The sequence below is a fragment of the Pseudomonas sp. NY15435 genome, assembly GCF_048068295.1.
Lineage (GTDB): Bacteria > Pseudomonadota > Gammaproteobacteria > Pseudomonadales > Pseudomonadaceae > Pseudomonas.
The window spans coordinates 1-55,848 of record NZ_JBLUQA010000012.1 but is presented as its reverse complement, the minus strand read 5'-3'; the positions used below and the strand labels follow the sequence as shown (position 1 = coordinate 55,848).

The window sequence follows — 55,848 nt, the reverse complement described above, 5'->3', positions numbered from 1 at the left end:
TTTACGGTTTCCGCCGGACCCACCGGAACGGCGAGCACCACCTTGTGTGGGTGGTGCGCCCGCAGGCACTTGAGCGCAGCGCGCATGCTGCTGCCGGTGGCCAGGCCGTCGTCGACCACGATCAGGTCGCGATCTTCCAGGCGCGCCGGCGCCTTCACGCCGCGATAGAGCAAGCGGCGACGCTCCAGTTCGCGGATCTGCTCCAGCACCTGCTGTTCGAACCATTCCGGCGGCGGGTCGAAGCGCTCGAGCATCTGCTCGTCCACCACCCAGTTCGGCTCGGGCCCGTCGACGATGGCGCCCAGGGCGAATTCCTCGTTGCCCGGCGCGCCGATCTTGCGCACCAGCAGCACGTCCAGCGGAGCACCGAGGGCGCGGGCGACCTCCTTGGCCACCGGCACGCCGCCACGGGGCAGGGCGAGGATCAGCGGGTCCTCCAGCGGCATGTCGCGCAGCGCCATGGCGAGGGCAACGCCGGCATGGCGACGGTTGGTGTACTGCACTGAGGGCATCAGAGGCTCCTTTCGCGAGTTACAACAACTTGTCCAGGGTGATGGGCAGCTCGCGGATGCGTTTACCGGTTGCATGGTAGACCGCGTTAGCCACGGCTGCCGCCACGCCGACAGATACCGCCGAGTGCGTAACCGTCGCGCATCACCGCCAGCAGCAGGCAGGCATTCACCCGGCGGCCATCCAGCAGCACCGTGCAGGCGCCGCATTGGCCGTGGCCGCAGCCTTTCTTGCTGCCGGTGAGGTCAAGCTGCTCGCGCAGCAGGTCGAGGGTGGTGGTCCAGGGCAGCACCTGCAGCTGCCGTTCTTCGCCATTGAGGGTCAGGCAGATGCTCTGTGCCGCCATGGACGGCTCGCGGATTGCGGGCATGGGGCCTCCGAAAGATGGATGGCTTGCCTGGGCTGTGAGTGGACACCGGGCCGATGGTTCGGAAAATCCGTGCGAGCGGTCAGAGCGTCGCCGGCCCGTCGAGGCCCTGGAGGAATTCGCCGAAGCCGCCAAGCGCCCGGTAATCATGGCGGGCACTGGTGGTAACGCAGGTCTGGTGGGTCCAGACGATGCGCGCGCCGCTGCGTTCCAGCTCACGAACCAGGTGCACGTCTTCATCGCTGGCGAGCGGCCGGAAGCCGCCGACGCGTTGGTAGGCCAGGGCGCAGATGCCGAGATTGGCGCCGTGGATGTGCCGATGATTCTCCCGGCTCTGGTAGTGACGTTCATGCTGCAGGCGCACGTGCTCGGCGTGCTGGGACCAGTCGTCGACCCGGACCGTGCCGCATACCGCCTCGGCGTTGAACGCGAGTTGGCGCACCAGCCAGTCCCGACTGACGCTGCTGTCGGCATCGGTGCAGGCCAGCCAGCGTGCGCCCGCTTCCAGCAATTGCGCGGCGCCGGCGCGCCGGGCATGGCCAACATTGCGTTCCTCGACCCGCAACACCGCTACGCCCAGCGAGCGGACCACCGCTTCGCTGGCATCGGTGCAGGCATCCAGCACCACCAGGATGCACACCGGCTCGCCGTCCAGGTCAGGATGACGCGCCGCTTCCTGCAGCGAGCGCAGGCAGTTTTCCAGCACTTGCTCCTCGTTATGTGCGGGCACCAGCACGCCGATCATCACGCCTCCTTGTCGAAGCCGGTTTCGTCGAACCACAGCTCCAGTCGGAAATCCCTCTCCAGATGGCGCACCGCCGGGCGTTTGCCCAGGGCATCGGCCAGTGCTTCATGCACCGCATCGCCTGCCAGCGTGCAGTCCTCGATGGGATGACGCCAGTGGCAGGCAAGCAGCACACCGCCTTCGCAGAGGCTTTCCCGCGCCCGTTCGGCGGTGCGCTGCCAGGCCTTCGGGTCGAGGTAGTAACCGACTTCGCCGAGCACGATCAGATCGAAGCGCGCCCTGGGCCAGTCCTGGGGCAACTGGTGCTGCTCGACACGCACGTTCTCCATTCCCGCCAGGCGTTCGCGGGCCAGCGCCACGGCGGCGGCGCTGTAATCGCTGCACAGCAGCCAGTCGACCCGCTGGGCTAATGCGGCGCTGCTTTCACCATTGGCGCAGGCCGGCTCGTAGCCGTGGCGGAAATGCGGACGGGGCAGGCAGGCGAGGATCAACTCGCGCTTGCGCTGTTCGTACCAGCGGGTACGAAAGGACCAGGGGTCCGGGTCGCCGCTGTAGAGCTCATCGAAGTGCTCGGCCGGCAGGCTCATGGCGCACCGCCGGCGGGCAGGAAGAACATTTCAAAGGGTTGCAGCAGGGTTTCCAGCAGCCGCTCGCCGAGTACTGGTTCGGGGCCTTCCAATTGGCTGGCGTGGGCCTGGATGGCTTCGCGCTTGCGCTGTACAGCGGCCTCATCAAGGTCCAGGCGCCGTGCACGAGCCCAGGGCAGGCGCAGATCGCCGGGTACGGCCCAGTGCCAGGCCCATACCGGCGCCTCGATGTGCCGTGCTCCGCAGCCAGCGGCGACCTGGGCGCAGGCCAGGGCGGTAGCTTCATGATCGCAGTGACCGTCTTGGCGCCAGGTACTGATGAGCTGGTCGCCTGGGCGGATCAACGCGCGCAGGCGCTCAGCGAGATCGAGCGTCTTCACGCCGCTGTCCGGCAAATGCAGGCGCTGCCAGTCCCAGCGCTGCAAATCCAGGCCAAGGCGGGTGAGGGCGGTCAGGCTTTCCACTTCGCGGGTGTTGCGCAGGCGCTGCGGCGTCCAGCGCAGCGAGCCGGGATGGCTGCCTTCGCCATCGGTAACCGAGATCAGCAGTCCCTCATGGGCGCCTTCCACGAGACTGGCGAGCAGGCCGCCGCAGGCGAGGACTTCGTCGTCCGGGTGGGGGGCTACCACTACCAGCCGGCAGCCGGGCGGCAGCAGTTCCTCGCTGCGGATGCGTGGCAGACGTTGCAGCTGCGTCGCGGCGCGCCAGACCGAGGCTGGCGTGCCGGCGGCGCCAGCGATGAGGTTTTCCGGCTGGCTCACAGTGCCCAGGCCTCCTCAGCCTCTGCCGCCAGGTGCAGACCGAGGTGCGCAAGGTCGCGCTCACCGTGGCTCTGCCGCATGAAAACCGGCAGGTCGGCGGCCAGACGGGCGAAGCGGCGGTCGCGGCAGAATGGGGTGGCGCCCAGGGCGCGGCCTACGTGCCACTGCACGGCCTCCACCGCGCCTTCGACTTGTGCGCGCACGCGGCGGGCGGCCAGCTCCGAGGCGGCGGCAGGGTTCTCATCGATCCATCCGGCGCACTCGCGCAATGCCCCCGCCGCGCCGGCCAGGGCGGCGTCCACCGCGCCGAGATGGGCCATGGCATGGGGGTCTTCGGTGCGGCCGTGGCGCAAGTAGCTGGCCAGGCGACTGGCGGCGCCATACCAGCAGGCGGCGATGCCGGCGCCACCGTGCCAGAAACCGGGGCGTTGCAGGTATTCACCAGGCCCGCCGATACAACGCGCCAGGGCGCCGTCGAAATCCACCGCAACGCTGTGGGTGGCGGCCATGCCGACGGCGTTCCAGCCATCGCTGCCGATGCGTACGCCCGGCTGCGCCAGGCTCACCGCGACCAGTTGCGGGCGCTGCTGCTCGTCCTTTGCCGTGACCAGTGCGTGCTCCACCACGGCGGCGCCGGAGCACCAGGGCTTGCTGCCGCTGATGCGGACGAAGCCGTTTTCGCGGGCGCTGATCTGCACGCTGGCACCGGGCGGTTCGGCGGCCCACACCGCCCAGGTGCCGGGGATGGCCTCACCCTCCAGCTCGGCAAGGATCGCCATTGCATCGGTATGCCCCTCGTACAGCTTGAGCAGCGACAGGTCCGCGCCCGCCACCGTGGCCAGTGCCTGCCAACGGCGCAAGGTGTCGCCGCTTCCGGGCAAAGGCAGGCGGTCCAGGCCGTCGTCGCTGAGCTGACGCAGGGCGGCGCCGAGGAAGGCGCCCTGGTGGGCGGTTTCCAGCGGCAGTTCGAAATCGCGCAGAAGGTCGCGCAGGGCATGCAGGCGATCCTGGGTCATGGCTTTTCCCGATGGAGGTTGCTTAAACATCCCGACTGCGAGGTCCCCGCCTGGGTTCAGAGTAAATTCGCCGTCGCTCCTTCGGGTTGAACGTCGGACGGATTGCACCGCATCTGCAAATTCACCGCCTCCGGCGCCTGCTGGCCGAAGCACCGGGCGCGGGCGATCAGAGTCCGAAGGGGTAGGTCTGGTCTTCGCCGGGCGCGCTTCGGTTATCCAGGGGGGTAACGGCGCGGGTATGCGCGAACCACAGGAAGGCGTCGAACTGAGCACCCAGCAGCGCGGAAAAGTAATGGCTCTGGCGCTCGTTCTCGGGGCGGTAGATGACCCCGATGGCGCGTTCGAGCAATGGCACTTCCAGTGTCTGACGCAGCGCCTGGCGCTGGCGCCAGTCCACCAGGCACATGGGGATGCCGGTTTCGCCAAACTGCTGCTCCCAACTGTCCGCCCGCGCAGGGCGTACTGGCTTCAGACACATCTCGCCATCCCAGCGATCAGCCGCGGCGACCACGCCGCTGCCCGTGCCCATGCCCAGCAGCACCGCGCTGTCGCCCCAGTGGGTGCGGCACAGCTGGCCCAGGTTGAACTGGCCGTTCCAGCCCATCTCGGTGGCCGAGGCGTCGCCGATGTGCGAGTTGTGCGCCCAGACCACCGCCCGCGCTTGCGGCCCTCGGCGACGCAGCACCTGGCGCAGGGTGTCGAACATGTGGTTGTCGCGCAGATTCCAGGACGCCGAGCCGCCGCGATACATGGCCCGGTAGTAGTGCTCGGCGGCGCGCACCACCCGCGCATTCTGCGCGGCGTCGAAGGAATCCTCGTGGGGATCGAGGGCTTCCAGGCGGGCCATCAGCAGTTCGTTGAGCTGGGTGATGACGGCCTGCTCGCAGGGCGACGAATCGCCTTCGAACACCGCGCGGCCGTAGTCGACCGGGTTGTCCTGCCAGGGCGTCAGGCAGGCATAACGCCGCCGTGCCTCTGCAGCCTGTTGTGGGTCATGCCGGTCCAGATAGCGCAGCACTTCGCCGATCGAGCCGCGCAGGCTGTAGATGTCCAGTCCGCGAAACTCCACGCGGCGATCCGCCGACAGTCCTTCGTTGTGCTCGCGCAGCCAGGCGAGGAAGTCCTTGACCTCGCGGTTGCGCCACATCCAGGACGGGAAGCGGCTGAAGGGCGGCTCGTTGGCCGGCCTTGGGTTGCCGCGCAACTGGCGATCCACCTGCGCCGCATCAGGCCAATCGCCTTCGATGGCGACTATCTCGAAGCCGTGCTGCTCCACCAGCAACCGGGTGATTGCCGCGCGCGCCTGGTAGAACTCTGCCGTACCGTGGCTGGCTTCACCGATCAGTACCACGCGGGCGTCAGCCAGTCGTGCAAAGGTTCTGGCGAACTCCGGCGCGCCGGGGTCGTCGAGGGGCTCGGCGAAGCGGCGCAGGACCGTATGGATGGCGGACGCGGATGGCGGCGAGGCGGTGACGGGCATGACGCGGCTCCTTCGGCGAACGGCTTCTTCGTTCGGCCGCGCGGGAGCAGGGGAGTTCAGCGCTTTGCGCCACTAGCCAACTGACCTGCCGACAAGAAGGGAACGACGCTCGAAGCGTTTTGAGCGAGGAAAGTGAAGCGTGCGGGCAAAAAGAAGGCCCCATCGGAAAGGGGCCAGGGGAAACTCTTGGAGCCACCTCCACCCTAACATCCCCAGCCAGATAGCCAAGCAACTTGTCGGACTAGGCCGTTTCGCCTGCGGGCATATGGCACGGCTGTGTTTCGATTCGTCGGACAGGATCCGCCTGGGGGTGGAGCGGACTTCGTTCGCGATGATGTCTCCGAAGTACCGGGCGACCGTACCGGCTCGAACCACCATGACAGCCACCGGCACTGCAGTTTTCTGAACTCCCCATCGCGAAGGCGTCTCTACCTATCAGACACCCTGGTTTGCGGAGAGCACGCATGCCCAGCCCGAAGAGTCCCGCCCTTGGCAAACCCGGCGCGCCGGGCAAATCCCGCCGCCGGCCTGCCGGTAACGACCGGCCGCACCGCGACTACGTGACCATCACCATTCCCGAACGGTGCCAGCATGGCGAAACAGACGCCTGAGAAGTCCGGCCGGCACGGCCGGGCCAAGAAGCAGCAAGGCGACAAGGGCTTCTCGCGGTTCGCCCAAATGCTCTCGCAATGGTCCGGGCGCCCGCTCACCTTCGCCCTGGCCTGTGTGCTGCTGGTGGGCTGGGCACTGAGCGGGCCGTTCTTCCACTTCAACGACACCTGGCAACTGGTGATCAATACCTCGACCACGATCATCACCTTCCTCATGGTCTTCCTGATCCAGAGCACCCAGAACCGCGATACCGATGCGCTGCACATCAAGATCGATGAGCTCCTGCGCACCACCCACCATGCCCACCGGGTGCTGATGGGGCTCGATGATATGGGGAGCGAGGAGTTGCAGAAACTGCGCAAGACCTATGAGGAAATGGGCGAGGAAAACGCCGGGGATGGCTCACCGCAGAAGGTGGCCGACCGCGAAGAAAAAGCAGAAGGGCAAGCGCAGAATCACGGCGATTGACTGATCTGCCTTCCGGCATTCTGCATCGCTGCAAAGCGCCCTTCGGGCATTCTGCTGATAGCGCGGCGCAATCAGTGCGGCCACCGACAGCTCTGTCATGCGCCCGCGCGGGCACAGGTGGTTCGGGCGCGGAACTTGCTGCACTCCCGATCTACACAAGGGAGATGCACAACATGCAGACGCTCAACAACAAGATGGTCCTGGTCCTCGAGGAAAAGCCCGAGCAGCTCCAGCGCCTGGAAAATCACCTGCTCGGCCAGGGCCACGCGGTGCTCAGCGCGCTGAGCGAAGAGGAAGCCATCGAGCATCTGGTGTCATCCTCGGTGATCGACCTGTTTCTGATCGACGAACAACTCACCGGCCCTCTGACCGGCGCCGCACTGATCGAAGCCTGCCTGCCAATGCGCCCGCGCATGCGCGTGCTGGTGCTATCGCCCTGGGCGGAGAAAGGCGAGGAGGGCGCGCCTTATCCGGTGCTGCCCAAGTCGGTGGACCTTGACGAACTGGAAGGCGCCATCCAACGCACCCTGAACAACCCGCCGGTGCAGCCCTGGCTGATCAACTGAGGCTACAGAGGCTACAGGGTGGGTCTCCCAGTCTGTGCCTATAGTTGCTCCTGCCCACTTCCTTCCCCGTTCACCAGGAGAGATCGCCATGCACGCGTACCTGATCCGCTACCGCCGCGACGGCCAGCCCATGAGCACGGTGTTGCTGCAGGAAAGCCTGAGCCGTGAGCAGGCGCAGAAGTTCGTCCGTGCGCTGCATGGCTCGGTCGGCCACGATTCGCGCGCCGACATCCAGATCAGCGAGGTGCTCTGCACCCAGTGAAAGGCGCCGCCAGGCGCATCGAGGCGAAGCCCATTGCGCCAACACCAGCGGGCGGCACCCACCCATAAAAAACGGCGCCGATCCTTCGGCGCCGTTTTCGTTGCGGGGAACTTTTCGTTGCGGGGAATAACGAATTCAACGGGCCGGCGGGCGCGACGTCCCGCCGGCCCGGAGATCAGTGGCCGTTGTGGCTGCGCTGACCTCCCTTGCGGCCCGCCTCGGATGCGCGCGCCGGATCATTCTTGAAGTTGCCGCCGCTCTGCTGGCCGCCTTTCCTGCCAGCTTCGGATGCGCGCTGCGGGTCTTCCGCGAAATTGCCTTTACCGCCTCTGTGTTCGGCCATGGTGCTTACTCCGTGGGAAATATCCTTGGGAAATGAATTGGCGAATGCAGGGCATTCACTTCATCCGAAAGAATTCACCAACGGGTGTTCGACTCTTTTTTAGAACGATGAGGCATGGCATTCGCGGATCACCGTTATAAGTAAAGAAATAACCGCTGGTCAGGGTTATTAAATTGGCAGACAAGCGTAACGAGAGTCGATCGATACCCAAGCGGCTAATAGAAGGGGATTTATATCGGGCGGGCCGAAACAGGCGGAAAAACCAATGGCACAAGGCCACGGTTCCATTCCTGTCGCAAGGGGGCACGATGAAGCGGTCAATGCAGGAGAGTCCCATGAATCCGCCAAGTTGCCGCTCAGTCGCGGAGCTACTTCACCGCAGCTACCCGCTGTTCGATTTTACCTGTGACCGTCAGGACGACGGCCGTTACCTCATCAGCCTGCAGAGTCGTTACACCTCTACGCCACGTACCAACGTGATCGGTATCCGCGGCGGCGAGCTGCGCACGGACCGACAGGTGAGGAGCCTCGGCATGGAGCTGATCTGCGCCCTGATGTGAGTCGCGGCAGTCGCTTCAAACCACCCGCTTGCGCAACCGCGCGATCAGTTTTTGCCGCTGCTCGGCGTCAGCCTCCCAGACCTTGCCGTCCAGGGCATGGCAGATCAGCCAGATTTCCTCGTTATTGAGCATCACTGCGCCGCCGCCGGCTTCCGCCCGGCGCTTGCGGTAAGCAGCCTGTTTCTCGGCGTTGGTCATTGCGCCTTCCTTGCGGGGGCGCCCCTTGCGTGGCGCTTCGAAGGCATCGCGGGTGGCTCTGTCCTTGGCGTCTTTCATCGGAGCTCCTGGCTTCAAGGTAACGCGTTACTGTGATCGAGGTCATTTTAATGTAACGCGTTACCCAATCAAGGCATTCCTGCAGCCCGCGCCAATCGTCGGCCGGAAGAGTGCGCGCGGCAAAATGGAGCTATTCCTCACATGCGCACACACGGAAGGGAATCTGACATGGAGCGACTACGAAAGGTACTGATGGCCTCGGCATTCAATGAAACCTGCGTCGTTCAGGTGCTGCGGGAAGCCGCCCTCAAAGCGAGTGCCGCCGATACGGCAGCGGCGTTGATGGCCGCCGCGCTGTTGCTCGAGCACGACGCAGAAACCCTGTTGCACGCCGCCCACCGGATCGATCTCGTCCTGCACCATGTCCCCGCCGACGGCGGCAGCATTTCACTGGTGGTGATGGACTGAGCCTTCCGGCAACTGATTGGTGCCGTTTTCCCTGCCTTGCTTTCCTCGCGGGTATTGCGCGCCTTTTACGCGGCCTTGGCCTGTGCCGCTCCGACGTCGAACGGACAGCCCCGAGCAGAACGTACCTGCAAGGCAGGAGCGTCTCTGCACGGCCAGCTTCAGTAACCTGCGGGGTCGGCGGCGTCTCCTTCCTTTCCCGCAAGGGCTATCGGCGAAAGCTGATGCTGCGTTGAGAGAGCCAGAGCGAGGATCAATCAGGCGGAACCGGATGCGTGCCCGGCCAGTCATTGCTTGAAGCACAGGCATGAACCGGAGGCGCCATGGGGGACGAGTCGGTAGCAAAGCGGTACCACGTCCGTTTTGTGAAACAAGGAAGGGCATTCGAGTTCGAGGCGAAGGACGACGCCATGAGTGAGGCTCGCGCCTGGTGCCACGTTGCGCGGCACCTGCAGATACCCATCAACGACCTGCGTGGCTTCCAGAAGCGCTACCACACGATCCGTCGCAACGTGGAGGCGCACCATGTGCAGGACGTGTCCTTCGAGGCCGCCGAGCCGGACACCTGACGCTTGCCGGCAGGCACTGCGCGGTGCCTGCCATGGTTACTAGCCTGGGCACGATGCCGCCGGCATTTGACGACCATCTGCCGCCGCACGCGCCTTGCCACGGAGCGGAGCACCAATTCCCTGAACTCGCGCGTTGCCGCATCAGTCCACTGCCAGAGAACTTTCGGAGGCGGGGATGAAGAAGCGCTACAGCGTGCCCATGGCGAGCATCCTGGCGATCCTGCTGCTGTTGCTGGTCGCCCACATCGCCTTGCCCTATGTGATCCGCGACTACCTCAACGGCAAGCTGGATCGCATGGGCGACTACCACGGCCAGATCGCCGATGTGGACCTTGCGCTATGGCGCGGCGCCTATCGGATCAATGGCCTGAAAATCGTCAAGGTCAACGGCAAGGTGCCGGTGCCGCTGCTGGATGCGCCGGTGATCGATCTGTCGGTGAGCTGGCATGCGCTGTGGTATGACCACGGCATCGTGGCGCGAGTGGTCTTCCTGCGGCCGGAGCTGAACTTCGTCGACGGCGGCGACAAGCAGAATTCCCAGAGCGGTGCCGGCACTGATTGGCGCGAGCAGTTGAACAAACTGTTGCCCATCACCCTGGACGAGGTCCGCATCGACGACGGGCGCATTCACTTCCGCAACTACCAGTCCAGGCCGCCGGTGCACCTGACTGCCAATGAGGTGCAGGCAAGCCTGTACAACCTGACCAACGTGGCGGACGAGAAAGGTGAGCGAGTAGCGCGCTTCGAAGGCCATGCGCAGCTGTTCGGCCAGGCGCCGGTAGAGGTGCAGGCATCCTTCGACCCATTCGAGAACTTCGAGGATTTCGAATTGCGCCTGCGCGCCAGCGACGTCGAACTGCGTCGGGTGAACGACTTCGCCTCGGCCTACGGCAAGTTCGATTTCAATCGTGGTCGCGGCACCCTGGTCATCGAGGCGAAGGCAAAGGACGGCCAGCTCAGCGGCTATCTCAAACCGCTGCTGCGGGATGTGGACGTGTTCAACTGGCAGCAGGACGTGGAAGAAAAGGACAAGAGCCTGTTCCGTTCCATCTGGGAGGCACTGGTCGGCGGCGGCGAGACAGTACTCAAGAACCAGCGCAAGGACCAATTCGCCACCCGCGTCGACCTCAGTGGCAGCGTCCACCGTCAGGACATCAGCGCCTTCCAGGCTTTTCTCGGCATTCTGCGCAATGCCTTCATCCAGGCTTTCAATGCGCGCTACGAGCGTAACGCGCCGGACGAGTGAGCCCAGGTTTCAGTGACTGGTGCCGTGCGCGTTGCCATGTGTGGCGGCGCAACCGAAGCCCGGCTCATCGGACCTGGTGCGCAGGCGCGCGGTAGCTGATACCGAACTGGAAGACGATACGCCGGGTGTATTGCGAGGATGGTCCGCAGAAACATCGAGAAGGTCCTGGGGCAGGCCGGATAACCGGCCCGCCCCGGGTTTGGGTCAGTGCCAGAAAATGGCGAGCAGGATGATGATCGGGATCGGCACGCCAAGGAAGTAGAGGAGGATCGAGCGCATGGTCAGTCTCCTGTCAGCGGATGGGTTGGGCGTGGGTGGTGGCGTGTAGGCCATGGGTCACCAGCAGCTCAGCATCGCGGCGGCGGCCGCCGTGGATGGCCAGGAGGCTGGCGAAGAAGGCGCCGCAGAGCAGTGCTGCGAACATCCACAAGGCCGAGCCGGCAGCTACCTTGCGCGCCGTATCGGCCGCTTGAAGCGCCTGTTGCTTGGCCTGCTGCGCCTTGGCGAATACCGCGTCGACGCGTTGCTCAGCTTCGGCCTGGCTGATCTCGGTACGCTGGGCGATGACACGGGCGAGGTAAGTGCGATCTTCAGCGTTGAGCTGACCTTCGCCCAGGCCGCGCAGGAAGATGCGCGAGGCGACGGCGTGGGCAGCATCGTCACTCACCGAGATCGGGCGGTTGTCACGGAACAGCGTGTCGATGAAATACGCTGAGTTGGCGTCCCCACTCTTCACTGCCGCGCCGGCGCCTGCCGAACTGGCTGCGCTGGCGGCAACCGTGGCGCTGGCCTGTACGCCGCCACCGATCAGGCTGCTGACCGAACCGACCACCAAAGTGGCGGTGACCAGCGTGGCGATGGCCCAGGCCAGGAAGCCGTGGGCGGTATCACGGAAGTAGACCTCGTCGCCGTGCAGGCTGGTCCACTTCACCCGCAGGCGCCCGGCCAGGTAGCCACCCAGGCCAGAGGCAAGGATCTGCGTGATTGCCAGCCAGATGAAGGTGGAAATACTCATCTGCTTGAAGGTGCCGCCGTCGCCTGGCCACGGTGAGATGGCGGAGAAGCCCAGGCCGAAGCCGAGGACAATAAGGATCAGCGACAACGCTGCGGCGGCAGCTGCGCCGGCGAAGATTGCAGCCCAGGAAACGCCGGAGCGATCGAGGGCAAGAGCGGCAGGAGAATCGGTGCTGGATATCATGGCGCGGGCTCCTTGGTCTGTTCTGCAACAGTCTTTGCAGCGCCCATGCCAGATATTTCAAAATATTAATTCGTTATATTTCATATAGATAGATATTGAGCGACAAAGGTGGCGATGCAGATCGCCCGGAAGGCGCCACGAGCAATGGCAGATTGCACGATCGCATGTCGGGCATTGCGAACCCAGGCGCCCCGCCCGAAACCGGGCGGGACGCGGTTCGTCAGGCGGCCGCTTCCTTCTCCCGGCCGGCGCGCACATCGAAGGCGCCGCCGGTGAGAACGCCATCCACGGTCACTCGGCCTTTGCCGGGCAGCAGCGGGAACACCAGTTCAGCGAAGCGATAGGCTTCTTCCAGGTGCGGATAGCCCGACAGCACGAAGCTGTCGACACCCAGTGTGGCGTATTCCAGCAGGCGCGCGGCTACGGTTTCCGGATCACCCACCAGCGCAGTGCCGGCACCGCCGCGCACCAGGCCGACGCCAGCCCAGAGATTCGGCGCGACTTCCAGCTTGTTGCGATCACCGCCGTGAAGCGCGGCCATGCGTTGCTGGCCGACCGAATCCATCTTCGCGTAGTTGGTTTGCGCGGCAGCGATGATGGTGTCGTCCAGGTGGCTGATCAGCTCTTCGGCCGCTGCCCAGGCTTTCTCGTTGGTCTCGCGGACGATGACGTGCAGGCGCACGCCGAAACGCACGGTACGGCCCAGGCGTGCGGCGCGCTCGCGGACGTCGGCGATCTTCTCGGCTACCGCGGCGGGAGGTTCGCCCCAGGTCAGGTAGGCATCCACATGCTTGGCCGCCAGCTCATGGGCGGCAGGGGAGGAACCGCCGAAGTACAGCGGAGGGTAGGGCTGCTGCACCGGCGGGAAGAAGTTTTGCGCGCCATTGACCTTCAGATGCTTGCCTTCGTAGTCCACGGTTTCGCCCTGCAGCAGGCGGCGCCAGATACTCAGGAACTCGTCGGACGCGGCGTAGCGCTCATCGTGACTGAGGAAAACACCGTCAGCCTCCAGCTCGGTGCTGTCACCGCCGGGCACCACATTGAGTAGCAGGCGGCCACCGCTGGCCTGATCCAGCGTCGCAGCCTGGCGTGCGGAGGCGGTGGGGTTGCCCAGCGAAGTGCGCAGCGCCACCAGCAATTTGATGCGCCGGGTGACCGGCACCAGGCTGGCGGCGGTCACCCAGGGGTCCAGGCAACTGCTGCCGGTGGGGATCAACAGGCCGTCGTAGCCGAGTTGGTCGGCCGCCACGGCGATCTGCCGCATGTACTCATTGGTCGCCGGGCGGCCACTGCCCGAGTGGCCCAGGTAGCGGGTGTCGCCGGAAGTCGGCAGGAACCAGAAAATATCCAGACTCATGGGGTGTCCTCGTTGCCATCGTCGAAATGGGGCGTCGCCCCGTCGGTGCACGCGTGGCAAGTCTTTATTGGAATTCGGACCCGGCAGCCGGCACGGTTCGTGCGCTCGGTTCAGGCAGAAGGGAGAGGGGCGGCTGCATGGTGGGTCTGACTGATCAGCAAGGCCTGTGCCAGAGCGGCAGGCCGCGAATTTCGCGGGACGCGAGGTCTCGACAGTGTTGACTGAGCAACACGACTGCTGATTCGCTGTTGCTACAGCAACAGTTCATCCTTCGAAAAAGGCATTAGGTTATGCCTTCCGGCGATTTGTCCTGCGCGACGCGACCGATCAGGATAGGCAATCGTGATTGAAAGCCCCTGAATACCAAGGAACAGAGCAAGCGATGAACGACGCCAACCGACTGAACGAGAATGGCCCGGTGAACTGGCAGCTGGCGCAGATCGTCGAGGACCTGCGTGGCGCACGCAATGAATGGCGCACCCGCACCGGCCGGCACCCCGAGCAGGGTGGCCGCGAACTGCCTTCGCGCCAGTCCATCGAAGAAGTGGTGGAGCGCCTGGCCAGTGCGCTGTTCCCCATGCGCCTGGGCCCGAATGATCTGCGCGAAGAAAGCGAGGACTTCTTCGTCGGCCACACCCTGGACGCTGCCCTGAATGCGCTGCTGGTGCAGGCCCGCCTGGAGCTGCGCTACAGCGCGCGGCAGCGTGGCGATGTGGTGGACAGCCGGATCGATGAGCACGCCGTCGTGCTGGTGCGCGATTTCGCTCGCGCACTGCCGGAAATGCGCAAGCTGCTCGACGCCGATGTGCTGGCGGCCTACCAGGGTGATCCAGCCGCGCGCAGCGTGGACGAAGTGCTGCTGTGCTATCCGGGCGTGGTGGCGATCATCCACCACCGCCTGGCACACCACCTCTATAACGCCGGCCTGCCGTTGCTGGCCCGGATCATCTCGGAACTGGCGCACTCGGCCACTGGTATCGACATCCATCCTGGCGCGCAGATCGGCAGCAGCTTCTTCATCGACCACGGCACCGGCGTGGTGATCGGTGAAACGGCGATCATCGGCAAGCAAGTGCGCATTTACCAGGCCGTAACCCTGGGTGCCAAGCGTTTCACCGCTGACGAAACCGGCCAGTTGCACAAGGGCGAGCCGCGCCACCCCATCGTCGAAGATGAAGTGGTGATCTACGCCGGCGCCACCATCCTGGGGCGTGTCACCATCGGAAAGGGCTCGACCATCGGCGGCAACGTCTGGCTGACCCGCAGCGTGCCGCCGGGCAGTCAAGTGAGCCAGGCCAGCTTGCAGCACGACGAAAGCCGCTGCGGGAAGGACTGAAGCCGGGCCTCCCTGCGGACACGCGAAGCGAAGCGGGGGAGTTGACAGCCCCCTCGCTACTTCAGCAGTATCCGTCAGACATTTCGCGCAACCGTTTTTTCGCAAGAGCATTCCATGTTCTCCATCCACGACCACTCGCTCTCCGCTTCGGGCTTCCTTGCCCGGGCCTGCGCGTGCGTCGTCGTTGCCAAGAAATCGAAGAAACAGTCGCTCATTTGACCGGGGCGCTGTCCCGTCAGATGGGCTGACAGGACACAAGGCGCAAGGTCGAACCTCTCTCCGCTTGATTCCCGCATCCCTCCCTGACGGCGACCCGACGGTCTGCCAACAGGAGTTTTTGCATGTCGAATTTTCGTGGGATCTGGGTGGCGCTGGTCACTCCCTTTCGTGATGGCGCAGTGGATTACCCGGCCCTGCAGGCGCTGGTAGCCCGCTTACTGGAGCAAGGCGTCGCAGGCTTCGTGGTCTGCGGCACCACCGGCGAGGCCGCTGCGCTCAACCATGACGAGCAGCTCGAGGTGCTCGACGCCGTGCTGCAGTGGGTGCCCGCGCAGCAGGTGGTCATGGGCCTGGCGGGCAATAACCAGCGCGAGCTGCTCGACTTCCTGCAGGATATCCAGCGTCGCCCGCTTGCCGGCGTACTGGTGCCGGCACCGTATTACATCCGTCCCTCGCAGGCCGGGCTGGAGAGTTTCTTCCGCACCGTCGCCGATGCCGCCAGCGTGCCGGTGATCCTTTACGACATCCCCTACCGCACCGGTGTGCGGATCGAGCGCGAGACGCTGCGCCGCATCGTGCGCCATCCGAACATCGCGGCGATCAAGGACTGCGGCGGCGATCCGGAAACCACCATGGCGCTGATCGCCGACGGGCAGGTAGCGGTGCTCACCGGGGAAGACCTGCAGATATTTGCCAACCTGTGCCTGGGCGGCGCCGGCGCGATCTCGGCTTCCTCCCACGTGCGCGCCGATCTCTACGTGCAGCTATGCCGGCAGATGGAGGAGGGCGATGTAATCTCCGCGCGCCAGACCTTCTATCGACTGCTGCCGTGGATGCAGGCAGCTTTCGCCGAGCCGAATCCATCGGCCGTGAAAGGAGCGCTTGCCCTGCAGGGCCTGATCGCCAACGAAGTGCGTGAGCCGATGCAGGCGTGCACGCAGGCAACGCTGGACCGACTGCGCACCGTCCTGGCGGGCCTCGCCTAGGCGCTACGGCGCCTGGACTGGACGCAAGCGTAACGCGTTACCAGAATCAAGGACGTATAACGGTAACGCGTTACGCGGATTTCAGCCCCACCTGTTGATGATCGCAGAGCCAACGCTTTGGCCCGCGCGGACATGGGGCGAGTTGCACGGCACGCACTAGACTGCCGCTACCCAACAGAAGGAGTGGCACATGGACTTCAACCACCGAGTGGTCTGGATCACCGGGGCATCTTCCGGTATTGGCGAGGCCCTGGCCCGCCTGTTGTTGCAACAGGGCGCCCACGTCATCCTTTCCGGGCGGCGCGAATCCGCGCTGAAGTCCGTCGCCGAACAGGCGCCGCAGCGCGCCCTGGTACTGCCCTTCGAAACCACTGACTATGCCGCGCTACCGCAGGTAGTCGAGCAAGCCTGGGCCTGGCACGGTCGAATCGACTGCCTGATCAACAATGCCGGCGTCAGCCAGCGCAGCCTTGCCCTGGATACCCGCTTCGAGGTTTACCGCGAGCTGATGGAGGTCGACTATCTGGCACCGGTAGCGCTGACCCAACTGCTGCTGCCGCGCCTGGTTGCCCAGGGCAGCGGACAACTGGCGGTTGTCAGCTCGGTGGCCGGCAAGGTTGGCGCTCCTCTGCGCACCGGTTACTGCGGCGCCAAGCACGCGGTGATCGGTTACTTCGAGGCCTTGCGTGCCGAAGTCGAACAGGCTCATGGCATCCGCGTCAGCGTGATCCTGCCCGGCTCGGTGCGCACTGGCGTGGCGCTCAACGCGCTGGGCGGCGACGGTGCTCGGCGCGGCCGCTCCGATGTGAATATCGACAACGGCATGCCCGCCGACGAGGCCGCCCGGCGCATCGTCGAGGGCCTGGCGGCCGGCCAGCGCAGCATAGAAGTCGCAGAGGGCACGGAGAAGCTCGCCCTGCACCTGCGCAGCGTCGATCCGGAGCGGCTGTTCACGCTCACAGCCGCCGAAGGCGCCCGCCTCGCCGAGGAGCGAGCCCGCAACGGCAGTGCCGATATCGATCCGGGAGCCGTGCAGCGCCTCGACAGCTGAGACGCTCTGGCAGAACGAAAAGCCCAGGCTCGCGCCTGGGCTTTTTTTCTTGGATGGAACCAGGTGCGGCCTCCCGCCAGCGATGCGTCGGGTCTCGACGTGAAGAGTGAGAGGAGGGCGCTTAGTCGCACACCTTTGATGCCGGTTCCGAGCGGAATCGCCCAACGGCAATTGCGCCATTGGTTATCAAGTCGGCCAACTGTTTTTCTGTGAAGTTGAAATTCTCCCGCAGCACCTCGGCCGTATCTTGGGCGAACACCGGTGGCGCCAGGCGGTAACTGGGCGGCGAGGCGGAAAACCGTGCGGGGTAGCCAAGCAGGGTGACCGCTGTGCCGTCCTGGCGGGTCAGGGTCTGCAAGAGACCACGCGCCTGTACCTGCGGGTCGGCCAGGGCCTGCTGCAGGTTGTTGATCGGGCCGCCCGGTACGCCTGCTGACTCCATGGCCGCGAGCAGATCAGCGGCGCGCCACCCGGCGATGGTCTTCGCCAGTTCCACCTCCAGTTCCCGGCGGTGTTCGCTGCGTCCGGGGTTGCGGGTGAAACGCGGATCGCTTCCGAGGTCATCGCGACCCAGCAGGCGGCACAGTGCCTGGAACTGACCATCGGAGCCGCAGGCGACAAGGATGTAGTCATCGCTGCAGGCGAAGTCGCGGTAGGGCACTACGTTGGGATGGGCATTGCCCAGTCGTTGCGGTACCTGCCCGCCGACCAGGTGGTTCATGGCCTGGTTGGCCATCAGCGATAGCTGGCTGTCGAGCAGCGCGCAGTCGATATGCTGGCCTTCGCCACTGCTGTGGCGGTGATTCAGCGCAGCGAGGATCGAAATGGTCGCGTACAGCCCGCAGAACAGGTCGCTGACCGGCAGGCCGACCTTCAATGGCCCGGCGCCCGGCTCGTCGTCACGACGCCCGGTGATGCTCATCAATCCGCTCATGCCTTGCACCAGGAAGTCATATCCGCCGCGTCCGGCGTAGGGACCTGTCTGGCCGAAACCGGTGACCGAGCAATAGATCAGCTTCGGGTTGATTGCCTTCAGGGAGGCATAGTCCAGGCCATAGCGAGCCAGGGTGCCGACCTTGTAGTTCTCCACCAGAACGTCCGCCGACGCTGCCAGGCGGCGCAGCAGTTCGGCGCCATCGGGATGACTGAAGTCCACGGCGATGGCGCGTTTGTTGCGGTTGGCGCAGAAGTAATAGGCGGCGTCCCAGGTCGGGTTGCTGTCTTCGAGGAAGGGCGGGCCCCAGGTCCGTGTGTCGTCACGCCGACTGGGGCGCTCCACCTTGATCACGTCCGCCCCCAGGTCGCCCAGAGCCTGCGTAGCCCAGGGCCCGGCAAGGACCCGCGACAGGTCGAGGACGCGCAGGCCACTTAGCGCGCCCTGTTGGGAGGTTCGGGTATTGCTCATGTTGGTCTCCAATCCATTTCGGGGCTTCAGTGCAGGTCTTTCCCACGGGTTTCCGGCATGCGCACGAAGGCCACCAGGGTGATCACCGCCATGACCGAGACATAGACCAGGAACCACTGCTCCTGGCCGCGGCTCTGCAGCCAGGTCATCAGATACGGCGTGGTACCGCCGAAGATTGCCACCACCAGGTTGTAGGGCAGGCCGATGCCCAGGGCGCGGATGTCGGTACTGAACAGCTCCGACTTGATCGCCGGGGCGATGGCTGAATAGAGCCCGTAGAGCAACAGGCCGAACAGTTCGACGGCAAGGATCGAGGCGAATGAAGCGCTCATCGAATTCACCACCGGGTACAGCAGCGCGGCATAGCCCAGGGCGAAGACGATCAGTTGCGGGCGCCGGCCTATACGGTCGGACAGCCAGCCGAACAGCGGTTGGGAAATCATGAACACCACCAGCGCCAGGCTGCTGGCCGCATAGGCGGTACCCGGCGCCACGCCGAGTGTGCGGATGGCGTGCACCGGCAGGTAGCTGACGAACAAGTAGAAGGCAAAGGCGCCCAACAGGCTGATGCCGACCAGTCGCTTCACCGCTTGCGGATGTTCGCGCCAGAGCGTGCGCAGGGGCCGCTCGACGCGCTGGCCGCGACGCTGTTCATGGTTTTTGCGGAAGGTTGCTGTCTCGTCCACGCCGTGGCGGATCCAGAAGCCGGCCAGGCTGCCCAGGCCGCCGATGAAGAAGGGAATGCGCCAGCCGTAATCGATCAGTTGCTCCTTGCTCAACCACTGGCTCAGCGACCAGGCAAGCCCTGAGGCGAACAGCAGGCCGAGAGCGATGCTGGCGAAGAAGAACCCCGAGTACAGGCCGCGCTGACTGGCCGGCGCCGATTCGGCGAGGAAGGTCGCGGCGGCGCCATACTCGCCGCCGACCGACAGGCCCTGGACCATGCGCGCCAACAGCATCAGGACCGGCGCGGCGATGCCGATGCTGGCGTAGGTGGGCATCAGGCTGATCAGCAGCGAGGGCAGCGCCATCATCAGGATGGTCAGGTTGAGCGCAGCCTTGCGCCCGGCGCGGTCGTTGAAGACGCCGATCAGCCAGCCACCCAGTGGACGCATGGCGAAGCCGATGGCGAATACCGCAAAGGTGGCGAGCAGGGCGGTGGTTTCGTTGTCCGAGGGGAAGAACTGGTGGCTGAAGTAGAGCGCGAAGGCGGTGTAGACCGTCCAGTCGAACCATTCCACGGTGTTGCCGACGCTGCCGGCAATGATGGTTCGCCAGGCGATGGGGCGGGTGCTGGTTGCCGCAGGTAGTGCGGCGCTCTGCGACCGGCTGAGGATGTGGGCCATCGGTGTTCTCCATTGTCATTGTTATGAGAAGCACGGTGCGCCGCCTCGTGGGCGGCACGGATCAGGCGACGGGCAGGTGCCGACGAAGGAAATCCAGGCTGTCGCCGGCTTCCTGGAGCGCTGCACGGCCAACCACCGGCTGCCAGTACGCCTCGCTGCCGAAGTCCGACCGCCAGGCGTAGAGGCGCCGGGTGTAGAGCTGCAGCTCGCATTCCTCGGTGACGCCGATGGCGCCGAAGACTCCATGGGCAATGCTGCAGATGCGTACCGCGGCGCTCGCGCAACGGGCCTTGGCCACGGCCGCCGGGATGCTTTGCGGCCAGTTCGGCCCGCGCAGCGCCAGTTGCGCGGCCATGCGCGCGGCGAAGACTTCCTCGGCGAGTACGCTGATCTGCTGCTGGACGGCCTGGAATGTCCCCACCGGCTTGCCGAACTGCTGGCGGGTATTGGCGTAGTCCAGGGTCAGTTGCAGCACCCGTTCGGCCGCACCGGCAATCAGCGCAGCACTGAAGGCGGCGCCCAGGGCACGCCAGTCCCGATCTGAAGGAAGCTGTTGGGCGGCATCGGCAGCGTCGGGCCAGAAGAGTTCCTCGGTGGCGCTGGCGTGGACGCCGTCCGCGCGGCGTTGTGCGCAGTCCACCGGTAGTAGCCAGGCACCTTCTGGCAGCGCCGCGAGGACCCAGCGCGATTGGGCGGCAAACGGCACGCGATGGCAGCGCAGGCCCTGGTCATCGCGCTCCCCACTGGCCAGAGCGATAGGGCCTTCAGGCAGCGCGAGCCCGGCTTCGGCCAGAGCCCGGCGCACCCACCAGGTGCTGGCAATGGGCAGTGGCAGGGCCGCATTCCCAGCGGCGAAGAGCAGATGGCAGGCGGTTTCCGCGTTTGCCGCCGCGCCGCCGAGCTCTTCAGGCAGCAGCAGGTCGGCGAAGCCGTGTTCGGCCAGGGAGCGCCACAGCGCGTCGTCGGGCTCGCCGAGGTCAATACGGCGCACGCGCTCGGCGGTGACTTCGCCTTCCAGCCACTGGCCGAAGGCGTCGAGTATCAGGTTGTCGAGGCTCATGGGGTTTCCTATCGCAAGCCAAGGCCGCGGGCGACTACGCCGCGGAGGATTTCGCGGGTGCCGCCGCGCAGGGAGAACACCGGGGCCATGCATTCCAGGTAGGCGAGGGTGCGTTGCAACAGCGGCGGGACGGCCGCGCCTTCCACGGCGCCGAGCAGGTCGCCCAGCAGCGTCGGAATGGATTGCTCGAAGCTGGTACCCAGGTCCTTGACCAGCGCGGCTTCCACCACCGGGCTGCGGCCGTCTGCCAGTTGCGCGGCGAGGCTGACCGACAGTGCACGCAGCACCATCAGCTCGCTCAGCAGTTGTCCCAGCAGGCGCTCCTGGCCCGCTTGCGGCCGGTCACGCAGCCAGCTGAGCCAGGCGTCGAGGAGGGCGATGCTGGAGTAGATGCGCTCCGGCCCGCTGCGCTCGAAGGCCAGCTCCGCAGTGACCTGCTTCCAGCCTTCGCCTTCTTCACCGACCAGTGCTTGGGCCGGCAACTGCACGTTGTCGAAGAACACCTCGCAGAAATGCTCGGCCCCGGTGAGGTCGCGAATCGGGCGGATGCTCACGCCGGGCAGTGACAGGTCGACCAATACCTGGGACAGCCCGCGATGGCGATCCTGGGGGCTGCCGGAGGTGCGCACCAGGGCGATCATGTAGTGACTGTGCTGGGCGTAGGTAGTCCAGATTTTCTGACCATTGAGCAACCAGCCGCCGGCATTGGGTTCGGCGCGGGTGCGCACGCTGGCCAGGTCCGAGCCGGAGTTCGGCTCGCTCATGCCGATGCAGAAGAACTGCTCGCCCCGGCAGATCGCTGGGAGGTGCAGGCGTTTCTGTTCCTCGCTGCCGAAACGCAGCAGCAGCGGGCCGCTCTGGCGGTCGGCAATCCAGTGCGCCGCCACTGGCGCACCGGCGCAGAGCAATTCTTCCACCACGACGAAACGTGCCAGCGGGTCGAGGCCGGCGCCACCGTATTCGCTCGGCAGGGTCAGGCCGACCCAGCCGCGCTCGGCGAGGGCACGGCTGAAGTCGGCATCAAAGCCTTGCCAGCTGCGCGCACGCAGATCGGTCGGATAGTCCCGCAGGCGCTCGGCGAGGAAGCTGCGCAGCTCCTCGCGCAAGGCCTCGTGCCGCGCCGGTAGTGCGCGGAAATCGAGGGCTTCAAGCATCAGCCGGCGCTCCGCTCGGGGCGACCGGCGAGCAGGCGCTTGACCTGGTACTCCATCACCGTTTCCTCGCGCTGGTTGAGTATGAAGACGCGGGAGGTGACCACAGCGCGATTGTGCTTGGAGGTCGGGCGGACTTCCTCGATCTCCACCACGGCTTCCAGGGTGTCGCCTACGACCACCGGGCCTTTCACGCTCTTGTGCAGTTCCAGCAGGGCAAGGCCGGTGCCTTGCAGCATGGTCTGCATGAGGATGCCTTCGATCAGGCTGTAGCTCAGCGCAGCCGGCACCGGGCGACCCTGGATCGCGCCGTTGAAGGTGCTGTCGATGAAGATGACTTCGGTCTGCCCGGTGACGCCGACGAAACCGATCAGGTCAGCCTCGGTGACGGTCCGGCGGTAAGTGCGGAAGCGCTGGCCCGCTTCGATTTCCTGCCAGTAGTAGCCTTGCCCGAGGGCGATTTCGTTGTGTGCCATGCACCACTCTCCTGTTGGGATTGTTGTCGTCGAGTGGGGTCAGGCTATGGTCAGCGTTCGTACTCATCCAATATTATTTGAATAACGATTGATACATATGGAGTATCAGTATGGAGCTGCGCCAGATTCATCAGTTCCTCGCCCTTGCGGAGACCCTGAATTTCCGCGAGGCAGCGGAGCGCCTGCACATGTCCCAGCCGCCGCTGTCGGTGTCGATCCGCAAGCTGGAGGAGGAGATTGGTTTGCCGCTCTTCGAGCGCACTACGCGCCAGGTGGCTCTCACCGAGGCAGGCCAGGCGGTGCTGCCGGAGCTTCGCAAGGCGCTCTTGCATCTGCAGCAGGCGCGGCGCTATGCACTGGAGGCGGGAGCAGGCGAGCGCGGGCAACTGACACTGGGGTCGGTGGGGTCGGCGACGCTTTCGTTGATTCCACGGCTGATCCCGGAGTTCCGCCGGCGCTATCCGGGCATTGCCCTGGAGCTGCGCGAGCTGCCATCCAGCGGGGTGCTGGAGCTGGTGGAGAGCGGTGGCGCTGATGTCGGTCTGGTGCGCTTCCCGCTGCCGCAGCCGACGGCGCTCAAGCTGATCCCGCTGGTGTGGGAGCCGATGATGCTGGTCGTGCCGCAGGACAGCCCGCTGGCCCTGAGTGGGCGCCGTCGCGTGCACCTGGCGGAGGTCGCCGAGCAGCCGCTGATCGACTATCCGCACACCGAAGGCCTGCACTACGTGCTGCTGCAACTCTGCCAGGCGGCAGGCTTCGTGCCGCAGTTGGTGCATTCCACCACGCAGGTGCAGGCTGCCATCAGCCTGGTGGCCTGCGGTTTGGGCGTGGCGCTGGTGCCGGCGCTGCACGCGCAGAGCTCTTCGGCGCCGGTATGCTTCCTGGAGCTGGAGACGCCGCACCAGGAGCGCACCGTTGCGCTCGCCCTGGTCTACAACCCGGAGAACGAAAGCCGCGTCGTGCGTCAGTTTCGCGATGTGGCGGTGGAGTTGCTGGCGGTGGCCAGCGCATAACCGGGGAGGGGCTTCCAGCCGCCAATGGGCGGCCGGAAGCGAGGTGGTATCAGGGAGTGACCACGTTGAACTGCGGGGTGAAGCTGTCCATCATCCCAAGGAGCTGACCCAGTCTTGCGCCTTCGCCGTCGAGCTTGATGTCGCCCTGCTTGATGGCAGTGGGGAAGTCGAGCTGGCGCAGGCTGATGCGGTCCAGGGTTGCCTTGCTGAGCTTGACTGTCACATCCGCCTTGGCCGCAAGCTGATTGTTACGGTGAGTCAGCACGCCGTTGCGCAAGGTCACAGCGTAGTTCTCGTGCAGGTCATCGAACACCCAGTTCATCACCATGTCATGACCCTGGGCGCGGTCGCTGTCCAGGCGCACGGCCAGATAGTCGAAGAACATGCTCGGCGACATGGCTTTGACCAGGTCCGAGCGAACCGAGCCTGTTCCCGCCGCAGGAACGCCATTGCGCAGTTCCATGGCGGCGGTCAGATACATATTGCGCCAGAGAGCGTTCTCGGCCTGGTAGCCCAACTGCTCCAGCGCGTCAGCCTGCAGTTGCTTGGCGCTCTGGTTTTCCGGTTGCGCGAACACCAGGTTGTTGCCCAGCGTGGCGGCCCAGCGGTAGTCGCCCTTGTCGATGCCGGCTTTCATCAGTTTGAGGACGGCATCGGCGCCGCCGAGCGCTTCGACATAATGCTGGCCCAGTTCAACGGGCGGCAGTGGGTTGAGATTCGCCGGGTTGCCATCGTAGTAGCCGAGGTAGCGCTGATAGACCGCGCGGGAGTTGTGGCTCAGCGAGCCATAGTAGCCGCGGGTGTACCACTTGTTCTCGAGGTTACCGGGAAGACGCTCCATCTTCTGGGCGATTTCTGCTGGCGTCAGGCCCTGGTTCATCAGGTGCAGGGCGCGTGAGTCAAGGAAGGCATACATGTCTCGCTGGTCAGCGAGGAAGGTCTGGATGCGCTGGGCTCCCCAGGTCGGCCAATTGTGCGAGACGAACATGACGTCGGTCTTGTCGCCGTAACGCTGCAGGCTGTCGTCAATGTACTCGGCCCAGGCCTTGGCATCACGGACCAGTGCTCCGCGCGGGGTCAACACGTTGTGCATCATCTGTGTCGTGTTCTCGGACATGCACAGAGCGCGCATCTGCGGGAAGAAGAAGTTCATTTCCGCCGGGGCCTCAGTGCCTGGCGTCAGCTGAAACTCCACCTGTACACCTGCTATCTCGTGAGTCTCGAAGGTGTTTCTGATCAGGTCGGTCGGTGCAATCAGGGTCAGGGTGCCCCCGGCGGGCACCACCTTGCCCATGCCGCCATCGACCTGCCCGCGATCTCCTGCCGGCAGCAGGGTGCCGAACTGGAATTGCGCGCGACGCATCATCGCGTTGCCGGCCAGGATGTTCTCGCTGACCGCGTGCTCCATGAACCCGGACGGCGCATAGATCTTTACCTTGCCGCTCTTCACGTCAGCCTCGTCAACTACCCCGCGCACGCCGCCGAAATGGTCGGCATGGCTGTGGCTGTAGGCGACGGCCACTACGGGTTTATGAGGGCGGTGCTGGTAGTACAACTCCAGCGCCGTGCGGGCTGTCTCCTCGGTGGTGAGCGGATCGATGACGAACAGGCCGCTTTCACCTTCCACGATTGTCATGTTCGACACATCCATGCCACGCAGCTGGTAGATGTGTTCGGCCACCTGGAACAAACCGGCATGGTTATTCAGCTGTGCCAGGCGCCAGAGACTGGGATTGACCGTGTCGGGAGCCTTGTCCGCGCTGAGGAAGCCATACGGCTGGGTATCCCATACCACGCTCCCGGCAGAGTTCTTGATCTGCCCCTGGAAAGGCGCGATCAACCCACGGGTCACGGACTCGTAGTCGTCTCGATCGCTGAACGGCAGGGCCTTGAGGACATCGGCATTCTTTGCCGCTGTGATGGCGCTGGCGGGCTGGGCAGAGGGCGCGGCGAGCAGCGGTTGACTCAGGCCGGCGGCAAGTGCACCGGTCAGGCAGAAGTGAAGCAGCGAAAGGTGTTTCACGGGAACTCCTTGGTCTTGTCGTTTTCGTCAGGCTCATGACCGCTCAGGGACATAGGGCGGCGGTGCTCTGTGCTTGCGACGCATTTGAGCGGGGGACCGGGGGGCTGCCAATCACCTGACCGGGTGAATTCGGCCAGCAAGGGCGTGGGGGAAAGGGCAGGGCACGTTACCGGCGGTATCGCCCCAGGGGGATGGTCGTACGGCAATGTGCCGAAGTGAGGCCGCATGATGGAGGCTGTAGAGCGCGTATCACCCGCGCGGGTGATCACGAAAATCACCTGATCGGGCGGTTTTTGCTCTTCCTGAGCGCTGCCAGCATGCGCACTCCAACACACCGTTCACTTGGAGTACCGCATGCCAACAATAACAATGCGCGGACACTTTCGACCGCAGGCGCTGGCCCTGGCCATCGCCCTGGCGAGCGCACCCTGCGCATACGCCGTCAACTTCAATATCGGGGAGATCGAGGGGCAGCTGGATTCGTCGCTGTCACTGGGCATGAGCTGGGCGTTGAGCAACCCGGACCCGAAGTTCATCTCCAACTACAACGTGGTCGGCGCCAAGGGCAAGGCGGCCTCGCGTACCGCGGATGACGGGCGATTGAACTTCAGCAAGGGCGATGTGTTCTCGAAGATTTTCAAGGGCACCCACGACCTGGAGCTCAAGTACGGTGATTCCGGCGCCTTCCTGCGCGGCAAGTACTGGTACGACTTCAAGCTCAAGGACGAGGACCTGCGTTACTACAACATCGACGACCATGGCCGCGACCAGTCGGCCAAGGCCTCGGGCGGCGAATTCCTCGACGCATTCGTGTACCACAACTACCAACTGGGCGACCTGCAGGGCAACGTGCGTCTGGGCAAGCAGGTGGTGAGCTGGGGCGAGAGCACCTTCATTCCTAACTCGATCAACTCGATCAACCCGGTGGACGTCTCGGCCCTGCGCCGCCCCGGCGCCGAAGTAAAGGAAGCGCTGGTGCCCGTGCAGCTGTTGTACCTGTCCCAGGGCCTGAGCGAAAACGTCACCGCCGAGGCCTTCTACCAGATCAAGTGGGACAAGACGGTGACCGAGAACTGCGGCACCTTCTTCTCCGTGGACGCCGTGGCCAAGGGTTGCGACGACCGCCTGGTCATCGCCGGCCCTGACTTTGCACCCAATGACCCGCGCGGCAACGCCGGCACCATCCTGGATGTCGCCGGGAACCGCGCCAACGCCTACATTCCTCGCGGCGAAGATCACGAGCCGGGCGATTCCGGGCAGTTCGGCCTGGCCATGCGCTGGTTCCTGCCGGACTTCAACGACACTGAGGTCGGCGCCTATGTGATGAACTATCACAGTCGCAACCCGTTCCTGAGCTTCACCCGCACCACTTTTGCCGGCGCTTCCAACGCGCTGACCACGGCCAGTCGAGTACGCAACGCCAGATACTTCGTCGACTACCCCGAAGACATCCGCCTGTACGGCTTGAGCTTCCAGACCAACCTGGGCGGCGTGGCGCTCAACGGCGAGATCAGCTACCGGCCGAACATGCCCATGCAGATCAACACCGGCGACCTGAACCTCGCGGCGGTCAACCAGGTGGGGCGAGTCAACGGCGTGACGACCGCCGTATCGCCGGTCTTCGTCGACGGCCAGGCGGTCAACGCCCCGGGCGCGGCGATCGAAGGCTACAAGCGCATGCCGTTCACCCAGGCACAGATCAGCGCCACGCAGTTCTTCGATCAGGTATTGGGTGCCGAGCGCCTGACCCTGGTGGGCGAAGTGGGCTACGACCACATCAGCGGCATCGGCGATTCGGTAGGCGACCTGCGCTTCGGCCGCAGCCCGACCTTTGGCGCCGGCGAACTGGTCGACCAGTCGGTCTGCGTCGGCACCGCCGCCGGCACTGCGACGGCGAGCAACCCGCAGCAGGAATGCAACGGCCATGGTTTCTACACCACCAGTTCGTGGGGCTACCGCGTGCGCGGTGTTCTCGACTACCCGAACGTCATCGCGGGCATCAACTTCAAGCCGAACATGGCCTGGTCGCAGGACGTCAATGGCACCGGGCCGAGCTTCGAGAAGGGCACCAAGGCGATCAGCCTGGGGCTGGATGCGGACTACCGGAATACCTACTCGGCGAGCCTGAGTTACACCAACTACTTCGGTGGCGATTACAACACCATGACCGACCGCGACTACATGTCAGTCAGCGTCGGCATGAACTTCTGAGCAGGTGGACAGCATGTACATGATGAATTTGATGAAAGGTACGATCCTTGGCCTGAGCTTGCTGGCAAGTTCGGTACACGCCGCTGTTTCATCCGAAGAAGCGGCCAAGCTCGGTACCACCTTGACGCCCTTGGGCGGCGAGAAAGCCGGCAACGCCGACGGCAGCATCCCGGCCTGGAACGGCGGCCTGAAGCCGGGCGCGGCAGCGGTGGAGAATGGTTTCCTCGGCGACCCGTTCCCCGACGACAAGCCTCTGCTGGTGATCACTGCCGCAACGGCGGAGAAGTACAAGGACAAGCTCAGCAACGGCCAGATGGCCATGTTCAAGCGCTATCCGGATACCTACCGCATTCCGGTGTACGTGACTCGCCGCACCGCCTCCAGCCCACAGTCGATCTACGACGCAGCGAAGGTCAGCGCGCTGAATACCGAGGAAGTGGATAGCGGAAACGGCCTGGCCAATTTCAAGGGGCGTAACTACGCCTTTCCGATTCCCAAGAATGGCGTAGAAGTCGTCTGGAACCACCTGACGCGCTACCGCGGCCCCAACCAGCGTCGCCTGAGCGCACAAGCCACACCGCAAACCAATGGTTCGTTCACGGCGGTGGAGTTCGAGGAGGACCTGGGCTATCCGCAACTGCTCAAGGATGCCGATCCGAAGCAGACCGAGAACGTGCTCTTCTTCTATAAGCAGCGGGTCACTGCTCCGGCCCGCCTGGCGGGTAACGTGCTACTGGTCCACGAGACCATCGACCAGGTCAAGGAACCGCGCCTGGCGTGGGTCTACAACGCCGGCCAACGCCGCGTCCGCCGGGCTCCCCAGGTGGCCTATGACGGCCCCGGCACTGCCGCCGACGGTCTTCGCACCTCCGATGACTCGGATATGTACAACGGCGCGCCGGACCGCTACGACTGGAAGCTGGTGGGCAAGAAGGAGATGTACGTCCCCTACAACAACTATCGGCTGTGGTCGCCCAAGCTCAAGTACGCCGACATACTCAAGGCCGGCCACGTCAATCCCGACCTGACGCGCTACGAGCTGCACCGTGTCTGGGAAGTGGTCGCCACCCTGAAACCGAACCAGCGGCACATCTACGCCACCCGTCGCTTCTACTTCGACGAGGACACCTGGCAGGCCGTCGAATCCGAAGCCTATGACGGGCGCGGCCAGCTGTGGCGCGTCGGCGAAGGTTTCGCGGTGAACGACTACCAGCAAGGCACGGCGGTCTACGCGGTGAATGCCCTGAATGACCTGATCGCCGGCCGCTACCTGACGATGGCGATGATCAACGAGTCGCGGCGTGGCATCGATTACACCGCGCAGCCGAGCATGACCGACTTCACCCCTGCGGCCCTGCGCAACGCCGGTATCCGCTGAAACCCATCGGCGCCACTCCCTGTGAGCGGCGCCTCGTTCGGGCTAGTCCTGTGGCTAGTCCGAATGACCGATTGTGACCCCGCGCCCGCGAATGTTCTGCTGACACCCGACGAAGACAAAAAACAACGAAAACGGGTGTCGTCATGTCCAGTTTGACCGCCATCGCCACCGGCACACCGAGGCCCATGCCGGTCTCGCAGTTACCGCGCGAGCATCTGTTGCAAGCCCTGCTGGAGTTTCCCCGGCGTCTGAGCCTGCTGTGCGCCCCGGCCGGATACGGCAAGAGTTCGTTGGCCCGCGCCACGCTGGATCGCCTGCCGTCCAGCTGCGCACGCGTATGGCTGGAGTTCTCCGGCCAGCCTCTGAACCTGGCCACCGCCTGCGCACTGATCGCCAGCGGGCTGGGCCTGCCGGATAGCGATGCGCTGAGCGTGTCGTTGGCCCTGCAATTGCGCCGGCAGCCGGTGTGGCTGGTGCTGGATGACTACCCGCAAGACCCCGACCCTGAATTGGATGCCTGGCTTCAACGACTTCTCGGCATGATCGAGGCTCCGTTGCACCTGCTGGTCAGTTGCCGCCAGCGGCCAGCCTGGAACCTCTCCAGGCTGCTGCTCGAGGAGCGACTGTGTGAGCTGGGAACCGCGCGCCTGGCCTTCACCCGCGATGAAAGCGATGAGCTTGCCAGTGCCCATGGCTACGACCAGGACTGCCGAGATCGCTTGTGGGAAGCCACCCAGGGCTGGTGCGCGGGCGGGCGGCTACTACTGAGCGCGCGTGATGGTGTGCATGCTCCGGGCGAGGTGGCGTCCTGGCTGCGCTCGTACCTGACGCAAGAGGTGCTGGGCCGCCTGGGCAGCGAAGCCGGCGCGGTGCTCTGTGGCCTGGCGCATCTGCCGCGCTTCAACCGGGAGGTTTGCGCCAGTCTTTGGGAGGAGCAGGGGGGCGCGATCTTCGATTACCTGCTGCACGGCCAGGGATTCTTTCTCGCGCTGGACTCCGATGCCAGTTGCTTCAGTTTGCCGCCCTTGGTGGCCAAGGCCTTGCAGGGCCACCTGCAGGGCCCGCCGCTGAACCGGTTACGCCTGCGCGCCTGCAGCGTGTTGAGTCAGGTCGGCTGGCTCGATGAGGCTATCGAAATGGCACTCAGTGCCGGCCAGCCGGAGGTCGCCGCCAGCTACATGGATCGCCTGGACATGGACTGGTTGTTCGCGGGCAGTCACCTGCGTTTGTTGCTGGAGTGGCGCAAAAAGCTGCCCGCCGCGCTGATGGAGAGCACGCCACGACTGATATGCCTGAACGCCCGCGCGTTGCTGTTCAGCTGGCGGCTGGACGAGGCCGAGGCCTGTATCGACCGGTTGGGGGATTTCCTGCCCCAGCCGCAGGCCGCGCGCAATCGCCGCCTCCTGGCCAACTGGCTGGCATTACGCGGGGCCCTGGATGGCATGCGCGGGTGCGCAGAGCTGGCACGCCAGCGGTGCGCCGCTGCGCTGCCAGACCTGGAGGCGAGGGACTGGCGCTCGGTAATACTCTGCCAAACTACCCTTGCGCGGCTGGACATGGTCGGCGGCCAGCCGCAGGCGGCACGACGCACGTTGCAGAGCGCGCTGGAATTGGCTCGCCGCCAGGGCTGCCTGGCCAGCGAGGTGCTGCTCGATTGCGACCGCATCCGCCTGGCACTGCTCGGAGGCGAAGTAGGGCAGGCGCAGGCATTGTTGGATGCTTGTCTTGAGCGAGTGACAGCAGTTGGTTCGGAACATGCCTTGTTGAACGGCCGGCTGGCCTTCCTGCGCGGTGAACTGCTCCTGCTGCAAGGTGATCCGGAACATGCCGTGGCTGCCTTGCAGAATGGATTGACGCAGGCGCGCGCCTGCGGTGATCCCTATATCCTGCATGGCTTCCTGGGGCTGGCCGAAGTGACATCCCGCGCTGGTGACCCAATGGGGGCCGAGCGCTTCGTAGAGACTGCCGAGCGCTGTATGCATCGATGGCGAATACAGCCGGTCTGCTACGTGCTGCCGTTGCAAAGCTTGCGTTTGCGCCTGCTTGCCCGGCAGGGCGATTGGCGGCGCTTGCGGGAGGAGGGCAGTGGACTGCTGGCGGACCTCATCGTGCCGCCGTTGCACACGCCCTCGTTGCCGCAGCGGCTGCGTTACCTCCTGGCCCTGGCAACGGCTGGCTGTGGCGAAGTCGATGAGGCGCGTGAATGCCTGAACGCCTTGCAGGGCGAATGCCTGCGCCTGGAATTCGGCGGGCTGGCCCGCGAGGCAGGGCACGCGCTGGAGCGCATCGATGCGGGCCTAGGGGCAGAGCATTTGCCCGGTCTGTTGCAGACGGCTGCGGCCAAAGAGGCGCAAGCCTGCGAGCACGGCCTCACTCCTCGCGAAGTGGCCGTGCTGCGGCTGCTGGCCGAGGGGCTGTCGAACCAGGAGATTGGCGATAGCCTGTTCATCTCGCTGAACACGGTGAAGACCCACACCAAGAAGATCAACACCAAGCTCGGTGTGTGCCGGCGCACGCAGGCTATCGTTCGCGCCAAGTCATTGGGGTTGCTGAGTTGAACCGGCGTACGGCCCATTGCACTGCTGTCCCACCGGCATCCACGTACATCGGCAAGCGGTTATAACCCAGAACGTGCCCTCAGGTTGGTGATGAGCTGACCAATGCCCCTTTGTCGGGATGCAGCGGGCACCTTTTGTCCCGCATGGATGGTTAAACAGGGCGCTCCGGCAACACAGCAACGGCGCTCAATCCAGCAAACCTCGTGCCCGTGCGATCGCCACGGCCTCGGTACGCCCTTGGGCGCCGAGCTTGGCGTTGATGTTGCGCAGGTGTGATTTAACGGTGAATTCGGAGAGGAACATCTTCTCTGCAATCACCTTGTTGCGATGACCGGCGGCGAGCAGCCGAATTACCTGGATCTCGCGGATGGTCAGCCCCTCAGCAACTGAGCCGACAGTGCCGCCGCTGCTTTGCGCGTCGCCCTGGCTGGGGCCGGCGAAGCGCTGCAAGAGCGTCGTGAGGAAGCGCGGCTCGATGCCCAGTGCCCGCGATTGTGCCTGGTAAGGCACAGCCCAGCGTTGCAGCAAACTCCCCATGCGCGCACCTTCGTCGAGGAACGTGCGCATGAAGCCTTCGTGGCTGGCGAAACGCAGCGCTTCAGTCAGTTCCTCGAACGCTTCTTCGGTGCACTCCAGGCTATTGAGCGCCAACGCGCGAAGCAGGCGCAACTTGAGTTCCCGACGGTGATACTGTCGCTCCTGAGCGTCAGCTACTGCGATGTGCAGTTGGCGTTCGGGCTCCTCGCAGTCACCCTGGGCGATTCGCAGGCGCCAACGCGCGATGCTCGGGGTATCCACGTCGTTGCCATTGAGGAGGATGCCTGGGCGTTCCCAGTCGCCATGCAGCTCAGCGTAGCGCAGCGCCTGCCGGGCCGATTCCAGCCGGTTTTCCAGGGTGGCCGCGCGGGCGCGCTCCAGCCAGGCCGAGCAGATCACTCGTGCTGAGCCAGCTTGCTGGCCAATCTGTTCCAGGTCCGCGAGTAGGCGCAACCAGTGTTCGCGGTCCCCGCGCAGCAGCGCGATGCGAGCCAGGAGTACATGAGAGGAAATCAGTGAATCCGGAGGGCTGCTCTCCTTGGAGTGTGGCAACACCTCGCTTAGCAGATGCTCGACTTCGTCGAGCGCGTCCGTTTCGTACAGTGCGATGGAAAGGGTGATTTCCAGGGATGGTCTTCCGGCGAGCATTCGTTCCGGGCCTGCACTGGCCTGCCGTTGCGAGGCTGCCTGCAGTCGCGCCACCGCGTTGCCCAAGCGTCCCTGGATCATGTCCAGCACACCCTCGATGCAGCTTGCCACGGTCCCCATCGACTGCGTGCGGCTCTGCGAGCAGCGCAGGATTGCCCGTGACAGAAGTCGCCGGGCCTCTTCATAGCGGCCGGTGGCCACCAGGCTGTAGCCCAGGCTGTTGGCGATCACGCCGTACTGGAACTGTTCCTCTTCCGGGATGCGCCGAATCTGTTCCTGGCTTGCCTCGCAGCAAGCCTCAACCTGGTCGGTGAGGGCCAGCAGCAGGCAGCGTATGGTTTCTGCCTCCAGAGCTACCGGCTGTTCACCGTCACTGTCATGGTGAATCAGGGCGATGCTGGCCAGGGCATCCTCGTACCGTCGGTGCAGAGCCAGGGTCCAGGAGTACCCCAGGCACAGGCTGGGGTACTGCTTCAGAGTCGCCGCCGGAATCTGATCCAGCCAGCGCAACAGTAGGCGCGAGCGACCGACGTCGGTGAATTCGCCAACATTCCGGGCCAGGTGGCGCGCGGCTTCCTCTCGATCGTCAGCACGCAGAAAGTGGTCGATTGCCGGTACCGGGCGTTGCTGTTCGAGGTACCAGTTGGCAGCGCGTCGATGCAACTGAGCCGACAGTCCGGGATGGCGGCGTTCCAGCGCATCGCGCAGATAGCTCGCGAACAGGCTGTGATAACGGAACCACTGGTGCTCGCTGTCCAGCGGGAAGAGGAACAGATTGGCTCGTTCCGCGTAGGCGAGCATTTCCTCGGCGTCGTGCGCTCCGGTCACCGCATCGCAAAGCGGGACGCAGATCTGGTCAAGTACGCAGGTCTTGAGCAGGAACTCCCGGCATTGCTCACTCTGGCGAGCGAGGATGTCCTCAGTCAGGTATTCGGCCAGCTCCAGGTTGCTGCCGGAGAAGCTTGAAACAAACGCCGCGTGGTCGCTACGTCCCTGCAGAGACAGGCTGGCCAGGTAGATTGCGGTGATCCATCCCTCGGTGCAGCGGTACAAGGTGGCGATCTCTGGATCGCGCAGCGGCAGTGCGCGTTTCTCGCGGATAAAGCGAGTGGCTTCCTCCAGGGAAAAACGCAGTGCGCCAGGGTTGAACTCCAGGAGCTGGCCGCGAGCGCGAATCCGCCCGAGACCGATGTCCGGCGTTGAGCGCGATGCCAGACCCAGCACGCCACAAGATGGCAGGGCGTCGATCAACTGTTGTACGAAGTTGAGTACCGCAGGGTTCTGGATCGTTTCGAACTCATCCAGCAGCAGGGCAAAGGGATGGGCGTATTCGGAAAGTTCCTCAAGCAGGTTCTGCATTTGCTGCGTCAGGCTCTGCGAGGCGGGGGCCAGTTGCGTGCCGATTGGCCGCAATCCATTGGCCAGATGAGCGACGAACCGCTGCAGGTCGTTATCCGCAGCATCAAGGTTCAGCCAAAGGACCTGCCGACCCAGGCTCAGGCAGCGTTCGCGGTATTGCTGCAACAGCGTGGTCTTGCCAAAACCCGCCGCAGCGCGAATCAGGATCAGACGGGCGCTGGACTTCTCCATCTGCTCGAGCAGGTGCTGGCGCTGCAGGTGATGGGACGACGCCGGCGGCGTGGCGAACTTGTTCGATAGGATCCGAGGCTGGGCGTCGGGAATGGCAGGCATGTTGACTCCACAGGCCGGTCGATTTCCCGCGCTGGGCGTGGCGCCGGCTCATTTGTTGTTCTGTTGCGCGGCATCTTGCCATGGCAGCGGGGAATCTGGCAGTCGTTCATTCGAACTACTCGATGGTTTGAGGCACGCCACTTCCCGCAGGACTAGGCCGCAATTCGTTCCTTCGAACCATTGTTGCTGGTTGCCTCGTCGTTAGGCTGGTTTGCCGCCGGATGAACCGGCGCTTGCGCAGCCAGACAGGAGCGATGCGATGGCGGGCCCGCTGACGGGAATGAAGGTAATCGAGATGGTCGGACTGGGGCCTGCGCCTTTCTGCGCCATGCTGTTGGCTGACATGGGCGCCGAGGTGATCCGGGTACAGCGTCCGGGCCAGGAGCTGGGAGAGCGGGCTCGCTTCGACGTGCTTGGCCGTGGCCGTCGCGCTATCGCGTTGGACCTGCGTCGCCCTGAAGGGGTCGAGACGCTGTTGCAGCTGACGGAAGGCGCAGACGCTCTGATTGAGGGCTTCCGCCCCGGTGTCATGGAGCGCCTGGGCCTGGGGTCGGGCGAATGCCTGCAGCGTAACCCGAAGCTGGTCTACGGACGCATGACGGGTTGGGGGCAGACAGGGCCGCTGGCCCAGGCTGCCGGCCACGACATCAACTACATCGCCCTGACCGGTGCGCTGAACGCCATCGGCCGGCCAGGCGAAAAACCGGTGGTGCCGCACAACTACATTGGCGACTTCGGCGGTGGCGGCATGCTACTGGCCTTTGGCGTGCTCTGTGCGCTGCTGGAGGCGCAGCGGTCGGGGCTGGGCCAGGTGGTCGATGCCGCGATGACCGACGGCACTGCGCTGCTCTCGGCGATGATGTACGGCTTCCGCGCCGCCGGCCGGCTCAGCGACGAGCGAGGCGTCAGCCTGCTTGATGGCGGGGCGCACTTCTACGACACCTATGAATGCGCTGACGGCCGCCATATTGCGCTGGGCGCCATCGAGCCCCAGTTCTACGCCGAGTTTCTGCAACGCTGCGGCATCGATGATCCGCAGTTCCAGGGGCAGATGGACCCCCGTCAATGGCCGGCTCTGAAGGAAAAGCTCAGTGCGCTGTTCCGCCAGCGCAATCGCCAGCAATGGTGCGAATTGCTGGAAGGCACCGACGCCTGTTTCGCCCCCGTGCTGGACTGGGCGGAAGCTGCCGAGCATCCGCACAACCGCGAACGCGGCACCTACCTCGAACTTGACGGCGTGCTCCAGCCCGCACCCGCGCCGCGCTTCAGCCGGACTCCAGCGGCCACGCCAACGACAGCCAGTGGCGACTCACAGAGCGCGGCAGTGCTGCGCGACTGGGGGCTCCCGCAGGTGCGTATCGATGCTTTGAAGAGTGCCGGGGTCATCTGACCGGCACCTGTCCTCAACAACAAGAAAGGTGAACAGATGGAACGGACATACGAATACATCGTCGTCGGCGCAGGCTCGGCGGGATGCGCAGTAGCGGGTCGGCTCGCAGATGCCGGCTGCGAGGTCGCGCTGCTGGAGACCGGTGGCCACGATCACAGTGGCAAGGTCACGGTACCGGTGGGGCTGGCACTGACCATTCCGCGCAAGGGCGACTACAACTACGCCTATGAAAGCACAGCACAGCCGAGCCTGGCCGGACGCGCCAGCTACCTGCCGCGAGGCCGGGGCCTGGGCGGCAGTTCCTCGATCAACGGAATGCTCTACCTGCGCGGTACACCCTCGGACTACGACGGTTGGGCGCGCCAGGGTTGCGAAGGTTGGAGCTGGAGCGAGGTGCTGCCGTACTTCAAGCGCGCGGAGAACAATGAGCGTGTTGCTGGGCGCGACGATGCTCTGCACGGCGGTACGGGCCCGCTGCACGTTACTGATCCTCGCTCGCCCTGTTCCTGGGCTCGTCTGTTCATCGAAGCGTCGGCTGCGGCGGGCCATCCTTACAACCATGACTTCAACGGGCCGCAACAGGAAGGCGTGGGCTACTTCCAGGTTACCCAGTTCAATGGCGAGCGCTGGAATGCAGCCCGTGCCTACCTGCACGGCGGCAACGGCCAGGACCCGGAGTACAACGGTGGAAGGACCAACCTGCAAGTGCTCACCGGCACACGTGCGCTGCGCATTCTATTCCAGGGGAAGCAGGCGACTGGTGTAGTGGTGGAGCGCGACGGGCAGGAAATGGCCCTGCATGCCTCGAGGGAGGTAATCGTTTGCGCCGGTTCCCTGGTTTCGCCGCAGTTGCTGATGGTCTCCGGCATCGGGCCTGCCGAGCACCTGCGGCAAATGGGCATCAACGCGGTGCACGATGCGCCCGGTGTGGGGCAGAACCTGCAGGAGCACCCGGACCTGATCCTGCACAAGCGCATTTTCAGCACCGACTTGTTCGGCGTGTCCATCCGCGGTGCGCTGAGTTACCTGTGGCAATGGCGCAAGTACAAGCGCGAGCGTGGCGGTCTGTTCACCCGCACCTTCACCGAGGCCGGCGCCTTCCTCAAGACCGACCCTGCGTTGGCCGAGCCGGATATCCAGTTGCACTTCGTGATGTCATCCGGCGACAACCATGGGCGCACCTTCCACTACGGCAGTGGCTACTCCATTCACGTCTGCGTATTGCGCCCACACAGTCGCGGGAAGGTTCTTCTGAACAGCGCGGACATGCGCGACGCCCCACGGATAGAACTCAATCTCCTGCAGGACGAGCGCGACATGGCGACCATGCTCAAGGGCGTCAAGCTGGTGCACGAGATCCTCGAGCAGCCGGTGCTCACGCGCTTCGGCGGGCGGCCGCTGTTCCATGGCCATCTGAAGTTCGACGGCAGCGACGACGAGGCGGTGAAGCAGGTGATCCGCGAGCATTGCGACAACGTTTACCACCCGGTGGGCAGTTGCCGGATGGGCAGTGACGAGCATTCGGTGGTTGACCCGCAGCTGCGCGTGCGGGGTGTGCAGGGGCTGCGAGTGGCTGATGCATCGGTAATTCCCCTGCAAGTGGGCGGCAATACCAACGCGCCGACCATCATGATCGGCGAGAAGTGCGCCGACCTGGTACTGGCCGACCGGGCCGGTATGGCGCCGGGCCGTGCGGCTTCTCTGGGGGAAGCACTGGCGAACTGAAGCAGGGTTGTACGGGGAGGGTCGGGCAGCTTCAGGCGCCCGGCCCTTTTTTATTGCGCCGCCGGGGCGCCCGCGCCTACGAGAGCCGCGCAGAGCTGAACCCGTAGGAGCGGATCTTATCCGCGATCCGCCGACAAGGCCGGCGTCATTGGCGGGTTCGCGAGCAAGCTCGCTCCTACAGACATGCGCCGGTCTGCTCTTCGTAGGAGCGGATTTTATTCGCGATCCGCCGACAAGGTCGGCGTCATTGGCGGGTTCGCGAGCAAGCTCGCTCCTACAGGCACCCGCCGGGCAGCTCTTCGTGGGAGCGAATCTTATCCGCGATCGGCCGGCAAGGCCGGCGTCATTGGCGGGTTCGCGAGCAAGCTCGCTCCTACAGGCATGCGCCGGACCGTTCTTCGTAGGAGCGAGCTTGCTCGCGAATCGCCCGACGCCGCTCCTGTTCCTGCACGCCTGCGCTCTAGTCCATTCGAACCACCCGGAAAACCACCGCAGCTTCATCCCTTCGACCGACGCCGTGCCCGATCGCGCTCCCTAGTATCGATCGCACAAGAACAACATCCATTGGAGACCTGCCATGTACCTGACTCAAGGCCTGCAGCGCATGCTGCAGCAGGACCCGGACCACGTCGCGACTATCTTCCGCGGTCGCACACGGACCTTCAGTGAGCAGGGTGAGCGCGTTTCGCGCCTGGCCGCGGGCCTGCAGGCACTGGGTATGCGGAATGGTGATCGGGTCGGCATGCTCGCCCTGAATTCGGACCGCTACCTGGAGTACATGCTGGCCACCTGGTGGGGCGGCGGTGTGCTCAACCCGGTGAACATCCGCTGGAGCGTGCCCGAGATCGTCTACTCGCTGGACGACTGCCAGACCGAAATCCTGCTGATCGACGACCACTTCCTGCATTTGGCCGAGGGCATCCGCAGCGGCGCCAAGCGTGCTCCCGTGCTGGTTCATGTCGGTGACGGCGCAGCGCCGGAAGGCATGCATTCCTTCGAGGGGCTGATCGCCAGCCACGAGCCGATTGCTGATGCCCTGCGTGGTGGCAACGACCTGGCATCGATCATGTACACCGGCGGCACCACCGGCCTGCCCAAGGGGGTGATGCAGTCGCACCTGAACCTGTGGTCGTCTGCTGTCGCACGCCTGGCCGAGTTTCCCACGGAGCGGAACTCTCGAACCCTGCATGCTGCGCCGATGTTCCACACCGCGGCAATGGCGCGCAGCCTCAGTCAGGTCATCAGTGGTGATGTCAACGTCTTCATCCCCGCATTCGATGCGCTGGAGGTCATCCAGACCATCGAGCGCGAGCGCATCAACGAAATACTGCTGGTGCCGACCATGCTGCAGGCAGTGATCAGCCATCCGGATTTTGAACGGCATGATCTGAGCTGCCTCAAGCGCATGGCCTATGGCGCCTCGCCGATTTCCCTGCCCGTGCTGGAGCAGGCGCTGGCGAAACTTCCTGGCGTTTCCTTCATGCAAGCCTATGGAATGACCGAATCCTCGCCAGTCATTTCGATAAGCCCGGACTGGACGCACGAAGCACAAGGCATCGCCAGCGGGCTGGTGCGCAGTGCCGGGCGCGGCGGCTACGGGGGCCTGGTGAAAGTTGTCGACGAGGCGGGTAACGAGGTGCCGCGCGGAACGGTCGGCGAAATCATCGTCTGTGGTCCGAACGTCATGCTCGGTTACTGGGGTCGTCCGGAAGAGACCGCCAAGGCTGTGCGTAATGGTTGGCTGTACACCGGCGACGGTGCGTACATGGACGAGCGTGGTTTCCTCTTCATCGTCGATCGCCTCAAGGACATGATCGTCACCGGTGGTGAGAACGTGTACTCCGCCGAGGTCGAGAACGTCGTTGCCCGCCATCCTGCCGTGCAGAGCTGCGCGGTGATTGGCATTCCCCACGAGTGCTGGGGCGAGGCGGTGCACGCCGTGGTGGTGCTGCATGCCGGCAGCGACGTCTGTGTGGACGATATCCGCGCCCACTGCGCCCAGCACATTGCCGGCTACAAATGCCCGAAATCCGTCGAGTTCGTGGCCGCGCTGCCGCTTTCGGCGGCCGGCAAGGTACTCAAGCGCGACCTGCGCGCCCCTTACTGGAAAGACCAGAACCGCGCCGTCAACTGACGGTGTGCGATACCCCCATCCCCAAGGAGAAACGCATGAGCAATAAAGTAGTGGTGGCCGGCGTCGGCATGATCCCCTTTACCAAACCGGGCCAGAGTGATGAGTACCACATCATGGGCGCCAACGCGGCCAAGGCTGCGCTGGTCGATGCCGGCATCGATTATGCCCTGGTACAGCAGGCCTACGTCGGCTATGTGTACGGCGACTCCACCTGCGGCCAGGCCGCGGTGTACGGTGTGGGCCTGACCGGCATCCCGGTGGTCAACGTCAACAACAACTGCGCCACTGGCTCCACTGCGTTGTTCCTGGCGCGCCAGGCCGTGGAGAGCGGCGTGGTGGAGTGTGCCATTGCTCTGGGCTTTGAGCAGATGGTGCCCGGAGCCCTGAAAGGCGCCTACACCGACCGCACCGGCCCGATGGACCGTTTCGTCAAGACCATGACTCAGGTCCAGGGTTTTGATGAGCAGGCTCCGCGTGCTGCGCAGTTCTTCGGCGGCGCCGGGCGCGCCTATATGAAGGAATACGGCATCAGCCGCGAGACCTTCGCCCGCATCCGCGTCAAGGCCAGCGAGCACGCTGCGCGCAACCCGCTGGCGGTATTCCGCAACGTGGTGAGCGTCGATGAAGTCATGGCCTCGCCGATGATCTTCGATCCGTTGACCCGTCTGCAGTGCTGCCCGCCGACTTGCGGCGCGGCGGCTGCCATCGTCTGCTCCGAGGCCTTCGCCAAGAAGCATGGCCTGCGCACTGACGTAGTCATCGCCGCCCAGGCCATGACCACCGACCGCAACAGCACCTTCGACGAAGGTGACATGCGCAAGGTCGTCGGTTACGACATGACCCGCAGCGCCGCTGCCGCCGTATATGAGAAGGCCGGCGTGGGCCCGCAGGATATCCAGGTGGTCGAGCTGCATGACTGCTTCACCGCCAACGAGCTCATCACCTATGAAGGCCTGATGCTGACGCCCGACGGAACTGCCGAGAAGTTCATCCTCGACGGCGACAACACCTATGGCGGCCGCATCGTTACCAACCCCTCCGGCGGCCTGCTTTCCAAGGGCCACCCGCTGGGCGCTACCGGCCTGGCCCAGTGCTTCGAGCTGACCCGCCAGCTGCGCGGTACCGCCGATGCCACCCAGGTGGAAGGCGCACGTTTCGCCCTCCAGCACAACCTGGGCCTGGGCGGCGCCTGCGTCGTCACCCTGTTCCAGCGCCAGTGAGCCGGGAGCCGCGAGCATGATCGACAAGAGCCATATCGGCGCGGTGGTTTCCAGCCACACACAACTGGTCGAGGCGGGGCGCCTGCGCTTCTTCGCCAAGGCCACCGGCCAGGCGGACCCGCGCTACAGCGACGAGACCGCCGCCAGCGACGCCGGCTACCCCGGTCTGCCGGTGCCGCCGACTTTCCTTTTCTGCCTGGACATGGAAGCCGGCGGTTCGGGTTCGGTGCTCAAGCGCCTGAACATCGACCTCGGCCGCATTCTGCATGCCGAGCAGGGCTTCACCTACCACCGCATGGCCTTCGCCGGCGAACGCCTGTCCTTCGAGACGAAGATCGTCGACATCTACGAAAAGAAGGGCGGCGCCCTGGAGTTCGTGGTGCGCGAGACCCGCGTCACCAATGGCGCCGGCGAGCTGGTGGCGGAACTGCGTAACAGCCTGGTCGTACGCAATTAACGAGGAGCCGAGCGTGAACCTGAATGCAATTGCCGTTGGCGACGAACTGCCGAGCTTCACCACCGACCCGGTGAACCGCACCACCCTGGCGCTGTACTGCGGTGCCTCGGGGGACCACAACCCGATCCATGTCGACATCGACTTCGCGAAGAAGGCGGGCATGCCCGACGTGTTCGCCCACGGGATGCTGTCCATGGCCTATCTCGGCCGGCTGCTGACCAACTGGGTGCCGCAGGAGCGCCTGCGTGGATTCTCCGTGCGCTTCGCCGCCATTACCCACCTGGGCGATGCCATTACCTGCTCCGGCCGCGTGCTGGAGAAGGACGAAGCCGCCGGCACAGTACGAGTGGAAATCACCACCCGCAACCAGGCGGGTGAAATCAAATTGTCCGGCGAAGCCGTAGTGGCCCTGGACGCCTGAAACAGGAGAACGCAATGAACAAGAAACTTGAAGGCAAAGTCGCCATCGTTACCGGTTCCGGACGTGGCATCGGCCGCGAGATCGCCTTGAAGCTGCACCGCGATGGCGCTGCTGTGGTGATCAATGACCTCGACGCCGCCCCGGCCGAAGAAGTGGTTGCCGAGATTGTCAGCGAAGGTGGCCGAGCGGTGGCTTGTGCAGGTAGCGTCACCGACAGCGCCTTCGCCGAGCGCTTCGTCAACACCGCGCTCGAGTCCTACGGCCGTCTCGACATTATCGTCAACAACGCCGGTTACACCTGGGACAACGTGATCCAGAAAATGACCGACGAGCAGTGGGACGCCATCCTCGACGTACACGTCAAGGCTCCGTTCCGCATTCTGCGCGCGGCGTCCAGCTACTTCCGCGAAGCGTCCAAGAAGGAAGCCGAGGCGGGTCAGGAAGTGTTCCGCAAGGTGGTCAACATTTCCTCGGTTTCCGGTGTGCGTGGTGGCGCCGGCCAGGCCAACTACTCCTCCGCCAAGGCGGCCATCAATGGCCTGACCAAGGCCCTGGCCAAGGAGTGGGGACGCTACAAGGTCAACGTCAATAGCGTGGCCTTCGGCTTCATCAAGACGCGCCTGACCGAGGCGTCCGCTGATGACAACGCCACCATCGATATCGCCGGTCAGGAGATCAAGGTCGGCATTCGTCCGGAGATGGCCAAGAACGCTGCTGCCGTAATCCCCCTGGGACGCGCCGGCACCCCCGAAGAGGCTGCCGGCGGTGTGTATCTGCTGTGTACCCCGGAATCCAACTACATCAGCGGGCAGGTGCTGATCGTCGACGGCGGTCGCTGAGTTTGCCCAGGCCCGGACGCATGCGCGTACGGGCCTGGCGCTTGCCTCTGCGATTTACGAGCCCCTTTGAGGAATACCCATGAGTGCCTATAAATCCCCGTGGATCACCGAAGACCTGACGATCTTCCAGGAGTCCGTGCGGCGCTTCGTCGCCGAAGAGCAAGTGCCCCACGAAGAGCGTTGGGCCAAGCAGCAGCACGTCGACCGTGAAACCTGGCTGCGCGCCGGCCAGTGCGGAATGCTGCTGTTGAGCATTCCGGAGGAGTACGGCGGCATGGGTGGCAATTTTGCCCACGACGCCATCCTGACCCTGGAGCAGAGCCGCCAGGTGACCGCGAGCCTGGGCACCAACGTGCACAGCGGCATCGTGGCCCACTACATCCTGCGCTACGCCAGTGAGGCGCAGAAGCTCAAGTGGCTGCCGAAGATGGCCAGCGGCGAGCTGGTCGGCGCTATCGCCATGTCCGAGCCGGGCGCCGGCTCCGACCTCAAGAGCATCAAGTGCCGCGCCGTGAAGGATGGCAGCGACTACGTCATCAACGGTTCGAAGACCTTCATCACCAACGGCTACCACGCGGACTTGATCCTGGTGGTGACCAAGACCGACCCGGAGAAGGGCGCCAAGGGCACTTCGATCATCGTGGTCGAGACCCAGGACTTGCCCGGTTTCCGCCGTGGCCGAATCCTCGAGAAGATCGGCCAGAAGGCTCAGGACACCGCCGAGCTGTTCTTTGACGATGTGCGCGTGCCGCAGGAGAACCTGCTGGGTCCGGAGGAGGGCAAGGGTTTCATCCAGCTCATGCAGCAACTGCCGCAGGAACGCATGATCATCGCCCTCGGCGCGCTGGGCAGCATGGAGCGCGCGCTGACCGACACCGTCGAGTACGTGCGCAGCCGCAAGGTGTTCGGTCAGTCGCTGCTGGATATGCAGAACACCCGTTTCAAGCTGGCCGAACTGAAGACCCACTACGTCATCGCCCGTACCTTCATCGACGACTGCATGGTCAAGGTGCTGAACAACGAACTGGATGCGGAAACCGCGGCCATGGCCAAGTGGTGGTCGACCCAGCGCAACTGCGAGTTGATCGACGAGTGCCTGCAACTGCACGGGGGCTACGGCTACATGAACGAGTACCCGATTGCGCGGCAGTTCGTGAACTCGCGGGTGAGCAAGATCTTCGGTGGTTCCAACGAAATCATGAAGGAAATCATCGCCCGCACCCTGTAAGCGAACCGCTCTCCGCAGTCCCCTCGGGGGACTGCCGGCGCGCTTGATCACCGACCCGCCGACCCGCGGCGGCCCCCCTGGAAACAGAATGAGACCTGCCATGAATGCGTCGACCATCGAACTGTCCATCGACAACGGCCTCGCCACTCTGGTCATGGCCCGCCCCGAGCGCAAGAACGCCCTGACCCAGCAGATGTTCGCCGAGCTGCTGGACGCGCTGAACGGCCTGCGTCGCAACCCCGAGGTCAAGGCGGTGCTGTTCACCGGGGCGGGCAGCGACTTCTGTTCTGGCGGCGATATCGGAAATATGCAGGGCGATTACATCGAAGCTGCGGCTGTCCGACGCCGCATGGAGGAAAACAATCGCCTCCTGATGGCCATGGTCGACTTTGACAAACCGATTATCGCCGCGGTTGACGGTGCTGCTTACGGTGCCGGCTTCAGCATTGCTCTAGCTGCGGATTTTCTGATTGCCTCCGAGCGGGCGCGTTTCTGCATGTCCTTTGCCCGCCTTGGCCTGGGGCCGGACCTGGGCGCTTCCTACACGTTGCCGCGTGCCGTCGGACTGCAGAAAGCCAGGGAAATCATCTTCTCCGCCCGCGAGGTGTCCGCGCAGGAGGCTCTGCAATTGGGCATCGCCCTGGAAGTGCATCCGGCGGAGACCTTCCGCGCCCGTGCCGAGGAACTGGCTCGCGCCATGGCCAACCTGTCGCCAACTGGCTTCAGCATGACCAAGCGCCTGTTGGGAGCCTCGCTGGAAAGCGACCTGACCTCGATGCTCGACGCCGAAGCCAGTAACCAGGCGGTGTGCATGGCCTCGACCTATCTCAAGGAAGCCGCCGGGCGTTTCGCTCGTAAGCAGCCGCCGCTCTACCAATGGCCGACGGCCAAGCCCGACAACGCCTGAGCAGCGAAAAAACACGATAACAATGAGAGGTTCGCAATGAGCGCGTATGACAATCCGAACAGCACGGACATCCGTGCGCTCCTCGACCACCAGCGCCGCGCCTTCCTCGCGGCGGGGCCGTCGTCGGCGCAACAGCGTATCGAGCTGATCGACCGCGCCATCGGCCTGCTGGTCGACCATCAGGACGAAATTGTCGAGGCCGTGGCCTCCGATTTCGGCCATCGCAGCAAGGAATTCAGCCGTGTGGCCGAGGTTCTGTCGCCGCTGATGACGTTGAAGCAGACCAAGGCCCAGCTGGTCGACTGGATGAAAACGGAGCAACGCCACAGTGAGCGTGGTGAGGCCTGGGTGCAGTACCAGCCGCTGGGCGTGGTAGGCATCCTCAGCCCGTGGAATTTCCCGGTCAACCTGGCCTTCGGCGGCTTGGCCGGCGCGCTGGCGGCGGGTAACCGGGTGATGATCAAACCTTCCGAGTTCACCCCGCAGACCTCGGCGCTGATAGCCCGGATGATTCGCTCGGTGTACGCCGAGGATGAGGTCGCGGTGGTCACGGGTGGTGCGGATGTCGGCCAGGCGTTCAGCTCCCTGCCGCTCGACCACCTGCTGTTCACCGGCGCCACCAGCATCGGCAAGCACGTGATGCGAGCCGCCGCCGAGAACCTGGTCCCGGTGACGCTGGAGCTGGGCGGCAAGTCGCCCACGATCATTTCCCGTTCGGCCGACTTCAAGGCCGCCGTGACCAAGGTCATCACCGGCAAGATGCACAACGCCGGGCAGATCTGCCTGGCGCCGGACTACGTCTTCGTGCCCGAGGAGTCGTTGCAGGACTTCATCGCCACCGCCAAGGCAGTGCTGGCCGGTTACTACCCGACGCTCAAGGACAACCCGGACTACACCTCGGTGATCAATGCACGGCACTTCGAGCGCCTGCTGGGCTACCTGCGCGAGGCGGGGGAGGCTGGGGTCGAACTGGTCGAGCTCAACCCCGCCGGCGAAGACTTCAGCGAACAACTGCATCACAAGATCGCGCCGACGCTGCTGGTCAATCCGGCAGACGATCTGAGTGTCATGCAGGACGAGATCTTCGGTCCGCTGCTACCGATCAAGCCGTACAAGGACATCGCCGAGGTGGTCGCCTACATCAATGCCCACCCGCGGCCGCTTGGTCTGTATTACTTCGGGAGCGACGCGGCGGAGGAGCAGTACGTGCTCGACCGCACCACCTCCGGCGGCGTCACCCTCAACGACGTGATCAAACATGTCGGTGTCGAAAGCCTGCCTTTTGGTGGTGTCGGCCCCAGTGGCATGGGCTCCTATCACGGCCGTGATGGCTTCCGCACCTTCAGCCACGCCAAGGCGGTCTTCCGGCCAGCCGAGGGCCCGGATCTGATGCGCCCGCCCTACGTAGAACCTTTGAAGCAGGTCGTCGCGTCGCTGATCACTCGCTAAATCCCTAGGGGATGCCGCGACTGGAGAGACCCGTCGCGGCATACCTGCGCTTCTTTTCCCGAGGTAGTCATGAAAGCAGCCGTACTGCGTCAGCCGGGGACTCCGCTGAGCATCGAAGACGTCAGCATCAGCAAGCCGGGGCCACGCGAGGTGCTGATCCGCACCCTGGCCGTGGGTGTCTGCCACTCCGACCTGCATTTCGTCGATGGCACCTATCCATTCCCCATGCCCGTGATCCTCGGCCACGAAGCGGCCGGCATCGTCGAGCAGGTTGGCTCGGACGTTCGCTCGGTCAAGCCGGGCGACCATGTAGTGACCTGCCTGTCGGCGTTCTGCGGTCACTGTGCACATTGCGTGACCGGACACCTGTCGCTGTGCGTGTCGCCGGATACCAAGCGTGGCAAGGACGATGATCCCCGGCTGAGCGAGATCCAGAGCCTCAAGCCGGTCAACCAGTTCATGAACCTGTCGTCCTTCGCCGAACAGATGCTGGTACATGAAAACGCCTGCGTTTCGATTCGCAAGGATATGCCGCTGGACCGCGCCGCGTTGCTCGGCTGCGCGGTGATCACCGGCACCGGGGCCGTATTCAATACCGCCAAGGTTCGCCCCGGCGAAACCGTTGCGGTGATCGGCTGCGGCGGCATCGGCCTGGCGGCGATCAACGGTGCCGCGCTGGCAGGGGCCGGGCGGATCATCGCCATCGATCGAGTGGCATCCAAACTGGAACTGGCCCGCCAGTTCGGTGCCACCGATGTGATCGACGCCAATGCCGGCGATGTCGTATCACAGGTGCTCGAGCTGACACGAGGCGGAGTACACCACGCCTTCGAATGCATCGGCCTCAAGCAGACCTTCGAGCAGGCCTTCGGCATGCTCGCCCGTGGCGGCACCGCTACGGTCATCGGCATGATCAAGCCAGGGCAGAAGGTCGAGCTTCATGGCTTCGATCTGCTCGGCGAGCGCCGTATCCAGGGTTCCTTCATGGGCTCCAACCGCTTCCCGGTAGACATGCCGCGCCTGGTCGACTTCTACCTGCAGGGCAGGCTGAAGCTCGACGAAATGATTTCCCAGCGTTTGAAACTGGAACAGATCAACGATGCGTTCGACGAACTGCGCCGCGGTGAGCTGGCGCGCTCGGTGATCGTTTTCGACCAGTAACGCCCCCGCGCGGCTGCCCGGTAGCCGCGCCTTCTTCCGAATTGAGAGGCAGCACGCAGATGAAAACACGCATTACGGAAATGCTCGGCATCCGTTACCCGATCATTCAGGGCGGCATGATGTGGGTCGGGCGTGCGGAAATGGCCGCGGCGGTTTCCAACGCCGGCGGCCTGGGCATACTCACCGCGCTGACCCAGCCCAGGCCCGAAGACTTGGCACGCGAGATCGAACGCTGCCGGTCGATGACCGACAAGCCGTTCGGCGTCAACCTGACCCTGCTGCCGTCAATCAACCCGCCTCCCTACGATCAGTACCTCGATGTGATCATCCAGGGCGGGGTGAAGATTCTCGAAACGGCGGGCAACAATCCCGGCGAGCATATCGCCCGGGCCAAAGCCGCCGGTCTCAAGGTCATCCACAAGTGCGTAGCCATCCGCCATGCGCTGAAGGCCCAGAGCCTGGGAGTCGATGCCGTGTCCATCGACGGCTTCGAGTGCGCCGGCCATCCGGGCGAGGATGACGTTCCCGGCCTGGTGCTGATTCCGTTGGCTGCGCGCCGGCTGGACATTCCCGTGATCGCTTCCGGCGGTATCGCCGACGGTCGCGGCCTGGCCGCCGCACTGGCGCTGGGTGCCGAGGGGGTGAATATGGGCACGCGCTTCTGCGCGACGCGGGAAGCGCCGATCCACGACAACATCAAGCGGGCCCTGGTCGATGCCAGCGAGCGCGATACCAATCTGATCTTCCGCAGCCTGCATAACACCGCGCGAGTGCTGAAGAACGCGATCTCCGACGAGGTGGTGAGCATCGAGCGCAAGGGCGGCGCGCAGTTCGAGGACATTCGCCATCTGGTTACAGGCGCCCGTGGCCGTGCCGCACTGGAAGCCGGACAGCCGCATGACGGCATCGTCACGGCAGGCCAGTGCGTCGGCCTGATCGATGACGTGCCGACCTGCGCCGAACTGATCGAGCGCATGGTCGCCGAATGCCGCCAACACCTGCGGGTGGCCCAGGCGTGGGCCGAGTGATCCTGCCCCTCTCTCCTGGCGAGAGAGGAGTGGTGGCGGAATAGAGGAGAGCGTCGTGGATTTTCAATTCAGTGATGAGCAACAGATGCTGCGCGACATGCTCGAGCGCTATCTGGACGAGCAATACGCTTTCGACAAGCGCATGGCGGCAGTGGCTTCCGCGCCAGGCTGGCGGCCCGAGTGCTGGCAGGCGTTCGCCAGCGAGCTGGGTATTCTCGCCGCCGCGCTCCCCGAGTCGCTGGGCGGACTTGGCGGGTCGGCAACCGAACACCTGATTGTCATGGAGGCTTTTGGCCGCGCCCTGGTGCTGGAGCCGTACCTGCCCACCGTCGTGCTCGGTGGCGGTCTGCTCGCGCGCGTCGGCGGCGACATCGCCGCGCGGATCGTCTCAGGCATCGCGAGCGGCGACGTGCGCATCGCCTGGGCCCAGAGCGAAACGCAGGGCCGCTACTGCCTGCATGATATCCAGACGCGCGCCCGGCGCGATGGCGACAGCTATGTACTGAGCGGGCACAAGACGGTGGTTCTCGGCGCGCCCTGGGCCACCCATCTGCTGGTGAGCGTACGCACGGCGGGAGAACGCCTCGACCGCGAAGGCATCAGCCTGCTGCTGGTCGACCGGAACACGGTCGGCATCCGTACCCAGGACTACCCGACCGTTGATGGTGGACGGGCGGCGGAAGTCTGGTTCGATGATGTCCGCATTCCAGCGGCCGCGCTGCTGGGCACGCAGGACCATGGACTGGAGCTGCTCGAGCCGGTATTCGACGAGGTCGTCGTGGCGTTGTGTGCCGAGGCGGTCGGCGTTATGCGCAAGATGCTTGCTGACACAGTCGCCTACGCGAAAGAGCGCACCCAATTCGGCGTACCGATCGCCTCGTTCCAGACCCTGCAGCATCGCATGGTCGACATGCATCTCCACATCGAACAGGCCTCGGCGCTGACCTGGCTGGCGGCGATGAAACTCGATGCCTCACCGCGAGAACGCAGCATGGCCGCCAGCGCTGCCAAGGTGCGCATCGGCAAGGCACTCAGGGCCGTCGGCCAGGGCGCGGTGCAGATCCATGGCGGCATGGGGATCGCCGAAGAGCTGGCGGTGGGGCATTACTTCAAGCGTGCCACCGTGATCGAACAGCAGTTCGGTTCCGTTGACCATCACGTGCGTCGCTACGATGCGCTGGCCGGGGAGGTTTGCCATGAATCTTGACTATAGCGCCCAAGAGCAGCGCTTCCGCGAGGAAGTGCGCGCCTGGATTGCCGAAGCCTACGACACCGAGCTGCGCGAAATGATGGTGCAGTCGAAGAACGGCTTCCTCGACAAGGAGGGCCAACGCCGCTGGCAAAAGAAGCTGCACGCGCGTGGCTGGGCCGCTCCGGACTGGCCGGCCGAACATGGCGGTCCGGGATGGACGCCGACCCAGCGCTACCTGTTCCAGGCCGAGATTGCCGCTGCGGGCTGCCCGCCGATCTCGCCGATGGGCATCAAGATGGTCGCCCCGGTCATCATGCGTTTTGGCAGCGACGCGCAGAAAGCGCGGTTCCTGCCGCCGACGCTGGCATCCGATATCTTCTGGTGCCAGGGCTACTCCGAGCCGGGCTCGGGGTCCGACCTGTCGTCGCTGCAGATGAAGGCCGAGCGCGACGGAGAGCACTACGTGCTCAACGGCTCGAAGATCTGGACCACCCACGCGCAATGGGCCGACTGGATGTTCTGCCTGGTGCGTACCAGCCGCGACGGCCGCAAGCAGGCCGGTATTTCCTTCCTGCTGGTGGACATGACGACTCCGGGTATCAGCATCGACTCGCTGCCGCTGCTGGACGGGCCGATGCCTGGCGAGCAGGAGGTCAACCAGGTGTTCTTCGAGGACGTACGCGTTCCGATAGAGAACCTGATTGGCGAGGAGGGGCAAGGCTGGGCCTGCGCCAAGTACCTGCTGGAGTTCGAGCGTGGCAATGCCTATGGCCCGTCGCTGCGCTACCAGTTGGACAAGGTCCGGCAGATCGCCGCCAAGCAGCCGGCAGACGATGGCGGACGTCTGCTCGACGACGCGGATTTCCGCCGTCGGTTGCTGGAGCTGGAAATCCAGGTCGAGGCGGTGAACGCCGCGGAGCTGCGGATCTTTTCCGGCATCAGTTCCGGTACGTCGATCGGCGCAGCGTCGAGCATGATCAAGCTGGCGGGAACCGAGACCAAGCAGTTGATCAGCGAGCTGGCGGTGGAGGCGGTGGGGCCGCAGGGCTGGCCATTCATCCGCGATACCTGGGCAGAAGTCCAGGGGCACGCCACCGAGCCACGCCCCGGTCCGGACTATGCCGGCGCACTGCTGCCGCGCTACTTCAACTACCGCAAGACTTCGATCTACGGTGGCACCAGCGAAATCCAGCGCAACATCATCGCCAAGCAGGTGCTCGGCCTCTAGGCCGCATGCTGCCGAGGAGAGCCAATGAACATGATGGATCCTACGCTTACCGAAACGGTCGACGACATCCCGCCAGGCTTCCAGCCGATGGGGCGTGCGGACGGCCTGCCGAGTTTCGCGCAGACCTGTCGCGGCCTGTACATCAATCATGCGACCGGCGAAGTCGCTGCGCGCATCCTGCCTGAACATACCAATCCACTGGGAATCACCCATGGCGGCTTCCTGGCGACCCTGGCCGATACCGCGCTGGGTGCCTGGATTCGCGTGCAGGGCAAACTGGAGCTGCCGCCGGCCACCGCCGAACTAAGCATCGACTACATCGCCCCGGCGCGTCCCGGGCAGTGGATCACTGCCCGGGTGGAGATCCACAAGCTCGGCCGCACCCTGATCAATGCCAGCCTCAGCCTGTTGGACGGGGAACGGCTCGTGGTCCGGGCAAAAGGCATTCTCGTTTCCAATACGGCCGTGCATCAGCAGATGCTGAACAGCCGCAAATCATGAATCGACCAGGAGCATTCCATGTCTGCCAATGAGCGGCCGCTTGGCCCCGAGGCGCAGTACCAGGCCTTCCTCGAACAGGGCCGCTTCATGCTGCAGCGCAGCGCGTCCACCGGGCGCTTTGTCTTCTACCCTCGGGTGCTGATTCCAGGGACCGGCGAGGCCGACCTGGAGTGGGTGGAGGCCAAAGGTACCGGGACCCTTTATGCGATCACCGTCAACCGCGCTCGCAACGCCAGTCACAACGTCGCACTGATCGATCTCGACGAGGGCGTGCGCATGATGGCGCGTATCGAAGCGCGCGAAACAGCCCCGATCGGCAGCCGCGTCCAGGCGCGGGTAATGGAGGAGGGCGGGCAGGCGCTCGTGGTGTTCGACGTGATCGACGAGGTGCAGGCATGAATTCTTCCCTTCGCGGCAGTACTGCCATCGTTGGCATCGGCAGCGCCGGTGTCGGCGAAGCACATGGTTTCAGCGCCATGGAACTACTCGGCCAGGCCTCGCTGAAAGCCATCGCCGACGCCGGGCTTAAGCTCTCCGACGTCGATGCGGTGTTCTCCGCCACCAGCTCCCATGCTTTCCCGACGATTTCGGTATGCGAATACCTGGGGATCAAGCCCAGGTTCGTCGATGGCACCAACGTCGGCGGATCCAGCTTCGAATGGCATCTGCTGCAGGCGACCCTGGCGCTGCGGGCCGGGCTGTGCGACGTGGCGCTGATCTGCTACGGCTCCAACCAGCGCACCGCCGGCGGCAAGCTGGTGTCGATGAGCGAACCTCAGTGGCACGAAACGGCCTATAAGCCGCGCCACCCGATCACCTCTTATGCCCTGGCGGCCAGCCGCCATATGCACCAGTACGGCACTACCCGCGAGCAACTGGCGGAAGTGGCGGTGTCCGCGCGACAGTGGGCCAACCTCAATCCCGAGGCGTTCGCCCGTGGTCCGCTGAGCATCGATGACGTTCTTGCCGCGCGCATGGTCAGTGATCCGCTCAGCGCTGCCGATTGCTGTCTGGTCACCGATGGCGCCGGTGCCTGTGTCATGGTTCGCGCCGACCGCGCCCGCGACTTGCCGAACGCGCCGGCGTATTTCCTCGGCGCGGCCGGTGCGCAATGGCACCGCTCGGTAGTCTGCATGCCAGACCTGACCGTCACCGCCGCTTCGGAAAGCGGACCGCGGGCCATGCAGATGGCTGGCGTAAGCCACGCCGATATCGACCTGGTGATGCTCTACGACGCCTTCACCATCAACACCATTCTGTTCCTCGAGGACCTTGGATTCTGTCCGAAGGGCGAGGGCGGTCGCTTCGTCCAGGGCGGGCGTATCGCCCCCGGTGGCGAGCTGGCGGTCAATACCAATGGCGGCGGGCTGTCCTGCGTGCATCCGGGGATGTATGGGATGTTCCTGATCCTCGAAGCGGTGACACAAATTCGTGGGCAAGCAGGGGCGAGGCAACTGAAGAAGGCAGATATAGCCCTGCTGCATGGCAATGGGGGAACGCTGTCGAGCCAGGTGACGGCGTTCCTGGGGAGTGAAGCGGCGCTCTGACCCCGCGTCGGGGTTGCAGGACGCACCTGTAGGAGCGAGCTTTGCTCGCGAACCAGCTTTCCCGGAAACGTCGGCTTGGCCGGTAACCTCTGTTCGCGAGCAAGCTCGCTCCTACGAAGCACGAAAGCTCGCTCGGCCCGCGCCGCGCGGGCTTTCTGCTTTTCCGGCGGGCGATAAATCCACCCCGAAATTGGTCCGAACGAACTACATCCAGCCCTGCGCCACATCCTGATACTCCACTACAGCACTCAACCCGCCGCCCCCGAGCGGCGTACAAGAACAACAGGTCTGAGGAATACCTCGATGGACATCCACTACACGCCCGAAGAGTTGACCTTCCGTGAGGAAGTACGGGCCTTCCTGCGCGACAAACTGCCAGTCGAGTTGGCCACCAAGGTCAAGCTCGGCAAGCGCCTCACCAAGGAAGACAACGTCTTCTGGATGCGCACTCTGAACGATCGCGGCTGGCATGCATCACTGTGGCCTGTGGAGTACGGCGGTACTGGCTGGAGCGTGGTACAGAAGTACATCTTCGAGGAAGAGTGCGCGAGCTTCGGTGCGCCGCGCGTGCTTCCGTTCGGCGCAGTGATGGTTGGTCCGGTGATCATCAACTTTGGCACCGAGGAGCAGAAGGCCCACTTCCTCCCGCGTATCCTCGACATGACCGACTGGTGGGCGCAAGGCTATTCCGAGCCCGGCTCTGGCTCCGACCTGGCAAGTCTGAAGACCCGCGCCGTACGCGAGGGCGACCATTATGTCGTCAACGGCCAGAAGACCTGGACCACCATGGGCCAGCACGCCGACTGGATATTCTGCCTGGTACGCACTGACCCTCAGGCCAAGGCTCAGCGTGGCATCAGTTTCCTGCTGATCGACATGAAGACTCCCGGTATCAGCGTGCGCCCGATCATCACCCTGGATGGCGAGCACGAGGTCAACGAGGTCTTCTTCGACAACGTGAAGGTGCCGGTGGCCAATCTGGTGGGCCAGGAGAACGACGGCTGGACCTGCGCCAAGTACCTGCTCACCCACGAGCGCACGGGGCTTGCCGGCATCGGCTTCTCCAAGCAACTGTTACGCCAGCTCAAGGCCATCGCCAGCCGCGAGCGCAAGGGGGGCAGGGCGCTGCTTGATGATCCGCTGTTCCGTGCGCAGATCGCTGAGCTGGAAATGCAGCTGATGGCCGCTGAAATGAGCAACCTGCGCATCCTCGCCGCGACCCGCGAAGGCGGCGGCAGTGGTGCCGAAAGCTCAATCCTCAAGGTGCGCGGTACCGAGATTCGCCAAGCGATTACCCACCTGCTGCGCAAGGCCGTCGGTCCCTACGCACTACCGTTCCTCGAAGAGGAAATGGAAGCGTGCACGGGCGATCTGTTGCACACCGAGTACAGCGCCACCGCCGCCAGCCAGTACTTCATCATGCGCAAGCTCTCGATCTACGGCGGCTCCAACGAAATCCAGAAGAACATCGTTTCCAAAGTGAATCTCGGACTCTAGGAGGCTGCCGTCCATGGACTTCAAACTCACCGAAGAGCAGCAGATGCTGCAAGACACGGCGGCGCGTCTGGTGCGTGACGCTTACGGATTCGAAAAGCGCGAGACCTATCGCCGCAGCGAGCTGGGATACAGCGCCGACTTCTGGCGCCAGCTCGGCGAGCTGGGCCTGACTGGCGTGTCCCTGCCCGAAGCCTACGGCGGATTCGGCGACGGCGTGGACAGCATGCTGGTGCATACCGAACTGGGCCGAGGCCTGTGCCTGGAGCCTTACCTGCACTCGGTGGTGTTCGCCGGCGGCCTGCTGGCCCAACTGGGCAGCGACGTGCAGAAGGACCAGTTGCTGACCCGCGTCGCCAGTGGCGAGCTGCAACTGGCGCTGGCCTTCGAGGAACCGCAGAGCCATTACGAACTGAACAGTGTGGCCACCCGCGCCGAGCCGGTGAACGGCGGCTGGCGTCTGACCGGGCGCAAGGTAGCAGTCATTGGCGGGCACAGTGCCGGGTTGATCCTGGTCTCAGCCCGCGTCGCCGGCGCAGAGCAGGACGAGCAGGGGATAGGCCTGTTCCTCCTCGACCCGGCAGAAGCCGGCGTAAAGCGCCGCGTCTATCCGACTGCCAACGGCCTGAAAGCCTGTGAGCTGTACCTGGACGGCACATTCGTCGCCAGCGACCGCGTGCTGGGCGAACCGGGCTCGGCCTTCGCTGCGCTGCGCTACCAGCAAGGCCGAGCCATCGCCGCGCAGTGCGCCGAGGCGGTCGGCGCCATGGAAGCCACCTGCGAGCTGACTTTGGAATACCTGAAGACCCGCAAGCAGTTCGGCGTTGCCATCGGCTCCTTCCAGGTACTGCAGCACCGCATGGTGGACATGCGCGCCGAGCTGGACCAGGCCTGCAGCATGGCGATCCTCGCCGCCTGCGTCGCTGACCAGCCCGACAGCCCCGAACGCAGCCGCGCCCTGGCGGCCACCAAGTACATCACGGTTCGCGCCGGGCGATTCATCTCCGAGCAGTGCATCCAGCTGCACGGTGGCATTGGCCTCACCGACGAATACCAGGGCTCGCACTACGCCAAGCACCTGGTGATGATCAGCCACCAGTTCGGTGACGACGATCATCACCTGCAGGCCTTCGCCCATTTGATGGATGTGGCCTGACTCCATTCGCGAGCAAGCTCGCTCCTACAGGTCCAGGCCTGCGCCGGTACGCTCTTCGTAGGAGCGAGGGGGACGCCTAGTCCTTGCTCGCGAACCCAACCGCAGAACGCAGGGCACATGACGCGCCAGCGTTATCCGCATCCGCCCTACATGCCGAGCCTGTACAGAGTCACCCCTTGTTCCGGGCCGAAAGGCCCGGCTTTTTTCCAGGAGTCCCCATGAAAGTCCTCGTAGCCGTCAAGCGCGTGGTCGATTACAACGTCAAGGTCCGCGTCAAGGCGGACAACTCCGGCGTCGATCTCGCCAACGTCAAAATGTCCATGAACCCCTTCTGCGAAATCGCCGTGGAAGAA

General features: G+C 64.5%; 51 protein-coding genes and 3 pseudogenes (1 of these 54 only partly in view). 35 read left to right on the top strand and 19 right to left on the bottom strand.

All coding sequences use genetic code 11. The features are described 5' to 3' along the window. From ACNFH5_RS24425 to ACNFH5_RS24390, 8 genes and pseudogenes are all read right to left on the bottom strand, one after another. Positions 1–512, bottom strand: partial view of a phosphoribosyltransferase gene (locus ACNFH5_RS24425; protein WP_416750468.1) — the 5' portion only. 130 nt of this gene lie to the left of the window's left edge; 512 of the gene's 642 nt are visible here — the first part of the coding sequence; its start codon is at positions 510–512; the stop codon falls past the left edge of the window. A gap of 19 nt (positions 513–531) precedes the next feature. After that, a pseudogene (locus ACNFH5_RS24420) lies at positions 532–624 on the bottom strand (hypothetical protein); the annotation flags it as partial. A gap of 10 nt (positions 625–634) precedes the next feature. Then, a pseudogene (locus ACNFH5_RS24415) lies at positions 635–880 on the bottom strand ((2Fe-2S)-binding protein); the annotation flags it as partial. 79 nt (positions 881–959) lie between these two features. Next, on the bottom strand, positions 960–1,622 hold the full coding sequence (locus tag ACNFH5_RS24410) for a glycosyltransferase (protein ID WP_416750466.1): 663 nt from the start codon (positions 1,620–1,622) through the stop codon (positions 960–962). Continuing rightward, positions 1,622–2,209 carry a methyltransferase domain-containing protein gene (locus ACNFH5_RS24405; RefSeq protein WP_416750464.1) on the bottom strand — a complete coding sequence of 196 codons (588 nt, stop codon included), beginning with the start codon at positions 2,207–2,209 and terminating at the stop codon, positions 1,622–1,624. Before ACNFH5_RS24405 ends, ACNFH5_RS24410 begins: the two co-directional genes overlap by 1 nt. After that, the gene (locus ACNFH5_RS24400) at positions 2,206–2,970 is read right to left on the bottom strand and encodes a PIG-L deacetylase family protein (protein ID WP_416750462.1); all 765 of its coding nucleotides are present in this window, start codon (positions 2,968–2,970) and stop codon (positions 2,206–2,208) included. Before ACNFH5_RS24400 ends, ACNFH5_RS24405 begins: the two co-directional genes overlap by 4 nt. Then, a complete protein-coding gene (locus ACNFH5_RS24395; protein WP_416750460.1) occupies positions 2,967–3,986 on the bottom strand; it encodes an acyl-CoA dehydrogenase in 1,020 nt (339 codons plus the stop codon). The genes ACNFH5_RS24400 and ACNFH5_RS24395 overlap by 4 nt, the downstream gene beginning before the upstream one ends. A gap of 166 nt (positions 3,987–4,152) precedes the next feature. Beyond that, the gene (locus ACNFH5_RS24390) at positions 4,153–5,466 is read right to left on the bottom strand and encodes an erythromycin esterase family protein (RefSeq protein ID WP_416750458.1); all 1,314 of its coding nucleotides are present in this window, start codon (positions 5,464–5,466) and stop codon (positions 4,153–4,155) included. Between the two features lie 464 nt (positions 5,467–5,930). Between ACNFH5_RS24390 and ACNFH5_RS24385 the strand changes: the two genes are divergently transcribed. The 4 genes from ACNFH5_RS24385 to ACNFH5_RS24370 all read left to right on the top strand — a co-directional run bounded on the left by ACNFH5_RS24385 (position 5,931) and on the right by ACNFH5_RS24370 (position 7,374). Further along, on the top strand, positions 5,931–6,077 hold the full coding sequence (locus ACNFH5_RS24385; protein WP_416750456.1) for a hypothetical protein: 147 nt from the start codon (positions 5,931–5,933) through the stop codon (positions 6,075–6,077). Further along, on the top strand, positions 6,058–6,546 hold the full coding sequence (locus ACNFH5_RS24380; RefSeq protein WP_416750454.1) for a low affinity iron permease family protein: 489 nt from the start codon (positions 6,058–6,060) through the stop codon (positions 6,544–6,546). The genes ACNFH5_RS24385 and ACNFH5_RS24380 overlap by 20 nt, the downstream gene beginning before the upstream one ends. A 173-nt stretch (positions 6,547–6,719) precedes the next feature. Next, positions 6,720–7,112 (top strand): response regulator, encoded by a 393-nt coding sequence (locus tag ACNFH5_RS24375; RefSeq protein ID WP_416750452.1) that lies wholly within the window; start codon positions 6,720–6,722, stop codon positions 7,110–7,112. Positions 7,113–7,200: 88 nt separating this feature from the next. Next, entirely contained in the window at positions 7,201–7,374 is a 174-nt protein-coding gene (locus ACNFH5_RS24370) for a hypothetical protein (RefSeq protein WP_416750450.1), read from the top strand. Positions 7,375–7,549: 175 nt separating this feature from the next. On the opposite strand, the gene ACNFH5_RS24365 is transcribed toward ACNFH5_RS24370, so the two are convergent. Further along, positions 7,550–7,717, bottom strand: a complete 168-nt coding sequence (locus ACNFH5_RS24365) for a general stress protein (protein WP_416750448.1) — start codon at positions 7,715–7,717, stop codon at positions 7,550–7,552. A 335-nt stretch (positions 7,718–8,052) separates the two neighbouring features. Between ACNFH5_RS24365 and ACNFH5_RS24360 the strand changes: the two genes are divergently transcribed. Then, complete coding sequence (locus ACNFH5_RS24360) at positions 8,053–8,277, top strand: hypothetical protein (protein ID WP_416750446.1); 225 nt, start codon at positions 8,053–8,055, stop codon at positions 8,275–8,277. 15 nt (positions 8,278–8,292) lie between these two features. Here the strand turns inward: ACNFH5_RS24360 and ACNFH5_RS24355 are convergent, their stop codons facing one another. Next, positions 8,293–8,553, bottom strand: coding sequence for a hypothetical protein (locus ACNFH5_RS24355; protein ID WP_416750444.1), 261 nt, complete (start codon positions 8,551–8,553; stop codon positions 8,293–8,295). 192 nt (positions 8,554–8,745) lie between these two features. Here ACNFH5_RS24355 and ACNFH5_RS24350 point away from each other — a divergent pair, with 192 nt between their 5' ends. The 3 genes from ACNFH5_RS24350 to ACNFH5_RS24340 all read left to right on the top strand — a co-directional run bounded on the left by ACNFH5_RS24350 (position 8,746) and on the right by ACNFH5_RS24340 (position 10,773). Next, positions 8,746–8,961 (top strand): hypothetical protein, encoded by a 216-nt coding sequence (locus tag ACNFH5_RS24350; RefSeq protein WP_416750442.1) that lies wholly within the window; start codon positions 8,746–8,748, stop codon positions 8,959–8,961. A 407-nt stretch (positions 8,962–9,368) separates the two neighbouring features. After that, a complete protein-coding gene (locus tag ACNFH5_RS24345; RefSeq protein WP_416750440.1) occupies positions 9,369–9,527 on the top strand; it encodes a hypothetical protein in 159 nt (52 codons plus the stop codon). 175 nt (positions 9,528–9,702) lie between these two features. Next, positions 9,703–10,773, top strand: a complete 1,071-nt coding sequence (locus ACNFH5_RS24340; protein ID WP_416750438.1) for a DUF748 domain-containing protein — start codon at positions 9,703–9,705, stop codon at positions 10,771–10,773. 292 nt (positions 10,774–11,065) lie between these two features. Here the strand turns inward: ACNFH5_RS24340 and ACNFH5_RS24335 are convergent, their stop codons facing one another. Continuing rightward, a complete protein-coding gene (locus tag ACNFH5_RS24335) occupies positions 11,066–11,971 on the bottom strand; it encodes a hypothetical protein (protein ID WP_416750436.1) in 906 nt (301 codons plus the stop codon). A 220-nt stretch (positions 11,972–12,191) separates the two neighbouring features. Then, positions 12,192–13,328 carry an FMNH2-dependent alkanesulfonate monooxygenase gene (ssuD, locus tag ACNFH5_RS24330; RefSeq protein ID WP_416750434.1) on the bottom strand — a complete coding sequence of 379 codons (1,137 nt, stop codon included), beginning with the start codon at positions 13,326–13,328 and terminating at the stop codon, positions 12,192–12,194. Positions 13,329–13,710: 382 nt separating this feature from the next. Here ssuD and epsC point away from each other — a divergent pair, with 382 nt between their 5' ends. The 3 genes from epsC to ACNFH5_RS24315 all read left to right on the top strand — a co-directional run bounded on the left by epsC (position 13,711) and on the right by ACNFH5_RS24315 (position 16,920). Continuing rightward, positions 13,711–14,664 (top strand): serine O-acetyltransferase EpsC, encoded by a 954-nt coding sequence (gene epsC, locus ACNFH5_RS24325; protein WP_416750432.1) that lies wholly within the window; start codon positions 13,711–13,713, stop codon positions 14,662–14,664. A gap of 341 nt (positions 14,665–15,005) precedes the next feature. Continuing rightward, the gene (gene dapA / locus ACNFH5_RS24320; protein ID WP_416750430.1) at positions 15,006–15,869 is read left to right on the top strand and encodes a 4-hydroxy-tetrahydrodipicolinate synthase; all 864 of its coding nucleotides are present in this window, start codon (positions 15,006–15,008) and stop codon (positions 15,867–15,869) included. 190 nt (positions 15,870–16,059) lie between these two features. Continuing rightward, positions 16,060–16,920: an SDR family NAD(P)-dependent oxidoreductase gene (locus ACNFH5_RS24315; protein WP_416750428.1), complete on the top strand. Its 861-nt coding sequence runs from the start codon at positions 16,060–16,062 to the stop codon at positions 16,918–16,920. A gap of 121 nt (positions 16,921–17,041) precedes the next feature. Here ACNFH5_RS24315 and ACNFH5_RS24310 read toward each other — a convergent pair whose 3' ends face one another. From ACNFH5_RS24310 to ACNFH5_RS24290, 5 genes are all read right to left on the bottom strand, one after another. Further along, positions 17,042–18,325 carry a CaiB/BaiF CoA transferase family protein gene (locus ACNFH5_RS24310; protein WP_416750426.1) on the bottom strand — a complete coding sequence of 428 codons (1,284 nt, stop codon included), beginning with the start codon at positions 18,323–18,325 and terminating at the stop codon, positions 17,042–17,044. A 26-nt stretch (positions 18,326–18,351) separates the two neighbouring features. Continuing rightward, complete coding sequence (locus ACNFH5_RS24305) at positions 18,352–19,671, bottom strand: MFS transporter (protein WP_416750424.1); 1,320 nt, start codon at positions 19,669–19,671, stop codon at positions 18,352–18,354. A gap of 61 nt (positions 19,672–19,732) precedes the next feature. Beyond that, complete coding sequence (locus ACNFH5_RS24300) at positions 19,733–20,731, bottom strand: acyl-CoA dehydrogenase family protein (protein ID WP_416750422.1); 999 nt, start codon at positions 20,729–20,731, stop codon at positions 19,733–19,735. An 8-nt stretch (positions 20,732–20,739) separates the two neighbouring features. After that, on the bottom strand, positions 20,740–21,888 hold the full coding sequence (locus ACNFH5_RS24295; protein ID WP_416750720.1) for an acyl-CoA dehydrogenase family protein: 1,149 nt from the start codon (positions 21,886–21,888) through the stop codon (positions 20,740–20,742). Beyond that, entirely contained in the window at positions 21,885–22,358 is a 474-nt protein-coding gene (locus tag ACNFH5_RS24290) for a MaoC family dehydratase (protein ID WP_416750420.1), read from the bottom strand. Before ACNFH5_RS24290 ends, ACNFH5_RS24295 begins: the two co-directional genes overlap by 4 nt. Positions 22,359–22,468: 110 nt before the next feature. Here ACNFH5_RS24290 and ACNFH5_RS24285 point away from each other — a divergent pair, with 110 nt between their 5' ends. Then, on the top strand, positions 22,469–23,371 hold the full coding sequence (locus ACNFH5_RS24285) for a LysR family transcriptional regulator (protein ID WP_416750418.1): 903 nt from the start codon (positions 22,469–22,471) through the stop codon (positions 23,369–23,371). A 49-nt stretch (positions 23,372–23,420) separates the two neighbouring features. On the opposite strand, the gene ACNFH5_RS24280 is transcribed toward ACNFH5_RS24285, so the two are convergent. Further along, positions 23,421–25,394 (bottom strand): alkyl/aryl-sulfatase, encoded by a 1,974-nt coding sequence (locus tag ACNFH5_RS24280; RefSeq protein ID WP_416750416.1) that lies wholly within the window; start codon positions 25,392–25,394, stop codon positions 23,421–23,423. Positions 25,395–25,748: 354 nt separating this feature from the next. Here ACNFH5_RS24280 and ACNFH5_RS24275 point away from each other — a divergent pair, with 354 nt between their 5' ends. From ACNFH5_RS24275 to ACNFH5_RS24265, 3 genes are all read left to right on the top strand, one after another. Continuing rightward, on the top strand, positions 25,749–27,605 hold the full coding sequence (locus ACNFH5_RS24275; RefSeq protein ID WP_416750414.1) for a DUF1302 domain-containing protein: 1,857 nt from the start codon (positions 25,749–25,751) through the stop codon (positions 27,603–27,605). A gap of 13 nt (positions 27,606–27,618) precedes the next feature. Further along, positions 27,619–28,983: a DUF1329 domain-containing protein gene (locus tag ACNFH5_RS24270; RefSeq protein ID WP_416750412.1), complete on the top strand. Its 1,365-nt coding sequence runs from the start codon at positions 27,619–27,621 to the stop codon at positions 28,981–28,983. Positions 28,984–29,168: 185 nt separating this feature from the next. Beyond that, positions 29,169–31,541: a LuxR C-terminal-related transcriptional regulator gene (locus tag ACNFH5_RS24265; RefSeq protein WP_416750410.1), complete on the top strand. Its 2,373-nt coding sequence runs from the start codon at positions 29,169–29,171 to the stop codon at positions 31,539–31,541. A gap of 186 nt (positions 31,542–31,727) precedes the next feature. Here ACNFH5_RS24265 and ACNFH5_RS24260 read toward each other — a convergent pair whose 3' ends face one another. Beyond that, positions 31,728–34,418 (bottom strand): LuxR C-terminal-related transcriptional regulator, encoded by a 2,691-nt coding sequence (locus ACNFH5_RS24260; RefSeq protein WP_416750408.1) that lies wholly within the window; start codon positions 34,416–34,418, stop codon positions 31,728–31,730. A gap of 259 nt (positions 34,419–34,677) precedes the next feature. Between ACNFH5_RS24260 and ACNFH5_RS24255 the strand changes: the two genes are divergently transcribed. The 20 genes and pseudogenes from ACNFH5_RS24255 to ACNFH5_RS24160 form a co-directional block, all read left to right on the top strand. Then, the gene (locus ACNFH5_RS24255) at positions 34,678–35,808 is read left to right on the top strand and encodes a CaiB/BaiF CoA transferase family protein (protein WP_416750406.1); all 1,131 of its coding nucleotides are present in this window, start codon (positions 34,678–34,680) and stop codon (positions 35,806–35,808) included. Between the two features lie 36 nt (positions 35,809–35,844). Next, entirely contained in the window at positions 35,845–37,533 is a 1,689-nt protein-coding gene (locus ACNFH5_RS24250) for a GMC family oxidoreductase (RefSeq protein WP_416750404.1), read from the top strand. Positions 37,534–38,110: 577 nt separating this feature from the next. Next, on the top strand, positions 38,111–39,667 hold the full coding sequence (locus ACNFH5_RS24245; protein WP_416750402.1) for an acyl-CoA synthetase: 1,557 nt from the start codon (positions 38,111–38,113) through the stop codon (positions 39,665–39,667). A 35-nt stretch (positions 39,668–39,702) separates the two neighbouring features. Next, on the top strand, positions 39,703–40,887 hold the full coding sequence (locus ACNFH5_RS24240; RefSeq protein WP_416750400.1) for a lipid-transfer protein: 1,185 nt from the start codon (positions 39,703–39,705) through the stop codon (positions 40,885–40,887). Between the two features lie 16 nt (positions 40,888–40,903). Continuing rightward, a complete protein-coding gene (locus ACNFH5_RS24235) occupies positions 40,904–41,344 on the top strand; it encodes a MaoC family dehydratase N-terminal domain-containing protein (RefSeq protein WP_416750398.1) in 441 nt (146 codons plus the stop codon). Positions 41,345–41,357: 13 nt separating this feature from the next. Further along, positions 41,358–41,765, top strand: coding sequence for a MaoC family dehydratase (locus ACNFH5_RS24230; RefSeq protein WP_416750396.1), 408 nt, complete (start codon positions 41,358–41,360; stop codon positions 41,763–41,765). Between the two features lie 14 nt (positions 41,766–41,779). Further along, positions 41,780–42,604: an SDR family NAD(P)-dependent oxidoreductase gene (locus tag ACNFH5_RS24225; protein ID WP_416750394.1), complete on the top strand. Its 825-nt coding sequence runs from the start codon at positions 41,780–41,782 to the stop codon at positions 42,602–42,604. 79 nt (positions 42,605–42,683) lie between these two features. Continuing rightward, positions 42,684–43,832, top strand: a complete 1,149-nt coding sequence (locus tag ACNFH5_RS24220; protein WP_416750392.1) for an acyl-CoA dehydrogenase family protein — start codon at positions 42,684–42,686, stop codon at positions 43,830–43,832. A gap of 100 nt (positions 43,833–43,932) precedes the next feature. Further along, a complete protein-coding gene (locus tag ACNFH5_RS24215) occupies positions 43,933–44,739 on the top strand; it encodes an enoyl-CoA hydratase/isomerase family protein (RefSeq protein ID WP_416750390.1) in 807 nt (268 codons plus the stop codon). 36 nt (positions 44,740–44,775) lie between these two features. Next, a complete protein-coding gene (locus ACNFH5_RS24210; RefSeq protein ID WP_416750388.1) occupies positions 44,776–46,188 on the top strand; it encodes a coniferyl aldehyde dehydrogenase in 1,413 nt (470 codons plus the stop codon). 69 nt (positions 46,189–46,257) lie between these two features. Next, entirely contained in the window at positions 46,258–47,349 is a 1,092-nt protein-coding gene (locus tag ACNFH5_RS24205) for a Zn-dependent alcohol dehydrogenase (RefSeq protein ID WP_416750386.1), read from the top strand. Between the two features lie 59 nt (positions 47,350–47,408). After that, entirely contained in the window at positions 47,409–48,377 is a 969-nt protein-coding gene (locus ACNFH5_RS24200; protein ID WP_416750384.1) for an NAD(P)H-dependent flavin oxidoreductase, read from the top strand. A 55-nt stretch (positions 48,378–48,432) separates the two neighbouring features. After that, positions 48,433–49,584, top strand: a complete 1,152-nt coding sequence (locus ACNFH5_RS24195) for an acyl-CoA dehydrogenase family protein (RefSeq protein ID WP_416750382.1) — start codon at positions 48,433–48,435, stop codon at positions 49,582–49,584. Beyond that, positions 49,574–50,797, top strand: coding sequence for an acyl-CoA dehydrogenase family protein (locus ACNFH5_RS24190; protein WP_416750380.1), 1,224 nt, complete (start codon positions 49,574–49,576; stop codon positions 50,795–50,797). Before ACNFH5_RS24195 ends, ACNFH5_RS24190 begins: the two co-directional genes overlap by 11 nt. 24 nt (positions 50,798–50,821) lie before the next feature. Then, positions 50,822–51,298 (top strand): PaaI family thioesterase, encoded by a 477-nt coding sequence (locus ACNFH5_RS24185; protein WP_416750378.1) that lies wholly within the window; start codon positions 50,822–50,824, stop codon positions 51,296–51,298. 18 nt (positions 51,299–51,316) lie between these two features. Further along, on the top strand, positions 51,317–51,697 hold the full coding sequence (locus ACNFH5_RS24180) for a Zn-ribbon domain-containing OB-fold protein (protein WP_416750376.1): 381 nt from the start codon (positions 51,317–51,319) through the stop codon (positions 51,695–51,697). Then, positions 51,694–52,845: a thiolase gene (locus ACNFH5_RS24175; RefSeq protein WP_416750374.1), complete on the top strand. Its 1,152-nt coding sequence runs from the start codon at positions 51,694–51,696 to the stop codon at positions 52,843–52,845. Before ACNFH5_RS24180 ends, ACNFH5_RS24175 begins: the two co-directional genes overlap by 4 nt. A 303-nt stretch (positions 52,846–53,148) precedes the next feature. Next, complete coding sequence (locus ACNFH5_RS24170; protein WP_416750372.1) at positions 53,149–54,342, top strand: acyl-CoA dehydrogenase family protein; 1,194 nt, start codon at positions 53,149–53,151, stop codon at positions 54,340–54,342. 13 nt (positions 54,343–54,355) lie between these two features. Then, entirely contained in the window at positions 54,356–55,495 is a 1,140-nt protein-coding gene (locus ACNFH5_RS24165; protein ID WP_416750370.1) for an acyl-CoA dehydrogenase family protein, read from the top strand. 218 nt (positions 55,496–55,713) lie between these two features. After that, positions 55,714–55,848 (top strand): annotated as a pseudogene (locus ACNFH5_RS24160) (electron transfer flavoprotein subunit beta/FixA family protein); the annotation flags it as partial.

What these genes read in the sequence shown, in the direction of transcription:
- ACNFH5_RS24220 (WP_416750392.1), top strand. Translation starts at nt 42,684, where the DNA reads ATGAGTGCCTATAAATCCCCGTGGATCACCGAAGACCTGACGATCTTC.
- ACNFH5_RS24385 (WP_416750456.1), top strand. Translation starts at nt 5,931, where the DNA reads ATGCCCAGCCCGAAGAGTCCCGCCCTTGGCAAACCCGGCGCGCCGGGC.
- ACNFH5_RS24185 (WP_416750378.1), top strand. Translation starts at nt 50,822, where the DNA reads ATGAACATGATGGATCCTACGCTTACCGAAACGGTCGACGACATCCCG.
- ACNFH5_RS24375 (WP_416750452.1), top strand. Translation starts at nt 6,720, where the DNA reads ATGCAGACGCTCAACAACAAGATGGTCCTGGTCCTCGAGGAAAAGCCC.
- ACNFH5_RS24350 (WP_416750442.1), top strand. Translation starts at nt 8,746, where the DNA reads ATGGCCTCGGCATTCAATGAAACCTGCGTCGTTCAGGTGCTGCGGGAA.
- ACNFH5_RS24245 (WP_416750402.1), top strand. Translation starts at nt 38,111, where the DNA reads ATGTACCTGACTCAAGGCCTGCAGCGCATGCTGCAGCAGGACCCGGAC.
- dapA (WP_416750430.1), top strand. Translation starts at nt 15,006, where the DNA reads ATGTCGAATTTTCGTGGGATCTGGGTGGCGCTGGTCACTCCCTTTCGT.
- ACNFH5_RS24205 (WP_416750386.1), top strand. Translation starts at nt 46,258, where the DNA reads ATGAAAGCAGCCGTACTGCGTCAGCCGGGGACTCCGCTGAGCATCGAA.
- ssuD (WP_416750434.1), bottom strand. Translation starts at nt 13,328, where the DNA reads ATGAGTCTGGATATTTTCTGGTTCCTGCCGACTTCCGGCGACACCCGC.
- ACNFH5_RS24180 (WP_416750376.1), top strand. Translation starts at nt 51,317, where the DNA reads ATGTCTGCCAATGAGCGGCCGCTTGGCCCCGAGGCGCAGTACCAGGCC.
- ACNFH5_RS24255 (WP_416750406.1), top strand. Translation starts at nt 34,678, where the DNA reads ATGGCGGGCCCGCTGACGGGAATGAAGGTAATCGAGATGGTCGGACTG.
- ACNFH5_RS24345 (WP_416750440.1), top strand. Translation starts at nt 9,369, where the DNA reads ATGAGTGAGGCTCGCGCCTGGTGCCACGTTGCGCGGCACCTGCAGATA.
- ACNFH5_RS24310 (WP_416750426.1), bottom strand. Translation starts at nt 18,325, where the DNA reads ATGAGCAATACCCGAACCTCCCAACAGGGCGCGCTAAGTGGCCTGCGC.
- ACNFH5_RS24305 (WP_416750424.1), bottom strand. Translation starts at nt 19,671, where the DNA reads ATGGCCCACATCCTCAGCCGGTCGCAGAGCGCCGCACTACCTGCGGCA.
- ACNFH5_RS24240 (WP_416750400.1), top strand. Translation starts at nt 39,703, where the DNA reads ATGAGCAATAAAGTAGTGGTGGCCGGCGTCGGCATGATCCCCTTTACC.
- ACNFH5_RS24165 (WP_416750370.1), top strand. Translation starts at nt 54,356, where the DNA reads ATGGACTTCAAACTCACCGAAGAGCAGCAGATGCTGCAAGACACGGCG.
- ACNFH5_RS24235 (WP_416750398.1), top strand. Translation starts at nt 40,904, where the DNA reads ATGATCGACAAGAGCCATATCGGCGCGGTGGTTTCCAGCCACACACAA.
- ACNFH5_RS24395 (WP_416750460.1), bottom strand. Translation starts at nt 3,986, where the DNA reads ATGACCCAGGATCGCCTGCATGCCCTGCGCGACCTTCTGCGCGATTTC.
- ACNFH5_RS24410 (WP_416750466.1), bottom strand. Translation starts at nt 1,622, where the DNA reads ATGATCGGCGTGCTGGTGCCCGCACATAACGAGGAGCAAGTGCTGGAA.
- ACNFH5_RS24265 (WP_416750410.1), top strand. Translation starts at nt 29,169, where the DNA reads ATGCCGGTCTCGCAGTTACCGCGCGAGCATCTGTTGCAAGCCCTGCTG.
- ACNFH5_RS24405 (WP_416750464.1), bottom strand. Translation starts at nt 2,209, where the DNA reads ATGAGCCTGCCGGCCGAGCACTTCGATGAGCTCTACAGCGGCGACCCG.
- ACNFH5_RS24355 (WP_416750444.1), bottom strand. Translation starts at nt 8,553, where the DNA reads ATGAAAGACGCCAAGGACAGAGCCACCCGCGATGCCTTCGAAGCGCCA.
- ACNFH5_RS24370 (WP_416750450.1), top strand. Translation starts at nt 7,201, where the DNA reads ATGCACGCGTACCTGATCCGCTACCGCCGCGACGGCCAGCCCATGAGC.
- ACNFH5_RS24380 (WP_416750454.1), top strand. Translation starts at nt 6,058, where the DNA reads ATGGCGAAACAGACGCCTGAGAAGTCCGGCCGGCACGGCCGGGCCAAG.
- ACNFH5_RS24365 (WP_416750448.1), bottom strand. Translation starts at nt 7,717, where the DNA reads ATGGCCGAACACAGAGGCGGTAAAGGCAATTTCGCGGAAGACCCGCAG.
- ACNFH5_RS24360 (WP_416750446.1), top strand. Translation starts at nt 8,053, where the DNA reads ATGAATCCGCCAAGTTGCCGCTCAGTCGCGGAGCTACTTCACCGCAGC.
- epsC (WP_416750432.1), top strand. Translation starts at nt 13,711, where the DNA reads ATGAACGACGCCAACCGACTGAACGAGAATGGCCCGGTGAACTGGCAG.
- ACNFH5_RS24335 (WP_416750436.1), bottom strand. Translation starts at nt 11,971, where the DNA reads ATGATATCCAGCACCGATTCTCCTGCCGCTCTTGCCCTCGATCGCTCC.
- ACNFH5_RS24340 (WP_416750438.1), top strand. Translation starts at nt 9,703, where the DNA reads ATGAAGAAGCGCTACAGCGTGCCCATGGCGAGCATCCTGGCGATCCTG.
- ACNFH5_RS24170 (WP_416750372.1), top strand. Translation starts at nt 53,149, where the DNA reads ATGGACATCCACTACACGCCCGAAGAGTTGACCTTCCGTGAGGAAGTA.
- ACNFH5_RS24315 (WP_416750428.1), top strand. Translation starts at nt 16,060, where the DNA reads ATGGACTTCAACCACCGAGTGGTCTGGATCACCGGGGCATCTTCCGGT.
- ACNFH5_RS24225 (WP_416750394.1), top strand. Translation starts at nt 41,780, where the DNA reads ATGAACAAGAAACTTGAAGGCAAAGTCGCCATCGTTACCGGTTCCGGA.
- ACNFH5_RS24190 (WP_416750380.1), top strand. Translation starts at nt 49,574, where the DNA reads ATGAATCTTGACTATAGCGCCCAAGAGCAGCGCTTCCGCGAGGAAGTG.
- ACNFH5_RS24300 (WP_416750422.1), bottom strand. Translation starts at nt 20,731, where the DNA reads ATGAGCCTCGACAACCTGATACTCGACGCCTTCGGCCAGTGGCTGGAA.
- ACNFH5_RS24390 (WP_416750458.1), bottom strand. Translation starts at nt 5,466, where the DNA reads ATGCCCGTCACCGCCTCGCCGCCATCCGCGTCCGCCATCCATACGGTC.
- ACNFH5_RS24270 (WP_416750412.1), top strand. Translation starts at nt 27,619, where the DNA reads ATGTACATGATGAATTTGATGAAAGGTACGATCCTTGGCCTGAGCTTG.
- ACNFH5_RS24175 (WP_416750374.1), top strand. Translation starts at nt 51,694, where the DNA reads ATGAATTCTTCCCTTCGCGGCAGTACTGCCATCGTTGGCATCGGCAGC.
- ACNFH5_RS24275 (WP_416750414.1), top strand. Translation starts at nt 25,749, where the DNA reads ATGCCAACAATAACAATGCGCGGACACTTTCGACCGCAGGCGCTGGCC.
- ACNFH5_RS24200 (WP_416750384.1), top strand. Translation starts at nt 47,409, where the DNA reads ATGAAAACACGCATTACGGAAATGCTCGGCATCCGTTACCCGATCATT.
- ACNFH5_RS24215 (WP_416750390.1), top strand. Translation starts at nt 43,933, where the DNA reads ATGAATGCGTCGACCATCGAACTGTCCATCGACAACGGCCTCGCCACT.
- ACNFH5_RS24290 (WP_416750420.1), bottom strand. Translation starts at nt 22,358, where the DNA reads ATGGCACACAACGAAATCGCCCTCGGGCAAGGCTACTACTGGCAGGAA.
- ACNFH5_RS24250 (WP_416750404.1), top strand. Translation starts at nt 35,845, where the DNA reads ATGGAACGGACATACGAATACATCGTCGTCGGCGCAGGCTCGGCGGGA.
- ACNFH5_RS24210 (WP_416750388.1), top strand. Translation starts at nt 44,776, where the DNA reads ATGAGCGCGTATGACAATCCGAACAGCACGGACATCCGTGCGCTCCTC.
- ACNFH5_RS24285 (WP_416750418.1), top strand. Translation starts at nt 22,469, where the DNA reads ATGGAGCTGCGCCAGATTCATCAGTTCCTCGCCCTTGCGGAGACCCTG.
- ACNFH5_RS24260 (WP_416750408.1), bottom strand. Translation starts at nt 34,418, where the DNA reads ATGCCTGCCATTCCCGACGCCCAGCCTCGGATCCTATCGAACAAGTTC.